This window comes from Arthrobacter sp. Y3224055, from assembly GCF_059090825.1.
Window position 1 is genome coordinate 510,381 of record NZ_JBNHGB010000002.1, and the last position, 57,671, is coordinate 568,051.

The 57,671-nt window shown below is 68.1% G+C and carries 49 protein-coding genes (1 of these 49 only partly in view); 17 read left to right on the plus strand and 32 right to left on the minus strand.

Annotation, left to right across the window (positions count from 1 at the left end; genetic code table 11):
• Positions 1–265: 265 nt before the first annotated feature.
• From AC5RTY_RS07715 to AC5RTY_RS07730, 4 genes are all read right to left on the minus strand, one after another.
• Complete coding sequence (locus AC5RTY_RS07715; protein WP_494013832.1) at positions 266–1,540, minus strand: RNA polymerase sigma factor; 1,275 nt, start codon at positions 1,538–1,540, stop codon at positions 266–268.
• A gap of 249 nt (positions 1,541–1,789) precedes the next feature.
• The gene (locus AC5RTY_RS07720; RefSeq protein WP_494139318.1) at positions 1,790–3,064 is read right to left on the minus strand and encodes a DUF4192 family protein; all 1,275 of its coding nucleotides are present in this window, start codon (positions 3,062–3,064) and stop codon (positions 1,790–1,792) included.
• Positions 3,065–3,180: 116 nt separating this feature from the next.
• On the minus strand, positions 3,181–4,536 hold the full coding sequence (locus AC5RTY_RS07725; protein ID WP_494139319.1) for an MFS transporter: 1,356 nt from the start codon (positions 4,534–4,536) through the stop codon (positions 3,181–3,183).
• A gap of 33 nt (positions 4,537–4,569) precedes the next feature.
• The gene (locus tag AC5RTY_RS07730) at positions 4,570–5,571 is read right to left on the minus strand and encodes a proteasome assembly chaperone family protein (protein ID WP_494013829.1); all 1,002 of its coding nucleotides are present in this window, start codon (positions 5,569–5,571) and stop codon (positions 4,570–4,572) included.
• A 248-nt stretch (positions 5,572–5,819) separates the two neighbouring features.
• On the opposite strand from AC5RTY_RS07730, the gene AC5RTY_RS07735 reads away from it, so the two are divergent.
• The 5 genes from AC5RTY_RS07735 (at position 5,820) to AC5RTY_RS07755 (ending at position 11,894) form a co-directional block, all read left to right on the plus strand.
• Positions 5,820–7,343, plus strand: coding sequence for a leucyl aminopeptidase (locus AC5RTY_RS07735; protein WP_494013828.1), 1,524 nt, complete (start codon positions 5,820–5,822; stop codon positions 7,341–7,343).
• A 181-nt stretch (positions 7,344–7,524) separates the two neighbouring features.
• Positions 7,525–8,907 (plus strand): dihydrolipoyl dehydrogenase, encoded by a 1,383-nt coding sequence (gene lpdA / locus AC5RTY_RS07740; RefSeq protein WP_494013827.1) that lies wholly within the window; start codon positions 7,525–7,527, stop codon positions 8,905–8,907.
• Positions 8,908–9,018: 111 nt separating this feature from the next.
• The gene (gene sucB / locus AC5RTY_RS07745) at positions 9,019–10,761 is read left to right on the plus strand and encodes a 2-oxoglutarate dehydrogenase, E2 component, dihydrolipoamide succinyltransferase (RefSeq protein ID WP_494139320.1); all 1,743 of its coding nucleotides are present in this window, start codon (positions 9,019–9,021) and stop codon (positions 10,759–10,761) included.
• 176 nt (positions 10,762–10,937) lie between these two features.
• The gene (locus AC5RTY_RS07750; protein WP_494023225.1) at positions 10,938–11,288 is read left to right on the plus strand and encodes a hypothetical protein; all 351 of its coding nucleotides are present in this window, start codon (positions 10,938–10,940) and stop codon (positions 11,286–11,288) included.
• A gap of 174 nt (positions 11,289–11,462) precedes the next feature.
• On the plus strand, positions 11,463–11,894 hold the full coding sequence (locus AC5RTY_RS07755; protein ID WP_493987444.1) for an OsmC family peroxiredoxin: 432 nt from the start codon (positions 11,463–11,465) through the stop codon (positions 11,892–11,894).
• 81 nt (positions 11,895–11,975) lie between these two features.
• Here the strand turns inward: AC5RTY_RS07755 and AC5RTY_RS07760 are convergent, their stop codons facing one another.
• Both AC5RTY_RS07760 and AC5RTY_RS07765 read right to left on the minus strand, forming a co-directional pair.
• Positions 11,976–15,479: a S41 family peptidase gene (locus tag AC5RTY_RS07760; protein ID WP_494139321.1), complete on the minus strand. Its 3,504-nt coding sequence runs from the start codon at positions 15,477–15,479 to the stop codon at positions 11,976–11,978.
• Between the two features lie 9 nt (positions 15,480–15,488).
• Entirely contained in the window at positions 15,489–17,240 is a 1,752-nt protein-coding gene (locus tag AC5RTY_RS07765; RefSeq protein WP_494139322.1) for a serine/threonine-protein kinase, read from the minus strand.
• A gap of 104 nt (positions 17,241–17,344) precedes the next feature.
• On the opposite strand from AC5RTY_RS07765, the gene lipB reads away from it, so the two are divergent.
• The 3 genes from lipB (at position 17,345) to AC5RTY_RS07780 (ending at position 19,921) form a co-directional block, all read left to right on the plus strand.
• On the plus strand, positions 17,345–18,061 hold the full coding sequence (gene lipB, locus AC5RTY_RS07770) for a lipoyl(octanoyl) transferase LipB (RefSeq protein ID WP_494013822.1): 717 nt from the start codon (positions 17,345–17,347) through the stop codon (positions 18,059–18,061).
• The gene (gene lipA, locus AC5RTY_RS07775; protein WP_494013821.1) at positions 18,058–19,062 is read left to right on the plus strand and encodes a lipoyl synthase; all 1,005 of its coding nucleotides are present in this window, start codon (positions 18,058–18,060) and stop codon (positions 19,060–19,062) included. Before lipB ends, lipA begins: the two co-directional genes overlap by 4 nt.
• 103 nt (positions 19,063–19,165) lie before the next feature.
• On the plus strand, positions 19,166–19,921 hold the full coding sequence (locus AC5RTY_RS07780; RefSeq protein WP_494139323.1) for a DUF4191 domain-containing protein: 756 nt from the start codon (positions 19,166–19,168) through the stop codon (positions 19,919–19,921).
• A gap of 159 nt (positions 19,922–20,080) precedes the next feature.
• Here AC5RTY_RS07780 and AC5RTY_RS07785 read toward each other — a convergent pair whose 3' ends face one another.
• Entirely contained in the window at positions 20,081–20,518 is a 438-nt protein-coding gene (locus AC5RTY_RS07785) for an RDD family protein (protein ID WP_493999487.1), read from the minus strand.
• Positions 20,519–20,752: 234 nt separating this feature from the next.
• On the opposite strand from AC5RTY_RS07785, the gene glnA reads away from it, so the two are divergent.
• The 6 genes from glnA (at position 20,753) to AC5RTY_RS07815 (ending at position 25,179) form a co-directional block, all read left to right on the plus strand.
• Positions 20,753–22,177 (plus strand): type I glutamate--ammonia ligase, encoded by a 1,425-nt coding sequence (gene glnA, locus AC5RTY_RS07790; protein WP_493967363.1) that lies wholly within the window; start codon positions 20,753–20,755, stop codon positions 22,175–22,177.
• A 672-nt stretch (positions 22,178–22,849) separates the two neighbouring features.
• Positions 22,850–23,128: a hypothetical protein gene (locus AC5RTY_RS07795; protein ID WP_494139324.1), complete on the plus strand. Its 279-nt coding sequence runs from the start codon at positions 22,850–22,852 to the stop codon at positions 23,126–23,128.
• A gap of 423 nt (positions 23,129–23,551) precedes the next feature.
• Complete coding sequence (locus AC5RTY_RS07800) at positions 23,552–23,764, plus strand: hypothetical protein (protein ID WP_494139325.1); 213 nt, start codon at positions 23,552–23,554, stop codon at positions 23,762–23,764.
• A 158-nt stretch (positions 23,765–23,922) separates the two neighbouring features.
• Positions 23,923–24,165, plus strand: a complete 243-nt coding sequence (locus AC5RTY_RS07805) for a hypothetical protein (protein WP_494139326.1) — start codon at positions 23,923–23,925, stop codon at positions 24,163–24,165.
• 282 nt (positions 24,166–24,447) lie between these two features.
• Complete coding sequence (locus AC5RTY_RS07810; protein ID WP_494139327.1) at positions 24,448–24,666, plus strand: hypothetical protein; 219 nt, start codon at positions 24,448–24,450, stop codon at positions 24,664–24,666.
• Positions 24,667–24,981: 315 nt separating this feature from the next.
• Positions 24,982–25,179 carry a hypothetical protein gene (locus AC5RTY_RS07815; RefSeq protein ID WP_493999486.1) on the plus strand — a complete coding sequence of 66 codons (198 nt, stop codon included), beginning with the start codon at positions 24,982–24,984 and terminating at the stop codon, positions 25,177–25,179.
• A gap of 70 nt (positions 25,180–25,249) precedes the next feature.
• Here the strand turns inward: AC5RTY_RS07815 and AC5RTY_RS07820 are convergent, their stop codons facing one another.
• From AC5RTY_RS07820 to AC5RTY_RS07840, 5 genes are all read right to left on the minus strand, one after another.
• Positions 25,250–25,582, minus strand: coding sequence for a cupin domain-containing protein (locus tag AC5RTY_RS07820; RefSeq protein WP_493977940.1), 333 nt, complete (start codon positions 25,580–25,582; stop codon positions 25,250–25,252).
• Positions 25,583–25,722: 140 nt separating this feature from the next.
• Positions 25,723–26,451, minus strand: a complete 729-nt coding sequence (locus AC5RTY_RS07825) for an amino acid ABC transporter ATP-binding protein (protein WP_494013817.1) — start codon at positions 26,449–26,451, stop codon at positions 25,723–25,725.
• A complete protein-coding gene (locus AC5RTY_RS07830) occupies positions 26,448–27,914 on the minus strand; it encodes an amino acid ABC transporter substrate-binding protein/permease (RefSeq protein ID WP_494139328.1) in 1,467 nt (488 codons plus the stop codon). Before AC5RTY_RS07830 ends, AC5RTY_RS07825 begins: the two co-directional genes overlap by 4 nt.
• 117 nt (positions 27,915–28,031) lie before the next feature.
• Complete coding sequence (locus AC5RTY_RS07835) at positions 28,032–31,049, minus strand: bifunctional [glutamine synthetase] adenylyltransferase/[glutamine synthetase]-adenylyl-L-tyrosine phosphorylase (protein WP_494139329.1); 3,018 nt, start codon at positions 31,047–31,049, stop codon at positions 28,032–28,034.
• 9 nt (positions 31,050–31,058) lie between these two features.
• A complete protein-coding gene (locus AC5RTY_RS07840) occupies positions 31,059–32,399 on the minus strand; it encodes a glutamine synthetase family protein (RefSeq protein WP_493977944.1) in 1,341 nt (446 codons plus the stop codon).
• Positions 32,400–32,568: 169 nt separating this feature from the next.
• Between AC5RTY_RS07840 and panB the strand changes: the two genes are divergently transcribed.
• Complete coding sequence (gene panB, locus AC5RTY_RS07845; RefSeq protein ID WP_494023236.1) at positions 32,569–33,441, plus strand: 3-methyl-2-oxobutanoate hydroxymethyltransferase; 873 nt, start codon at positions 32,569–32,571, stop codon at positions 33,439–33,441.
• Between the two features lie 53 nt (positions 33,442–33,494).
• Here panB and AC5RTY_RS07850 read toward each other — a convergent pair whose 3' ends face one another.
• Positions 33,495–33,734: an SPOR domain-containing protein gene (locus AC5RTY_RS07850; protein ID WP_493999481.1), complete on the minus strand. Its 240-nt coding sequence runs from the start codon at positions 33,732–33,734 to the stop codon at positions 33,495–33,497.
• Positions 33,735–33,750: 16 nt separating this feature from the next.
• On the opposite strand from AC5RTY_RS07850, the gene map reads away from it, so the two are divergent.
• Together map and ppgK are read left to right on the plus strand one after the other, a co-directional pair.
• Positions 33,751–34,629 carry a type I methionyl aminopeptidase gene (gene map, locus AC5RTY_RS07855; RefSeq protein ID WP_493999480.1) on the plus strand — a complete coding sequence of 293 codons (879 nt, stop codon included), beginning with the start codon at positions 33,751–33,753 and terminating at the stop codon, positions 34,627–34,629.
• Between the two features lie 107 nt (positions 34,630–34,736).
• Positions 34,737–35,537 carry a polyphosphate--glucose phosphotransferase gene (ppgK, locus tag AC5RTY_RS07860; protein ID WP_493978006.1) on the plus strand — a complete coding sequence of 267 codons (801 nt, stop codon included), beginning with the start codon at positions 34,737–34,739 and terminating at the stop codon, positions 35,535–35,537.
• A gap of 75 nt (positions 35,538–35,612) precedes the next feature.
• Here ppgK and nrdR read toward each other — a convergent pair whose 3' ends face one another.
• The 19 genes from nrdR to AC5RTY_RS07955 form a co-directional block, all read right to left on the minus strand.
• Complete coding sequence (gene nrdR, locus AC5RTY_RS07865; RefSeq protein ID WP_493999479.1) at positions 35,613–36,113, minus strand: transcriptional regulator NrdR; 501 nt, start codon at positions 36,111–36,113, stop codon at positions 35,613–35,615.
• Positions 36,114–36,213: 100 nt separating this feature from the next.
• Positions 36,214–37,563, minus strand: a complete 1,350-nt coding sequence (gene hisD, locus AC5RTY_RS07870; RefSeq protein ID WP_494139330.1) for a histidinol dehydrogenase — start codon at positions 37,561–37,563, stop codon at positions 36,214–36,216.
• A gap of 34 nt (positions 37,564–37,597) precedes the next feature.
• Complete coding sequence (gene dnaE, locus AC5RTY_RS07875) at positions 37,598–41,140, minus strand: DNA polymerase III subunit alpha (protein WP_494014120.1); 3,543 nt, start codon at positions 41,138–41,140, stop codon at positions 37,598–37,600.
• Positions 41,141–41,186: 46 nt separating this feature from the next.
• Complete coding sequence (locus AC5RTY_RS07880) at positions 41,187–42,122, minus strand: RluA family pseudouridine synthase (RefSeq protein WP_494139331.1); 936 nt, start codon at positions 42,120–42,122, stop codon at positions 41,187–41,189.
• On the minus strand, positions 42,115–42,726 hold the full coding sequence (gene lspA, locus AC5RTY_RS07885) for a signal peptidase II (RefSeq protein ID WP_494013812.1): 612 nt from the start codon (positions 42,724–42,726) through the stop codon (positions 42,115–42,117). Before lspA ends, AC5RTY_RS07880 begins: the two co-directional genes overlap by 8 nt.
• A 129-nt stretch (positions 42,727–42,855) precedes the next feature.
• Complete coding sequence (locus tag AC5RTY_RS07890; protein WP_493999475.1) at positions 42,856–43,521, minus strand: DivIVA domain-containing protein; 666 nt, start codon at positions 43,519–43,521, stop codon at positions 42,856–42,858.
• Between the two features lie 149 nt (positions 43,522–43,670).
• Positions 43,671–43,958: a YggT family protein gene (locus AC5RTY_RS07895; RefSeq protein WP_493999474.1), complete on the minus strand. Its 288-nt coding sequence runs from the start codon at positions 43,956–43,958 to the stop codon at positions 43,671–43,673.
• A 69-nt stretch (positions 43,959–44,027) separates the two neighbouring features.
• Positions 44,028–44,543 (minus strand): cell division protein SepF, encoded by a 516-nt coding sequence (locus AC5RTY_RS07900; RefSeq protein ID WP_493999473.1) that lies wholly within the window; start codon positions 44,541–44,543, stop codon positions 44,028–44,030.
• Between the two features lie 90 nt (positions 44,544–44,633).
• On the minus strand, positions 44,634–45,383 hold the full coding sequence (locus AC5RTY_RS07905) for a YggS family pyridoxal phosphate-dependent enzyme (protein WP_494139332.1): 750 nt from the start codon (positions 45,381–45,383) through the stop codon (positions 44,634–44,636).
• A complete protein-coding gene (locus AC5RTY_RS07910; RefSeq protein WP_493999471.1) occupies positions 45,380–46,099 on the minus strand; it encodes a purine nucleoside phosphorylase YfiH/LACC1 family protein in 720 nt (239 codons plus the stop codon). Before AC5RTY_RS07910 ends, AC5RTY_RS07905 begins: the two co-directional genes overlap by 4 nt.
• Positions 46,100–46,119: 20 nt before the next feature.
• Entirely contained in the window at positions 46,120–47,304 is a 1,185-nt protein-coding gene (gene ftsZ / locus AC5RTY_RS07915; protein ID WP_493999470.1) for a cell division protein FtsZ, read from the minus strand.
• 219 nt (positions 47,305–47,523) lie between these two features.
• Entirely contained in the window at positions 47,524–48,795 is a 1,272-nt protein-coding gene (locus tag AC5RTY_RS07920) for a cell division protein FtsQ/DivIB (protein WP_494139333.1), read from the minus strand.
• Complete coding sequence (gene murC / locus AC5RTY_RS07925) at positions 48,792–50,216, minus strand: UDP-N-acetylmuramate--L-alanine ligase (protein ID WP_494025807.1); 1,425 nt, start codon at positions 50,214–50,216, stop codon at positions 48,792–48,794. The genes AC5RTY_RS07920 and murC overlap by 4 nt, the downstream gene beginning before the upstream one ends.
• On the minus strand, positions 50,203–51,321 hold the full coding sequence (gene murG / locus AC5RTY_RS07930; RefSeq protein WP_494139334.1) for an undecaprenyldiphospho-muramoylpentapeptide beta-N-acetylglucosaminyltransferase: 1,119 nt from the start codon (positions 51,319–51,321) through the stop codon (positions 50,203–50,205). Before murG ends, murC begins: the two co-directional genes overlap by 14 nt.
• 49 nt (positions 51,322–51,370) lie before the next feature.
• Positions 51,371–52,687, minus strand: coding sequence for a putative lipid II flippase FtsW (ftsW, locus tag AC5RTY_RS07935; protein ID WP_494139335.1), 1,317 nt, complete (start codon positions 52,685–52,687; stop codon positions 51,371–51,373).
• Positions 52,687–54,234 carry a UDP-N-acetylmuramoyl-L-alanine--D-glutamate ligase gene (gene murD, locus AC5RTY_RS07940; RefSeq protein WP_494139336.1) on the minus strand — a complete coding sequence of 516 codons (1,548 nt, stop codon included), beginning with the start codon at positions 54,232–54,234 and terminating at the stop codon, positions 52,687–52,689. Before murD ends, ftsW begins: the two co-directional genes overlap by 1 nt.
• Positions 54,216–55,328: a phospho-N-acetylmuramoyl-pentapeptide-transferase gene (gene mraY / locus AC5RTY_RS07945; RefSeq protein WP_494023244.1), complete on the minus strand. Its 1,113-nt coding sequence runs from the start codon at positions 55,326–55,328 to the stop codon at positions 54,216–54,218. Before mraY ends, murD begins: the two co-directional genes overlap by 19 nt.
• Positions 55,325–56,848: a UDP-N-acetylmuramoyl-tripeptide--D-alanyl-D-alanine ligase gene (locus AC5RTY_RS07950; protein ID WP_494025805.1), complete on the minus strand. Its 1,524-nt coding sequence runs from the start codon at positions 56,846–56,848 to the stop codon at positions 55,325–55,327. Before AC5RTY_RS07950 ends, mraY begins: the two co-directional genes overlap by 4 nt.
• Before the next feature lie 6 nt (positions 56,849–56,854).
• Positions 56,855–57,671: the 3' portion of a UDP-N-acetylmuramoyl-L-alanyl-D-glutamate--2,6-diaminopimelate ligase gene (locus tag AC5RTY_RS07955; RefSeq protein WP_494025804.1), read on the minus strand. It continues 842 nt past the right edge of the window; the window shows 817 of its 1,659 coding nt (coding positions 843–1,659); its start codon lies beyond the right edge, outside the window — the gene reads right to left on this strand; it ends in the stop codon at positions 56,855–56,857.

Here is a 57,671-nt window from a genome sequence, read left to right on the forward strand (position 1 = left end):
TGCAGCCGCAGCCCGTTCCCGGAGCGGTCCGACAGGTCCGCCCGGTACCCGGTCAAAGGGCGCCGTTCCCCGCAAGGGGAACGGCGCCCTTTGCGTCTCCGGAGGCCTTTCCGCCGGGGGCGCCCGGGGACCTGGCGCCGGAACGCGGAAGCGCTCCCCTTCCCCCGCTGCCGCCGGCTAACGCAGCAGGGCCGGCCTTTTGCGGGTGCCGGTTAACCCAGCAGGGCCGGCCCCTTGCGGGTGCCGGCCCTGCCGCGCAGTCGGATTAGTCCAGGTAGTCGCGGAGTACCTGCGACCGCGACGGGTGCCGCAGCTTGGACATGGTCTTGGATTCGATCTGGCGGATGCGTTCCCGCGTGACGCCGTAGACCTTGCCGATTTCGTCTAAAGTCTTCGGCTGGCCGTCGGTGAGTCCGAAGCGCATGGCCACCACGCCGGCTTCGCGCTCGGACAGCGTGTCCAGCACCGAGTGGAGCTGTTCCTGCAGCAAGGTAAAGCTGACCGCGTCGGCGGGAACCACGGCCTCGGAGTCTTCGATCAGGTCGCCGAACTCCGAGTCGCCGTCTTCGCCCAGCGGCGTGTGCAGCGAGATCGGCTCCCGGCCGTACTTCTGGACCTCGACGACCTTTTCCGGTGTCATGTCCAGTTCCTTGGCCAGCTCTTCGGGAGTGGGCTCGCGGCCCAGGTCCTGGAGCATCTGGCGCTGCACGCGTGCCAGCTTGTTGATGACTTCCACCATGTGCACCGGGATGCGGATGGTGCGGGCCTGGTCCGCCATGGCGCGGGTGATGGCCTGCCGGATCCACCAGGTGGCGTAGGTGGAGAACTTGAAGCCCTTGGTGTAGTCGAACTTCTCGACGGCGCGGATGAGGCCCAGGTTGCCTTCCTGGATCAGGTCCAGGAACAGCATGCCGCGGCCGGTGTAGCGCTTGGCCAGCGAGACGACCAGTCGGAGGTTGGCTTCCAGCAGGTGGTTCTTGGCGCGCTTGCCGTCGTGGACGATCTGCTCCAGGTCGCGCCGCAGGCGCGTCTCCATGGTGCCGTCGTCCTTGGCCAGTTTCTCTTCGGCGAAGAGACCGGCCTCGATCCGCAGGGCGAGGTCGACTTCCTGCTCGGCGTTCAGCAGGGCGACCTTGCCGATCTGCTTCAGGTAGTCCTTGACGGGGTCGGCGGTGGCGCCGGCGGAGACCACCTGCTGGGCGGGGGCGTCGTCGTCGTCGGCGTCGGAGTAAACAAACCCGGACCCGGTCTCGCCGTCCTTGCCCTTCTTGGCGCCGGCTTCCTCGGTGGCTTCTACGTCTTCCTCGGTGGGCTCCGGCTCAACCTCGGGATCCTCGTCGACTTCTTCCGTGGCCAGCTCGGCGGTGTTCGCCTCATCCTTCTTGGCAGCGGCACCGGGCTTGCGGCCGCGCCGTTTGGGAGCAGCTTCCGCCGCTGCCGCTGACTGGGCGCCCGCGCGCTTGGTCGTCGCGGACTTTTTCGGAGCGGAGGCAGCAGTCTCCTCATCGGGAGCTGCAGCAGTCTTCTTGTCCGGTGACACAGAGAACCTTTCGTACGGCGGTCTGTGACGCTACCTGCGGGTAACACCACTATGACCCTGTCAAGTCCGTGAATGAATTCAAACCAAGCCACGGACGCAGGGTCTACATGGCATAACCTGATCCGCGGCGGCGGTATTCCCGCAGGATCTACCGCTGTTTGAAACACGAACCCAACCGGGTCTCGGTTCCCATTGTCTCACGATTCAGACCGCCGGATGAACTGATTTTCGACCGTCGCGACGCCGCGATCATGCCGTCAGGTGCCTCCGTCCGGGCCAGGCGGTCTCCCGCCGGCGCGCCCACACCGGCAGCATTCCGCTGTCTGCCAGTTCCTGCACCAGTTCCGCCAGCCGGTAGCCGGGCAATTCGCGAAGGCAGGCCTCGGCCCGTTGATGCGCATGCGTACCGCGTCCCCGGGCCCATTCGATCCAGGCATGCAGCGTGCCGGCGGCAGCGCGGGAGCGCCCCGCTCCGACGGCGTGCAGGCGGGAGAGCAGGTGTGCCGTGGCGTCCACGCGATCCCAGTCCGGAGCGTGGGGCGACTCACCGATCAAAATTTTGGACCAGCCCCGGGCTGCGGCAGGATCGCCGGACCCGGGCAATGGATCGACGGGCGGCGCGGCGCCCGCCGCCCGGTCCGCGTCATCGAGGAGGCCGGATGCCTCGGCCCAGAGGAACGCCGTCTCGGCGCTGCTGCAGGCGAAGATGGCAATACCGTCCCGTACCGCGTTGTCGCTCAGGCTCGCCAGCAGGAAGGCCTGCGCTTCCGCCGTGAGGGTTCCGGCCTTGTGCGCTGCCAGGGATTGCTCCCAGCGGCGGAGGGTGTGGAAGTAGAAGTCCGCATGGGTCCACTCTCCCGCGCATCCCGCGGCCAGCCGGTCCGCCTCCTGCCGTATCCCGGCCGCGACATCGGGTGTCGCTGCCGGTGCCGGTTCCGGTGCCTGTGCAGCCCCGACTCTCCGGACGGACGTGGCGGTCGCGTACGGCGCGCCGGAGGCTGCCGCCCGTGGGACGGCCACGGCCTCCGCTGCGGAGGCCGCGTAAGTGCTGCCGCTGTAGACAAGTTCGGCGCTCAGGGCACTGTCCCGGATCTGTGACACCGGACGTCCGGGCAGCGGACAGCATTCGGCGTCGGCGCAATAAAGCTCCCGCCAGTGCTGCGGGCCTACCGTCCAGCCCGCGCGGACCGGCAGCCCGACGGCGGCCAAGGAACGGCCGAGGGCGGCCACGAGCCGGGCATGGGGCGGCCGGCCCGGCGAACGCCAGGGGTCGTCCGTGTACAGGATGAGCAGCGCGCAGTCGGCGTCCTCGTCGGAGCGCAGATAGTCCGCCGCCGTTTCGGCAAACAGTTCGAGGTGGCAGCCGTCCCCGCTGGCGGGGAGGTCCAGGCGGAGGGTCGCGCCCAAACGGCCTTGGGAAAGGGCCAGCAGCACCACGCTGTCGGCGGGAAGGAATCCCAGCGCATGCGGCACGAAACCGAGAATGTCGACGGAGCGGCGGGCGGTGAACTTCTTCTTCTCCATGACAGGAGCCTTCCGCCGCTGCCTGCCCGGCGGCCAGCCGAGGGGGCTCCCCTGTGGACAACTGCCCTTCCAAAGCCCAGGTGGAGGAAGGGTGCTCAACGGTGGAGGGAGGGTGCTTAGCCGCCCCGGGTTCCGCCGTTCCCCCTGCTTTCCCGGATCCGTTCGCGCCGCCGGCGGCGCTCCCGTGCCAGCGCATCGCGCAGCGGCGGCACGGTAATCCCGCCGTGCGACATCCGGGTGCGCACGCGTTTGCGCACGGCCAGCATCGCCAGCGTGCCCGCGATCAGGAAGAGGAACTGGAGGCTGAAGGCCAGCTTGAACGAGTCCAGCGCGTACAGGTCGCCCTGCGAGAACCCGCTGGCCAGCAGGGCATCGAGCACCACGCCCATGCCGAGCATCACCAGCAGCGCCGAGATGAAGCCGCCGACGTTGACAATCCCGGTGGCCGTTCCGGCGCGGCTGAGCGGATTGAAGGTCCGGGCGAAGTCGAAGCCGATCATGGAACCCGGGCCGCCGACGGCCACGGCCATGACCAGCAGTAGGAGCAGCCAAAACGGGGCCGGGCCCGGGTAAACCAGGACGCACAGCCAGGCCGCCGACATGGCCCCCACGATCAGCAGGGCCATGGTGGAGCGCCGGAGGGGATGCCGGCCCACCCAGCGGCCCAGCAACGGGCCGGCGACGAAGGAGGTCATGACCGCTGCCGTCATCAGCGCCGAGGCTTCCGTCGGCGTCAGGCCTTGAGCCGACACCAGGAACGGGTAACCCCACATGAGCATGAACACGTTCGCGGGAAACTGGACCGTGAAATGAGTCCACAGTCCCAGTCGCGTACCCGGTTCCCGCCACGCTTCGGCCAGCGACGCGCCGGTCTGGCGGAGGGTCGGCTGCGGGGCCGTCCGCCGGGGTCCCGGCTCGTTGCGGACCACTGCGAGGGCAAGGACGAAGGCCACCGCGGAGAGCGCGGCAACAGAGAGGAAAGCCGGCGTCCAACCCGCCAGGTTAAGGATGGCCACGAACGGGATGACGCTGATCAGCTGGCCGATCTGGCCCAGCTGGCCGGTTAACTGGGTCAGCAACGGAATGTGCTTCCCGCTGAACCAACTGGGCAGCAGCCGCAGCACCGACACGAAGGTCATCGCGTCGCCGGCACCGACGAGGACGCGTCCGGCCAGCCCTTCGGGGACGGAGGACGCGAAGGCCAGGGCGGTTTGCCCGGCCAGCATCAGTACGGCCCCTCCGGCCACCATCATCCGGGGTCCGTATTTGTCCACCATGAGGCCGACGGGGATCTGCAGGCCCGCGTGCACCACCAGTTGCACCACGGTGAACGTCGACAACGCGGCGGCGGTGGCGTCAAAGCGCTCGGTGGCCTGCAGGCCTGCTACGCCGAAGGAGGTCCGCTGGGTGATCGCCACCAAGTAGGCGAATATCCCGCTCCCCCACACCCACCAAGCACGCCGCGAATCCATTGCTCCATCTTGCCCACGGTCCGGGGCGCGGGACTAATCGGCGTCGCCGGACCCCGTGGAGGCTCCTTCGGCGCCGTCGTCGTCGGTGGCAGGCTGAGTGGCCAGGAAGGCCTCCACTGCCGCGCCGATCTCGTCGGCGTCGGGAAGCTCTTCGTTGTCCTTGACCAGCAGCGAGCGGCGCTCTTCATGCCCCGCGTACTCGTCGTACCGCTCTTCCAGCCGGCCGACGACGCGCTGGACGTCCGCGGAGTCCTGTACCTGCCGGTCGATCTGGCTTTCCACCTCGCGTCCGGTCTCGCGCAGCCGGTCTGTGGGCAACGTCAGCGAGGTGGCGGCACCGATGTACTCCAGCGCCGCGACGGCGGCAGGCGGGTACTGGGCGTCGGACAGGTAGTGGGGCACGTGGATGGAATAGCCGACGACGTCACGCCCGGCCTCTGCGAGGCGCACTTCCAGCAGCGGGCCGATGCCGGCCTGCAGCTCCGCCTGGGGTTTCCAGCTGGTGATCCCGTCGATCAGGTCCTGCCGCGAGCCGTGGACGGTGACGCCGATCGGGCGGGTGTGGGGCACCGGCATGGGCAGCGACTGGACCCACGCGACCAGGCGCGTCTGGAGCCGGTTCGCCACCCAGACGACCGCACGGGAGAACCGCTCCCACTGGTAGTCGGGTTCGGGGCCGGTCAACAGCAGGAACGGAGTGCCGAGCCCGTCGACCAGCCGGTACAGCTCGATGGCGGGGGCTTCGTAGTCGGTGAAACGGTCGCCGGCGAAGGTGATGCGGGGCCGCCTGCTGCGGTAGTCCACCAGTTGGTCGGCGTCGAAGGAGGCGACCAGTTGTGCGTCGAGCCCGTCGAGCAGCTCGTCGCCGATCTGCTCCACCACGTGGCCGGCTTCCGCAGCACCGGTGAATCCCATGACGAGATCAAGCCCGCGCAGCTCAGGCGAGTCGAACAACTCCGCGTTGGTCGACATCAGCGACCGTGGATCCAGCAATGTGCCCTCCGTTCCGGCATCGTCTCTTTCCCTGCCGTGCATGCCTCTCGCAATGTTCAGCGCCCGGGCGGGCGGAAAAATTCCGGCCCGCGGGCCGGAGAGCGCGTGCGCGGCACCGCATCCGGTGCGGAGAGACTACGATCGACAGGTGCAGGCCCTGTTCCGGCCAACCTTTTCAAAGGCTCATTCCTGCTGGAACTACTGTAGACACAACGGTAAGCAACCGGTGAGCGGCGGCGGGCACCACCCGTCCGGCCGGCCGGCTGTAGGAGAAGTTAGGACAGATCTGCGTGATCCCCACGACCGAGCTCAAGCTCAGCGCCATTGCCAAGGATGTCAAAAAGGCCAAGTCAGCCGCCCTCGTCATTGCGGTCGGGCAGGACGGAGACGGTCCGGTCCTGCTGGAGAATCCGCTGCCGGCCAAGGCCTCGAAGTCGCTGCAGGACTCCCTTCCGCTGCTCGGCGTCACCGGGGCGGCCGACCAGGTCCACCGCCTGCCGGGGCTGCCCGGGGCCGGGGCGGACGTGGTGGTGCTGGCCGGCGTCGGGAAGCTGCTGCCCGGGCAGGCGTTGACGGAAGAAACCCTGCGCCGCACCGCCGGCTCGGCGGTGCGCCAACTGGCCGGGGTCCGCTCGGTGGCACTCGGCCTGCCGGCCGGAACAGTCGCCGAAGCGGCGGCTGTCGCCGAAGGCGCCGCCCTGGGCGCCTATGACTTCAGCGATCACCGCACCCGGGCGGCCGGGGCCCGCGGCCCGGTGGCCGAAGCCACCGTCATCACGCCGGTTGCCGGCGACAAGGAACTGGCGAAGGCACTCAAGCGGGCCTCGGTGCTGGGACGGGCGGTCAATGCGACGCGCTCCCTGGTCAACCAGCCGCCGAGCCACCTGTACCCGGAGACGTTCGCCGAGGCGGCCACCCAGATGGCCCGGAACCTGCCGGTCAAGGTCACCGTCCTGGACGAGGGTCGGCTGGCGAAAGACGGTTACGGGGGCCTGACCGGCGTCGGCAAGGGATCCAGCCGCCCGCCCCGCCTGGTCAAGGTGGAATACGCGCCGGTCCGGGCCAAGGCGAAGCTCGCCTTCGTGGGCAAGGGCATCACCTTCGACTCCGGCGGCCTCTCGCTCAAGCCCGCCACCGGCATGATGACCATGAAGTGCGACATGGCAGGCGCGGCCGTGGTGCTGAACGCCGTCCTGGCGATCGCCGAGCTGGGACTGCCGGTGAAGGCCACGGCCTGGCTTTGCCTGGCGGAGAACATGCCGTCCGGCACCGCGTCCCGGCCCTCCGACGTATTAACCATGTACGGCGGCAAGACGGTGGAAGTGCTGAACACCGACGCCGAAGGCCGGCTGGTCATGGCCGACGGACTGGCCGCCGCCAGCGAGGAACATCCCGACGTCCTGCTGGACGTCGCCACCCTGACGGGCGCGCAGATGGTCGCGCTGGGAAGCCGGGTGGCCGCGGTCATGGGCGACGAACCCGTGCGCGATGCCGTCAAGGCCGCCGCCGACCGGGCGGGGGAACTGTTCTGGCCGATGCCGTTGCCGGAGGAACTTCGTCCCAGCCTGGACTCGCAGGTGGCAGACCTGTCCAACATGGGCGACAAGTACGGCGGCATGCTGACGGCCGCGATCTTCCTGCGCGAGTTCGTGGGCGAATCCGGCGGCGCGCGCATCCCGTGGGCCCACCTGGACATCGCCGGCCCGGCCTTCAACGAAGGATCCCCGCACGGCTACACCCCGAAGGAGGGCACCGGCGTCGCCGTCCGCACGCTGGTGGCCTACGCCGAGGATGTAGTGGCCCGCAGCTCCTAAAGGCCCGCGCCTCGGGGCGCGCCCGCGTGAATCCGCACACAATCCGGCCTGTTGGGGCCGTCACCAACTAGATGATGGTATGCGGGAGGGCTAAGGTGAGACCCAACCAACTTCGTTCGTCAACCCCAATCAACTCATCGACGTGTCACCACACGTTGCGAACACGCGAGGGAGCGTTCACGTGGCCGATTCGGCAACAGCGCAAGAATTCGACATCCTGATCCTCGGCGGCGGCAGCGGCGGTTATGCCGCTGCCCTGCGCGCCGTGCAGCTGGGCTTCAGCGTCGGTCTGGTGGAAAAGGGCAAGCTCGGCGGCACCTGCCTGCACAACGGCTGCATCCCCACCAAGGCGCTGCTGCATTCCGCCGAGCTGGCCGACCACGCCAAGGACGCCGCTAAGTACGGCGTGAACGTGAGCCTCGATTCCATCGACATGGCTGCCGTCAATGCCTACAAGGACGGTGTCATCGCCGGGAAGTTCAAGGGCCTGACCGGCCTGGTGAAGTCCAAGGGCATCACCGTCATCGAAGGCGAAGGCAAGCTCGTCGGCAAGGACACCATCGAGGTCGGCGGCACCGCCTACAAGGGCAAGAACATCGTCCTGGCCACCGGCTCCTACTCCAAGACCCTCCCGGGCCTGGAAATCGGCGGCAAGGTCATCACGTCCGACCATGCCCTGAAGATGGACACCCTGCCCAAGAGCGCCGTGGTGCTCGGCGGCGGCGTCATCGGCGTCGAGTTCGCCTCGGTATGGAACTCGTTCGGCGTTGACGTCACCATCGTCGAGGGCCTGCCCTCGCTGGTGCCCAACGAGGACCCGGCGATCATCAAGCAGCTGGAGCGCGCGTTCAAGAAGCGCGGCATCAAGTTCAACACCGGCGTGTTCTTCGAAAAGGTGGAACAGAACGACGACGGCGTGGTGGTCACCCTGGCCGATGGCAAGACGTTCCAAGCCGACCTGATGCTGGTTGCCGTCGGGCGCGGACCGAGCACCGCGGGCCTGGGCTTCGAGGAAGCCGGCCTCACGGTTGACCGCGGCTTCGTGATCACCAACGAGCGGCTGCACACCGGTGTCGGCAACATCTACGCCGTCGGCGACATTGTCCCCGGCGTCCAGCTGGCCCACCGCGGATTCCAGCAGGGCATCTTCGTGGCCGAGGAGATTGCCGGCAACAAGCCGGCCCTCATCGAAGACATCAACATCCCGAAGGTCACCTACTGCGATCCGGAGATTGCCTCCGTCGGCCTCAACCAGCCGCAGGCCGAGGAGAAGTTCGGCAAGGACAACGTGGAGACCGTCGAGTACAACCTGGCCGGCAACGGCAAGAGCTCGATCCTGGGCACCAGCGGCATGATCAAGATGGTCCGCGAAAAGGACGGCCCCATTGTGGGCATGCACATGATCGGCGGCCGCATCGGCGAGCAGATCGGCGAGGCCCAGCTGATCGTCAGCTGGGAAGCCTACCCGGAGGACGTCGCGGCGCTCATCCACGCGCACCCCACGCAGAACGAGGCCCTCGGCGAGGCCGCCATGGCGCTGGCCGGCCGCCCGCTGCACGGCTAACAGGCCCTCTCCTGGTGCACCCGTCCCCGCCGGGCGGGTGCACTAGGCTCAAGACAAGACTCGATGTACCGGCCAGGCCGGAAAATAGACTCAAAGGAGAACGGGCACCACATGTCTGAAACCGTGAACTTGCCCGCCCTCGGTGAAAGCGTCACCGAAGGCACTGTCACTCGCTGGCTGAAACAGGTCGGCGACCGGGTCGAAGTCGACGAACCCCTGCTCGAGGTTTCCACCGACAAGGTCGACACCGAGATCCCCTCTCCGGTAGCCGGCGTGATCGAAGAGATCCTGGTCGCCGAGGACGAAACCGCCGACGTCGGAGCCCCGCTGGTGCGGATTGGCGACGGTTCCGGCTCCGGCGAGACCGCCGAAGAAGCGCCGGCGGCGCAGCAGGAGGCTGAAGCCCCCCAGCAGGAAGCCCCCGCCGAGGAAGCCCCAGCACAGGAGGCCCCGAAGCAGGAGGAGCCCCGGCAGGAAGCCCCCGCCGAGGAGGCGCCCGCCGCCGGTTCCGGCGAAGGCACCGAAGTCACCCTCCCGGCCCTGGGCGAGAGCGTGACCGAGGGCACGGTCACCCGCTGGCTGAAGCAGGTGGGCGACACGGTCGAGGTCGATGAGCCGCTGCTCGAGGTCTCCACCGACAAGGTAGACACGGAGATTCCGTCCCCGGTGGCCGGCACGGTCCAGGAGATCAAGGTCGCCGAGGATGAGACCGCAGAGGTCGGTTCGGTGCTTGCCATCATCGGCACCGGCGCCGGCCCCGCCAAGGCGGAGCCGAAGGAAGCCGAGCCGGTGGCCGCCGCGCCTGCCGAGGAACGCGAAGCCCCGGTGGTTGAACCGTCCGCCGAACAGCCGGCCGCCGAAGCCCCGAAGGCCGAGGCTCCCAAGGCCGAAGCTCCGAAGGCCGAGGCTCTGGCCGCCGCCGAGCCCGCCGCGGGCCCGGACGCCGGCTACGTCACCCCGCTGGTCCGCAAGCTGGCCAACCAGCACGGCGTGGACCTGTCCAACGTCAAGGGCACCGGCGTGGGCGGACGCATCCGCAAGCAGGACGTGCTGGAGGCGGCCGAATCCGCCAAACCGGCCGCAGCACCGGCAGCCGCCGCGAAGGCTCCGGCGGACGCCGCGGCCTCGGCCAAGCGCGGCACCGTCGAGAAGGCACCGCGGATCCGCCAGGTGATCGCCCGCCGGATGCGCGAATCGCTGGACGCTTCCACCCAGCTCACCCAGGTCCACGAGGTCGACATGACCAAGGTGGCCAAGCTGCGCGAGCGTGCCAAGAAGTCCTTCCAGGAGCAAAACGGCGTCAAGCTGACGTACCTGCCCTTCATCGCCAAGGCCGTCGCGGAGGCGCTCAAGCAGCATCCGAAGCTGAACGCCGAGTACGACGAGGAAAAGCAGGAGATCACCTACCACAACGCAGAGCACCTGGCGATTGCGGTGGATACCGACAAGGGCCTGCTGGTCCCGGTGATCAATGACGCCGGCAGCCTGAACCTGGCCGGCCTGGCGGGCAAGATCGCCGATGTTGCCGCCCGTACCCGCAGCAACAAGATCGCTCCCGACGAGCTCTCCGGCGGTACCTTCTCGATCACCAACATCGGCAGCGTCGGCGCCCTGTTCGACACTCCGATCATCAACCAGCCGCAGGTGGGAATCCTCGGTACCGGCGCCATCGTCAAGCGGCCCATGGTTGTCCAGGATGAGAACGGCGACGATTCGATCGCCATCCGCTCGATGATGTATCTGTCCCTGACCTACGACCACCGTTTGGTCGACGGCGCGGATGCCGGCCGTTTCCTGCAGACGCTGCGGGCGCGTCTGGAAGCCGGACAGTTCGAGGCGGACCTGGGCCTCTAGCCCGGCCTGCCCCGCGCGACGCACGGATGAGCGGCGGGCTGCGTTCCCAGTGGACGCAGCCCGCCGCTGTGCTTTGTCCCCTCGGCCCGCCAGCCGCTACTACGCCAGGTAGAAATACCCGTCCCGCCGCGGCATGGCGCGGATCTGCGTGCCTCCCCGGCCGATAAGCTGGGCCCATGGACATCCTTTACAGCATTTTCGTCTTCCTGCACATCGTCGGTGCCGCCATGATCGTCGGCATCTGGATAGGCAACATGAAGAAGCCCACCGTCCACCCCCGCCAGTTCGACGGCGCAGCCCTCCAGCTGATTACCGGCGTCATCATGATGGGCCTGATTCCGGCCCTGGACATGGACGCCGACTACGTGAAGCTGACCATCAAGCTGGTCATCGGGCTCGTCGTGGGCGTCCTCGCGTTCATCGGCCGCCGCAAGTACAAGGCCGGCGAACCGATTTCCACCGGCCTGGCCCACTCGGTGGGCGGCCTGGCGCTGCTGAACGTCGCCATCGCGACCTTGTGGAACTGACTTTCCAAAGCTCCTGACGCTGCGGCCGGTCCCGGGCTCCGGGGCCGGCCGCTGTGGCTTAACCCGGTGCCGCCCGGACAGTCCGCGGCAACTCCCCTAGTATGAAAAGGACGGCGCCGGCCGCCCGCGGCCGGGCCGGCATGGAACTCATCCGAGATCGACCAAGGAGGACATATGGCTACAACACGTTCTGCCAGCACCGAGTGGAACGGCGACCTGTTTAGCGGCGCCGGCCAGACTACGTTCGAAACGTCCGGGATCGGCACTTACGATGTCACTTGGAAGGCACGTGCGGACCAGTCCGAGGGAAAGACCAGCCCCGAAGAACTGCTGGCTGCCGCCCACGCCACCTGCTACTCCATGCAGTTCAGCAACATGCTCAAGGAAAACGGGACCACAGCCGAGAGCATTAAAACCTCGGCGGCCGTGGATTTCGTGCCGGGCACCGGCATCACCGAGATTCGCCTGACCGTAAACGCGACCGTGCCCGGGATCAGCGAGGACGACTTCCAGCGCCTGGCCTCCGGCGCCAAGGACACCTGTCCTGTCTCCGGCGCCCTGGCCTCCGTCCCGAGCATCACGATTGATGCCACCCTGGCCGGCTAATCCCGAACAGACCGAAGAACCCCGGCGCATCTTGGATGCGCCGGGGTTCTTCCGTTCACGCCCGGTGCGCCCAGGCGAAGGTCAACGCACATCCTGCGGACGCGGCGGCAGCGGTCCGGGGCGCAGCACGGGATAACCGGCCCGCGCCGGCGGCTGGTCGGTCGGCAGCTCGCCCAGCATCTCCTTGAGGATGCCGACGCTGTGCTCCAGCTGCGGGTCCTCCCCCGCCCCGTACGCGTGCGGCGGGAACGGCACCTCGATGTCCGGGTCCACCCCGTAGTTCTCCACGCCCCAGCCCACGCCCTGGGTGAACCAGAACGCGTACCGCGGCTGCGTGACGCCGGTTCCGTCGGCCAGCGAGAACTTCGCGTCGATGCCGACCACCCCGCCCCACGTCCGGGTCCCGACTACGGGACCAATCCCGCGCAGCTTGCTCACCTGGGTGATGATGTCGCCGTCGGACCCGGCGTATTCATCGGTGAGGACGACGACTGGGCCCCGGGGCGCGTGGGCCGGGTACGTGCCCGGCTGCTCGCCGCGGGCGAGGTTCCAGGCGGTGACCTTGCGGCCGATCAACTCGGCAACCAGCTGGGAGGTATGGCCGCCGCGGTTGCGCCGTACGTCGATGACGAGCGCGTCCTTGGCGGTCTCCACATCCAGGTCGCGGTGGAGTTGTGCCCAGCCGCGCGCCACCATGTCCGGGATATGGAGGTATCCGAAGCGTCCGTTCGATGCCTCGCGGACATTGCGGCGGTTCCCCGAGACCCAGTTCTGGTACCGGAGCCGCTCTTCGTCGCGGATGGGGATCACCGCGATTCGCCGCTGCAGGCCGGCTTCCGGGCTGCCCGCCCCGTTGACGATGGTCAGTTCGACCGTCTTGCCGGCCGCGCCGGCCAGCAGCGGCGCAGGGCCTGCCAGCGGGTCCACGGGGATGCCGTCCACCGCCGCGATCACGTCCCCCGGGTCGACGGCTGCGCCCGGAGCAGTCAGCGGAGACAGCGCCAGCGGATCCGACGATTCTCCGGCGAGGATCTTCTGCACGGTCCAGCCCGCCTCGGTCCGTGCCAGGTCGGCGCCGAGCCGTCCCTGTTTGCCGGAGCCGGGCTCCGCGACCGGCGGGGGCGAAACGTAGGCGTGCGAGGTGCCGAGTTCGCCGTGCAGCTCCCAGAGCAGGTCCACCAGGTCGTCGTGGGATCCAAGCCGCTCGACCAGGGGCCGGTAACGGTCGTAGACGCCTTGCCAGTCCAGCCCGGCCAGGTCCTCGGCCCAGTAGAAGTCGCGCTGCAGCCGCCAGGCCTCGTCGAACGCCTGGCCCCAGACCTTGAGCGGTTCGAGGGTGACCCGGATCCGGCCCAGGTCGACCTGCACGCTCTCGGGCGAGTCGTCGTCGACCTTCCCGGCGGCCGGCACGGCCTTGACCTGCGCCTTGTGCACGTACACGATCCGCTTGCGGTCCTGGGACACCTCGTAGGAGTCCAGCGCCGGCACCAGCACGGAAACCTCCCGGCGGGAGAGGTCGAACCGCTCCAGCCGCTGGGACTGCTCCGGCTCTTCCGCCGACGCGCGGCCTTCTCCGGTGACGCCGGCGGGGTCGCTGGCCAGCCACAGCAGGGCTCCGTCTACCGCGCTGAGGTCGGTGTAGCGGCCCTGCCGGACCGGGACCGGGATGATCCGCTCTCCCAGCCGTTCGGCGTCCACCACCATGTCGGCGACGGCGGGCGTGGCCTGGTCCTCCCCGTTCGGGGATCCGTCGTGATCCTTCCCGGCCGACGGCGGCGCGTCCGGCAGCGTGCCGTGCACCGACGGACCGAACGGCGAAGACGTGGCGGCGGCCAGGGCCACCAGGAACGGCTTGGTCGATTCGGGAAAACCCAGGTCGAAGCTGTGGGTGGAATAGACCGGATCGAAGCTCCGTTCGGAGAGGAACGCGGCGAACTTGCCGTCCGGGGTGAACGCCGGACCATGGTCGCGGAAGCGTCCGTCGGTCACGTCGACGATCCCGCCGGTGCCGTCGGCCCGGGCCAGCCGGAGACGCGTGCGGGTGCCCTCCGCTGTCACGGGCTCGGCCCACAGGATCCAGCGGGAATCCGGCGAGAAGACCAGCTCGCTGATCGCCCCGTGGTCGGTTTCGGAGAGCCGGCGGAGCTGCGCGCTTTCGGCGTCCAGGACCAGTACCTGGCCGTATTCGGTGGCCACTGCCGCCAGCTTGCCGTCCGGACTGGCGGCAAGCGCGCTCACCCGGTCCGGGCCGGGCAGCTCCACGCGGCGCAATTGCTGCGGCTCCAGCGCCTCAGCCGAACGGGCGTCCGGTTCCCGGCCGCCGCTTCCGCCGCCGCCTTGCCTTCCGCCGGACCGCACCTCCACGATGGGCTGGGACTGGGTCGGATGGACGACGGCGGAGGCCGACACCGGGCGCGGCAAGCCGTCGGGCTCCGGTTCGGCGGGGGCCGGCACGGCTGCCGCGGGAGCAGGCTGGTCGGCCCGGGACAGCTGTTCGAAGACCTGGCGGATGTAGAGGGCTTCTTCCCCGTCGTGGTCCGCGACATAGACCACCCGCGTGTCGCCGAGGGGCCGCGCGAGCCGGGCGCGGACGCCGGGCGTCGATTCCACAGCGCGCGACGGGCCGTCCCGGTGGGTCAGCCAGTGCACCGTGCCGTGCGTTTCGATGACGGAGGCGGTTCCCTTGGGATTCGGCACGGCGGAGGCCAGGTGCTTTGACACGTCGAGCGGGCGGCTGCGGCGGCTCGTGGATGCCGAGCCCAGCGTGATCTCAAGCCGGCGGGCCGCGTCCGCGGAATCGAGGGAGTCCAGGATCCAGAGTTCGCCGGCGGACTCGAAGACCACGCGCGTGCCGTCCGTCGCGGCATGGCGGACGTAGAAACCGTCGTAGTCGGTGTGCCGGCGCAGGCCTGTTCCGTCCGGCCCCACCGAATACAGGTTGCCGTAACCTTCGTGATCGCTCAGGAACGCGATCCGGTTGCCGATCCACATCGGGTCTGCCAGGTTGCCGTCGAGTTCGGCCGCCAGGCGCCCGAACTCGCCGCCGCCGTCCCGGTCGATCCACAGTTTGCCGGCCGTTCCGCCGCGGTACCGCTTCCACCACGCCGGTTCGCGCGAGAGCACGCTGCCGACCACGACCGGACGCTCGTCGCCGAGTTCCGGCCCGAACGCGATTGAGTCGACGGGCCCATAGGGCAGGACCCGGGCGTCCGAACCGTCCAGCGGCACAGCATAGGCCCAGGTGTGACGTGATTCTTCGCGTTCGAAGGAACTCGTCACCAGGGCGTGGCCCGCCGGTGTGAATCCTTTTACCTTCGTGCTGGCATGCCCCCAGTAGGTCAGTTGGCGGAATCCCCCGCCGTCGACCGACGCCGTGACGGCCTCGGGGGCGCTGGCCTGCACCACGCTCCAGGCCAGGTGCTGCCCGTCCGGCGAGAACCTCGGGTTCCGGGCCGGCAGTTGCAGTGACGAGACACGCCACGCCCGGCCGCCGGCAAGGGGGGCGACCCACACGTCGTCCTCAGCGACGAACGTGACCAGATCGCCGTGCACGTGCGGGTAGCGGAAGTAGCTCGATGAAGTCATGCCTCGATCTTAGTCACGGCCTGTGCTGGCCCCGGGGTCATCCGAGCGGCGGGGCGCCTCGCGGACTGACTGGATCAGCCAGCCGGCGTCCCGCCTCACCATCTCAAGGTGGACCCGTTGCACGCTGGGTTCGGCGCGTCGTCCCAGCACGCTGCCGTCGGCGGCCACCTGCCGGTACGCCGACGTGCTGACGGTTGCGGCCACCCATTCCTGTGGCCCTCCGCCTGGTGGCGCTGGATCAGCCGTTACCTCCTCCACCGTGGTTTCGAAGCCGTCGAGCCAACTGCCGGAGCCTGCCAGTGCAGCGATGATGCCTTGGTCCGTGTCCATGACGGCCGTGCCGGGCATATTGACCCGGTTAAGCAGCGTTGCGTCGCGCGTCCTGACGGCCTCGGTGCGCAACCAGGCCAGGGCCGGCACGGCCGCCGCCGCATCGCGGCCCCGCAGCGCCCGTTCCAGTTCCGCCGGCAGTACCCGGGCTTCGGGGGGAGCCGGGTCCTGCCCTTCGCGCTGCGCCGTGGACACCTGTTGCACCGACCGGCCACCACCAGGCGATGAGACCGTATCCGGATCGCTCGGCGGAGCAGGCGCTACGTTGCCGGCCAGGGCGAACAGGATGCCCGCTGCCGCCGCGGCCGCGGCGACCGCCAACGTGGCCGCGGCCCGCCGACCGGGGGCGGGCCGGGCACCGCCTCCACGGCCGGCCCCGGCTGACGCCCGCGGAAACGGCGGCAGCGGACCCCTGTCCCGGCGGCCGGCAGCCTTACCCGCCGCCTGCCGCCGGGTCAGCAACTGGCTGGCAACGGAAGGATGAGCCGACGCCGTCAAATCCAGTGCCTCCGGCTTTGCGGCCCGGATCGCCCGGCGGGCGAACTCCGCCGCCGAGGGGCGCTCCCCTGCACTCTCGGCCAGTCCGTCTTCCAGGAGGACCACCAGGGGATCTGGCACCTCGGGCACCAACGCCGCCAGTGGCGGCCGCTGCGCGGTGGCACCGGGCACCCGGCCGGTGAGCGCGAACCAGCCGATGGCTGCCAACGCATAAATGTCCGCCTCGGGATCCAGCCGGCCGCCGCCGGAACCGCTGCGCGGTGCACCGAACCCCGGCGTGCCCGCCGCCGGTGGGCGGTCGCTGCCCAGCGCGCGAGCGACGCCCAGGTCGGCCAGCATCGGCTTTCCCACCGCGGTGAACAGCACGTTGCCGGGCGATACGTCCCCGTGCACGGTCCCGGTCCCGTGCAGGTAATCCAAGGCCTGGGCTATCGGAGTCAGAATCGTCACGGCCTCGCCCACGGCCAGCGGGCCGCGGGCGGCGACGAGCGCCGCGAGCGAGCCGCCGGCAGCATATTCCAGCAGCAGCCCCGGCCCGCGGTCGGTTGCCACTTGTCCGTGGACGGGCAGCAGGTGCTCGTGCCGCGCCCCCGCCAACAGGAATAGTTCATGGTCGGCGGCAGCGGCCGCGGCCCCCGGTTGCCCCTCGGGGGCAACCGCCCAGGGAGCGGGCTCCCCCTCATCGGCGGCTAATACGTGCCGGGCAGGGCGCGGCCCCGGCCGCGGGCGTTCGGCGTCGTCGGAGGAGGAGGGAACAGTGGGCGCAGACAGCACCTTCAGTGCGTACTCCGTTCGGGTCAGCGCGTCGCGGACCAGCCATACCGAGGCCGAGGCGCCGCTGCCCAGCCACCGCTGCACGTGCAGCCCCGGCGCCGCCGGCCGCGGCGGTTCCTGCCCGACGGAGGCCGCCCCGGGTGTCTGCCCATCTTCCATGGACCACTTGTACTCCGTTTGGCCGCGGGGCGCAGGAGTTATCCACAGCACTTGAGTCGTTACACAAATAGCAGTGCCCGGCCCCCGGAGCGTAGTCTTGCTGAATGGCTCTTGAGTTTTCTCGGCTGGGCTTCGCCCCTGACTACGTCGATTATGAAGAAGGCTGGGCGCTGCAGCGCAAGCTGCACGCCGAAGTCGTGGCGGGCACGGCGCCCAGCACCGTGTTGTTGCTGGAGCACAGCGCCGTCTACACCGCCGGCAAGCGGACCGAAGACCATGAGCGGCCGTTGGACGGCACCCCCGTGGTCAGCGTGGACCGTGGCGGCAAACTGACCTGGCACGGCCCCGGCCAACTGGTGGGTTACCCCATCGTGGCCCTCCCGGATCCCACCCGGGTGGCCGACTACGTTGACATCCTCGAGCAGGTCCTGATTAATGTGCTCGCCGATTACGGCGTGGCCGGCACCAGGATGGAGGGCCGCTCCGGCGTCTGGATCGAGGCCGACGAGCGCGGGCCCGCCCGCAAGATCGCCGCCATCGGCATCCGCGTCAACCGCCGGGTAACCATGCACGGCTTCGCGCTCAATTGCCGGAACGACCTGGCACCCTACAGCCAGATCATTGCCTGCGGCATTACCGACGCCGGCACCACCACCATCCAGGCCGAGACCGGGCTGGACGTGGCCCCGGCCGACATCGCAGACCGGGTGGAGGAAGAACTCCGCTCGTTCGAGACATCCCTGGTCAAGGCCGGCACCCCCGGCCCCGCGGCCACCGACACCGACCCTGGCCACCGCCAGACCGAAGGAGCCCTGTTGTGACGCTCGCCCCTGAAGGACGCCGCCTGCTGCGCGTCGAGGCCCGCAATGCAGCCACCCCCGTTGAGCGCAAGCCGGACTGGATCAAGGCCAAGGTCAACATGGGCCCCGAGTACGTGGGCATGAAGAACCTGGTCAAGAAGGAGGGGCTGCATACCGTCTGCGAAGAGGCAGGCTGCCCCAATATTTTCGAATGCTGGGAAGACCGCGAGGCGACGTTCCTGATCGGCGGCTCCGAGTGCACGCGCCGCTGCGACTTTTGCCAGATCCATACGGGCAAGCCCTCCCCCGTCGACATCCTGGAACCCACCAAGGTAGCCCAGTCGGTCCAGCAGATGAACCTGCGCTACGCCACCGTCACCGGCGTGGCCCGCGACGACCTGGCCGACGAGGGCGTGTGGCTCTACGCCGAGACCATCCGCAAGATCCACGAACTCAACCCCGGCACCGGCGTCGAAATCCTGATTCCGGACTTCTCCGGAAAGCCCGAACACATCACGGCCATCTGCGACGCCAAACCGGAGGTATTCGCGCACAACGTGGAAACCGTGCCCCGGATCTTCAAGCGCATCCGGCCGGCCTTCCGCTATGAGCGTTCGCTGGATGTCATCACGCAGGGCCGCGACCAGGGCATGGTGACCAAGTCCAACCTGATCCTGGGCATGGGCGAAACCCGCGAAGAAATTTCCGAGGCGCTGCGCGATCTCCACGCCGCCGGCTGCGACCTGGTGACCATCACGCAGTACCTGCGCCCGACCGAACGCCACCACCCGGTGGAGCGCTGGGTGAAGCCGGAGGAATTCGTGGAACTAAGCCAGGAGGCCGAGGACATCGGCTTCCTGGGCGTGATGAGCGGGCCGCTGGTGCGCTCGTCCTACCGGGCCAGCCGCCTCTGGGCCACCGCGATGCGCAAGAAGGGCCTGGAGCTCCCGCCCCAGCTCGCCCATATCGGCGAATCCGGCAGCACCCGCCAGGAAGCCGCCACGCTGATTGCTGCCCGGTAGCTGAACCGCCGGAACCGCGGTCCGGGAGCCTGCCGGCTGCCGGGCCGTTGCCGTGTCCGCGTACGGCACGAGTGCCTCCTGGCTCACGATAGAATTGGACATTATGGCCCATAGCACCGATTCCGACGCCCCGAAGCGGGGTCTCTTCTCACGCAAGCCCAAGGCTGGGAAACCCTCCAAAGCCAACAAGCAGCCCGGCCGGCTGAAGCAGATCGGCCAGGTCTTCCGGATGACCCGGCGCAACGACCCGAACGTCGTCTGGTTCATGCTGCTGGCCTTCCTCGGCATCGTCGCCGTCGGCCTGGTCATCGGCCTGCTGATCAACAACTGGGTCACGCTGCTGATCATCTCCTTCCCGCTGGGCCTGCTGGCCGCCACCTTCATCTTGTCGCGGCGCGCCGAACGTGCGGCGTTCTCGCAGATCGAGGGCCAGCCCGGTGCTTCCGGCGCGGCCCTCAGCGTGCTGCGCCGCGGCTGGATCCTGCAGGACCAGCCGGTGGCCGTAAACCCGCGCACCCAGGACGCCGTCTTCCGCGCCGTGGGCCGCCCCGGCATTGTGCTGGTCACCGAGGGCCCCTCGCACCGCGTGCGGCAGCTGGTCGAGTCGGAGCGGCGCAGGCTTCGCCGCATCCTGCCCAACGTCACGATCCATGTGATCGAGACCGGCCGCGGCGAAGGCCAGGTGGAGTTGAGCAAGGTGGCCAAGACCGTGCAGAAGCTCAAGAAGGAACTGACCAAACAGGAAGTCAGCGCCGTGGACAAGCGCCTGTCGGCCCTGGGCAGCAACAAGCTCCCCATCCCCAAGGGCGTGGATCCGTTCAAGGCCCGCCCGGACCGCAAGGCCATGCGCGGCCGCTGAGCGTCCCGCCCGTTAAACCCGAAAGGCTGCCGGTTTCACCGGCAGCCTTTCGGGTTTAACGCATCGCGCCAGACAGCAGGCTTGAGGCCTGCAGTGAGGCGCCGGCTCAGCGGGGCGCCGGGACGGTGGTGCTCACGGCACGATCGAGGAACGCTTGGCTCAGCGGCGCACCAGCACGGTGCCCATGGCGCGATCGTGGAAGCCTCGCTGGTCGGGGTCGAAAATAACCGCCGGAATCACCAGGCACAGGAGGACGGTGCGCACGACGGCGGCCAGCAAGCCGGGGGCGGAGCCGTCGAGTTTGCGCACGTGGATGCCGAGCAGTCGGTGGCCGAAACTGTAGCCGAGCGTCCCCACCAGCAGCAGCTGCTCGACGGCGAACACCCCCAAGATGGCCAGCTGGCTGCCGCCCAGGAAGGCGTTCGCGATCGCGTAGCACAGGAGCCAGTCGATGAGCAGCGCCACGAACCGGCGCCCCGGACGCGCAATCGAGCCGGGCCCGGATTGCGGGAGCCCGAGCCGCTGCCCGGGCCATTTCTGGATGTTGGACTGCGGGGGGCCTTCGAGCCAGGAACCAAGATCGCGTCTGCTTACCACCCCTCAAGTTTACCGGTCCAGCCTGTAACGGGGTTTCCCCGGGGTGCGGGCCAGAGTTCCCGCCGGTAAAGCGTGAAGGCCACTGACGGTAAACTTGCAGTGCACATCGATTTCGTAACCTGCCCGAAACACTTGCGACACTGTCGGGAAATTCCCTGCTCCTATTGTTGTAACTGTTGCCGGCCCCGTACAGCGGAGGCAGGTTCCCCCAGAATGCGTAAGGAGCATGACCCGATGTTCAAGAATGCGGACGAGGTCCTCAAGTACATCGCCGACGAAGACGTTAAGTTCGTCGATATCCGTTTCACCGATCTGCCCGGCGTCCAGCAGCACTTCAACGTGCCGGCCAAGACCGTTGACGCGGACTTCTTCGTGAACGGCCAACTCTTCGACGGCTCCTCGATCCGCGGCTTCCAAGGCATCGCCGAGTCCGACATGCAGCTGATCCCGGATGTTTCGACCGCCTTCATCGATCCCTTCCGCGTCGAGAAGACGCTGGCGCTGAACTTCTCCATCGTGAACCCGCGCACCGGCGACCCCTACCACCGCGACCCCCGCGGCGTGGCCGAGCGCGCCGAGGCGTACCTGGCCTCCACCGGCATCGCCGACACCGCGTTCTTCGCCCCGGAAGCCGAATTCTTTATTTTCGACGACGTCCGCTACCAGTCCAGCCCCGAGCATTCCTTCTACAGGGTGGACTCGGTCGAGGCCTACTGGAACTCCGGGAAGCGGGAAGAAGGCGGGAACCAGGGGTACAAGACCCCGGTCAAGGGCGGCTACTTCCCGGTGGCCCCCACCGACAAGCAGGCGGACCTGCGCGACGCGATCTGCGTGGAGCTGGACGCCGTCGGCCTCGAGGTCGAGCGCTCCCACCACGAGGTCGGCGCCGCCGGCCAGGCCGAGATCAATTACAAGTTCAGCACGCTGACGCACGCGGCCGACGATTTGCTGAAGTTCAAGTACATCGTCAAGAACGTCGCCGACGCCTGGGGCAAGTCCGCCACGTTCATGCCCAAGCCCGTGTTCGGCGACAACGGCTCCGGCATGCACTGCCACCAGTCGCTCTGGACCGGCGGGCAGCCGCTGTTCTACGACGAGAAGGGCTACGCCGGCCTCTCCGACACGGCCCGCTGGTACATCGGCGGCCTGCTCAAGCATGCTTCCGCCGTGCTGGCGTTCACCAACCCGACGGTCAACTCATACCGCCGGCTGGTCAAGGGCTTCGAGGCCCCGGTGAACATGGTCTACTCGCAGGGCAACCGGTCGGCCGGCATCCGCATCCCGATCACCGGCTCCAACCCGAAGGCCAAGCGCATCGAGTTCCGTGCTCCGGACCCCAGTTCCAACCCCTACCTGGCCTTCGCCGCGCAGCTGATGGCGGGCCTGGACGGCATCAAGAACCGAATCGAGCCGGCCGACCCGATCGACAAGGACCTGTACGAGCTGCCCGCCGAGGAAGCCAAGGACATCCAGAAGGCTCCGGGTTCGTTGGAGGAAGCGCTCGAGGCACTGGAGGCGGACAACGAGTTCCTGCAGGCCGGCGGTGTCTTCACCCAGGACCTGATCGACACCTGGATCGCCTACAAGCGCGAAGAGGAAATCGCGCCGCTGGCCGCCCGCCCGAACCCGTACGAATTCGAGCTCTACTACGGCTGCTAGCTAGATTCCGCGGCTAATGGGGTTAGTCCGCAGAGAGTCCGTACGAGGGGCCATCACTTCGGTGGGGGCTGCTCGTGCGGACTCTCCTTTGTCCGGGATCTATTTGCCCGTAAGTGTCCAGCGTGGTCTTCGCCGAGGCGTGACGCAGGCACCGCTGCACTACCTTCACATCAGGCCCGAGGCGATCAGCAGCGACGCGAAGTAGTGCCTCAGATCTTGGTAGCGGAATCCTCCGGCAACCCCTCTACAGAAACGCGCACGTCGCGAAAATAGCGTTCTAGAGTATACGGAGCCATAGGACGACCCACTCCGACGCGACGATGGTTTCCGAACCGAACCGGGCCGGCATCTTGCTTAGCTCAAGTGCGAGATCTCGTGAAATGGGAATAGGCGTCGTGGAGATTTCAGTCTTTAGCGGTTTGTTAGGATCCTGCACAGCGAGCGATACGACCCCGCGCATGAAGTCCACGTCCTCACAACGCAGGGCGACAGCCTCAGCCACACGTAACCCGGCGAAGGCGGCTAACAAGATTGCTGGCCGCATGGTTTCCGGCATAGCGTTATGCAGCGCCCAGAGCGCGGCGACGTCGGGCAGGGCATAACGTCCGCGCTCTCCGCTAGCGTGGACCTCGCCGGTATCCTCCGGTCACGCGCACTGTAGAAGAGGACAACATGAGTAACGACTACCACGATGCATGGGATTCATTGGCCGAGACCATCGGCGCTGCAAAGGGGCAGAGTTCAGGCAGCATCACTGACCTGGATCATCTGTCCGTTGATCAGCGACTCAAGGTAGCCGAGGTGGCAGCACTGCTCTCCATCGCTCAAGAACTGTCCGCGCTGAACCCGCAGAACACATCATCCAGCGACGGGGACGGCAACACCGTCAACGGATGGGGAATCGTCACCAAACGAGTAAAGCCGACTCCTGGCAAGTTCGTGCAGCAATAGATACCCGCTAGGAGTATCGGTGAGGGCCGTGCCGGAATCCGGCCCTCACCGTTGTCCTGGCGGCACGAGGAACAAAGAAACTTTCCTCCACATCGTTAGTGCCAATCTGATGACTGAGACCACGACCGCAACCCGGAACTGCTCCGAGAGCAGGTTTCCAGCCTCCTAATTCAGCCACTCGAATCGGCCTCTGTAGTCTTGGCAACCAGCCCCCGCATTTTTCGACACCGCCGAGCCGCTGCGCATACCCAAGCTAGTTTCTTCCTAAGAGCCGTCATGGGTAGGGGAAGGTGCACTGATCCCTGAGCATGAAGTGGACTTTGATGAAGTCTCGCTGATCCCGACCAACCGGAAGTCCAGCAAGACCCTTATCCGCTTCAAAAACGAACTGCTCCTCCGTTCTGCAGGACCGTGCTGGCGAACATGGCCGAAGTCGCCGTTGCTCGCGACACCAACCCGACTGTGAAGGCTCTGGAGCAGCGCTACGCCGAGTACGACGAACATGCGATCCGCGTGACGGCCCGCTTCGATCTGGGCCTGTTGCGTCCCGAAGGTGTTCTGAGGACCGAGCAGGAGCTTAGGCATGGCAACGGTCACCGGGCAGCACTTGGCCGACTTCCTGGGCCGGGGAGATAATACAGAGCTTGTCTCCCTGGCCGGGGACACCTGCCAGTCGACAGTAACGTCCGAGCCAGTGGCTTTAGGAAACCGAGCCGAACGCCAACCTTGCCGCCGTTATCAAAACCGCGACCGCCCGCCTCGTAGTCAAACCACAGCAGGCCAAACGGTTTAAGATGGACGACTTCTCCCAGACCTTCGGCCCCCTGGACGGCCTCACCCTGCCAGAACTGGCAGTGCTCCACCTGTACCGGAAACGGACCGGATATTTGGGCTCGGTGACGGCAGTCAAAGCAGGCCTCAACGCAGCGCGGCAAATGATGATCGACCGGATCCGCATATTCCGTCAGAGCGACGAGATGATCGTGGACCCGGAAACCGGTGAAATGAACTCTGAAGTCGTCACTATATACGAGTGACGTGCGAAGGTTCAGGTCAGCGGCCTCTCAGTCGAAACACACACAGCGCGAGGACACCAGTTCATCGTCTAGACGCTCAGCTTGCACCTTCCGGTAGGGCTGGCCCCGTGGCCGTAAGCGTCGAAGTGGGAATCTTGGCCGCGCCCCTGGATGCATCCTGCGTGGGCAACGGTTCCGGGTCTTTGCCCTTCACGAGAAGACGCTGGCGACAGCCCAGCGGCTCGACATAGAGCGGAACGTATGTACGAGGCATTGGACAGGTGGCGTGCCATAATCAGCGCCATGACAACAGTTGGGGAAAACAAGAAAACGAATAACAAGCGGGCCGGAGACGTGATGGTCGGCATCGGCACTGTGTTGGCCTTCATCTGCCTGATTCTCGGTCTCGTCTTCGCAGGCAACGGCGGAAACGCCTTAATGTTTTCAGGCACTATTCCAGCCATGATGCTGGTGATGATCGGCTACCTGAAGCGCATAGCTGTGGCTATCGAACAGAAGTAACAGACTGACCAGCCAAGTCCCCCGGCTCACCATGCCGGGGGACTCGGCATTCAGTCCGCAATAGGTCCTCAAAACGGCCCATTCCATTCATTGATCACCAACGACAAAAAACCTGGATCATGCCTGAATCGGCGGCAAGCCGCGATTAATCCGCGCGAGTCGGTACGGCGCCTAAGGCTCCTCCTGCCACGGGAGGAGCCTCACGCGTTGTCTGCGCTCCCGGCGCTTTCGCCCGTCGGCCGATTGGTCCGCACAAGTGAGCGGCTGCCGGAGAGAGCCTCGGCTGCGACTTCGAGGCGTGGCAAAATGAAGCCCATGGGCGAAAGCGGGGAGCCCGCACCTCAGGGCCGCACGCCGCGACCGGTCAGGGCCGCGCTCATCGGCGCTGCCGTTACCTTCCTGGTGTTCCTGGTCATCCTGCGCGTCGGAGTCGCCTATTCGCTGGTGCTGACGGCCACCGCGCTGCTGTTCGCGGGAGTGGTGGCGATCATCCGCAGCGCGCTGCGCAGGTGACGCGCGACGCGCCATGCGGGCAAGGCCCGGCGCGTTGCTCGGCTGTCCCGGTGGGTCCCGGCGGCGCCGTTCAGCTGTCCCGGCGTGTCTCGGTGACGGCTGTCAGCAGGAACACCGAGTCCTCGGACGCCTCCACCGAGTGCCGCTCCTGCGGGATCACGGCGAGCTGGTTCTGGTTGACGGCCATGCGGCCGGACGCGGACACCACGGTGACCGCCCCTTCCAGGACCAGCAGCGTGCCGGCCAGCGGGGCGTTGTGCTCCCCCAGCTCCGCCCCGGCCTTCAAGGCCAACACCGTCTGGCGCAGCGGACCGTCCTGGGCCACCAAGGCGGCACTGCGACCGTGCGGCGCTCCGACGGCCACGGCCAGGTGTTCGCGTCCAAGCACATCGATGTCGGTCATGTCCGGCGCCTCCTTCGGTTGGGTTCCGGCCTCAGCCTAGCCCGGCGCCCTGTTCCCGGCCACACACCTACAGGGCGGGGGCCCGACGGCGGCGCGCCCCCGCGCATCGGAGGGCACCGCCGTCGGCCGGTCAGAGGACCTCAGAGGACCTTGGCCAGGAAGTCCTGGGTACGTGCCTGCTGCGGGGCGCCGAAGAGTGCCTCCGGCCTGCCTTCCTCCACGATGTTGCCGTCGGCCATGAAGATGACGCGGTCCGAGACTTCGCGGGCGAAGCCCATCTCGTGGGTGACCACCACCATGGTCATGCCTTCCGCCGCCAGGTCCTTGATGACCTGCAGCACCTCCCCCACCATCTCCGGGTCCAGGGCGCTGGTGGCCTCGTCGAAGAGCATGATGTCGGGGTTCATGGCCAATGCCCGCGCGATGGCCACGCGCTGCTTCTGTCCGCCAGAGAGCTGGGCCGGGCGGGCGTCGGCCTTCTCGGACAGCCCGACCCTCTCCAGCAGTTCCAGGGCCTTGCTGCGTGCTTCGGCCTTCCCGAGCTTCTTGAGCTCCACCGGGGCCAGCATGATGTTCTCCAACACGGACTTGTGTGGGAACAGGTTGAAGTGTTGGAAGACCATGCCGATGTGCTGGCGCACCTTGTCCAGGTCGACCTTCGGGTCGGTCAGGTCGAAACCGTCAACCACCACGGTTCCCCCGCTGATGTCCTCCAGCTTGTTCAGGCAGCGCAGGAAGGTCGACTTGCCGGAGCCGGACGGCCCGATCACGCAGACGACTTCGCCTTCGGCCACCTCGACGTCGAGGCCCTTGAGGACCTCGTTGCTGCCAAAGCTTTTTCTGAGTCCGGCGACGTGAATCTTGCTCACTTGTTGAACCTCTTATCCAGGATGTTGGAAAGCTTGATCAGCGCGGTGATCACCACGAAGTACAACGCCGCCACGATCAGCAGCGTTTCGCCGGTGCGGAAGTTGGAGGCGTAGATCTGCTGGCCCTGGTAGGTCAGTTCGGCGAAACCGATGACCGCGAGCAGGGAGCTGTCCTTGAGCGTGATGACGAACTGGTTGATGAAACTGGGGGTCATGATCTTGACCGCCTGCGGGATCACGACCTTCTGCATCGACTTGACGTAGCCCAGGCCCAGGCTGCGGCTGGCTTCCATCTGGCCTGGATCGACGGACTGGATGCCGCCGCGGACGATCTCCGTCATGTAGGCGCCGGCGTTCAGGCTCAGCGTCAGCACGCCGGCGGTGAGGACGTCGATCGGCGCCCCGGTCAGCTGCGGCAGGCCGAAGTAGAAGAAGAACGCCTGGACCAGCAACGGCGTGCCGCGGAAGATGCCCACGTAGGTGGTCGCGATCCCGCGCAGCACGATCCGGCGGGATACCTTCAGGAACCCGAAGGCGACGCCCAGGACCAGGGCGATGATGATCGAGACCGCCGTGGCGAACAGCGTGAGTCCCAGGCCCTTCATCAGGGCGGGGAGGCTGTCCGTCAACAGCTGCCAGAAGCTGCTCTTCCCGGCGGTCTCCGGCGAAGCGAGGTACTTGTCCAGGATCTGCTGGTATTCGCCGCTGGCCTTGAGCTCGGCCAGGCCGGCGTTGAAGGCTGCGATCAGTTCGGGATTCTGGTCCTTGTTGACCGCGAAGCCGTAGGAACTTCCGCGTTCCTTCTCCGTGACGGCCTTCAGCCCGTTGTTTTGGGCGATGCCGTAGGCCAGCACCGGGTAGTCGTCGAAGACTGCCACGGAGTTGCCGGCCTTGACGTCGTCGTACATGGTGGCCGACTGGTCCAGCGGCTTGACCGTGAAACCGTACTCTTCGGCAATGGAGTCGGCGAAGGCTTCACCCTCGCTGCCGCGCTTGACCGCGACCGTCTCGCCCGCGAGGTCCTCGTACGAGGTGATCTCGTTGTTGCTCTGCGCCACGGCCATCTGCACACCCGAGTCGAAGTACGGGTCGGAGAAGTCGAAGACCTGCCGGCGCTCGTCCGTGATGGACATGCCGGCGATGACTCCATCCACCTGGTTGGACTGCAGCGCCTGCAGCGCGGCGTCGAACCCGAGCGACCGGATTTCCACCTCGAAACCCTGGTTCTCGGCGATCGCCCGCAGCAGGTCCATGTCGATGCCGACCAGTTCGCCGCCCTGGCGGAACTCGAAGGGGGCGAACGTCGTGTCGGTACCGATGACGTAGCTCTTGCCGCTGGCGCTCTGCGGCGCCTGGGCCGCGGCCGCGGCCGCGTTGCCGCCGAAGACCAGCGAGAGCACCGCCAGCAGTCCGGTCAGGGCCAGCAGGCGCCGTCCCAGCCCGGTGCGTTGGAGGGTGTGCAAACTAAACAGCTCCTAGATTTGTTCTCAGGGCACGCCTGTACAGCCTGTGCAAGGCGCAAAAGATCCTCATTGAGGGTACAGACCGGTGACCGGCAGCACCACTTGGCGTCGGGGAGGCTAGGTGCCGTAACCGTAGAAGTAGCGCTCGAAGATGGCCCGGGCGCGGCGGGTCAGGCGCAGGTAGTCTTCCTCGATCGCCGCAGCGTTCCCGGGCTCGTAACCGCACCAGCGTGCCACCGCTTCGAGGTCCCGGCGCGAGGCCGGCAGGACGTCCGAGTTCTTGCCCGCCCAGATCACATTGGCCGACCGGATCCGGGTGGCAAGGCTCCAGCTTCGCCCGAGGGCGGCGGCGTCCTCGCCCGGCAGCAGCCCGGCGGCGGCGATGGCGGAGAGCGCTTCGAGCGTGTTGGTGGTGCGCAGCTCCGGGAGCTTCCGGGCGTGCTCCAGCTGCAGCAGCTGGACCAGCCACTCCACGTCGCTGAGTCCCCCGCGGCCCAGCTTCAGATGGCGGGCCGGATCGGCGCCGCGCGGGAGCCGCTCCGATTCCACCCGCGCCTTGATCCGGCGGATTTCGCGCACCTGATCGCTTCCCAGCCCCTCCGGGTAGCGGATCGGATCCACGAGCGCGATGAACTCGTCCGCCAGGTTGTCGTCGCCGGCCATCGGGCGGGCGCGCAGCAAGGCCTGCGCCTCCCAGACCAGGGACCAGCGTTGGTAATACTCGCGGTAGGAGTCCAGCGAGCGCACCATCGGCCCGTTCTTGCCTTCCGGCCGCAGCGCCGCATCCACTTCGAGCACCCGTTCGGCCAGCACCGGGGGTGTGCAGGGCTGCTTCAGGAGGGAAGAGATCCGCGTGACAATGCGCTCCGCCTGCTGCTGGGCCAGGCCGGGGTCGGCCCCCGGCAAGGGCCGGTGCACGTACATGACGTCGGCATCCGAGCCGTAGCTGATTTCCCGTCCGCCCTGCCGGCCCATGGCCACCACCAACAGGGCCGTCAGCCGTTCCTCGGACTCCAGCACGGAGGTTTCCGCGACGTGGAGCGCGCCGAGCACGGCGGCACGGTCGGCGTCCGCCAGAGCGGCCCCGACCTGGGACTGCTCCAGCAGCCCGGAGGAGTCGGCGAGCGCGATGCGCAGCGTTTCCCGGCGCCGGATCAGCCGGATCAGCCGGATGGCCTCCTCGGGCACCGGATGGCGGGACATCTTGGACCGGATTTCCTGCCACTGGGCGTCGAAGCTGAGCGGTACGAGGTCCTTGTCGGTGCCCAGCCAGGCCGTGGACTCCGGCGAGACCTCCAGCAGGTCCGTGATGAAGCGGCTGCTGGAAAGGATGTGGCACAGGCGTTCGGCGGCCGAGCTCGAGTCCCGCAGCATGCCCAGGTACCAGTGCGAGTCTCCCAGCCGTTCGCTCAGCCGGCGGAAGCCCAGCAGGCCCGCGTCCGGGTCCACGCCGGAAGCGATCCATTCCAGCAAGACCGGGAGCAGCTGGCGCTGCAGCAACGCCTTCCTGCTGACTCCGCCGGTCAGGGCCTCGATATGACGCATCGCACCCCGCGGATCCTGGTAGCCCAGCGCGGCCAGCCGGCCCTGCGCCGCCTCCGGGGTCAGCCGCACCTCGTCCAGGCTCAGGTTGGAGGCTGCGGCCAGCAGCGGCCGGTAGAAGATGCGCTCGTGCAGCGCCCGCACCCTGCGCTTGGTCTGCTGCCACTTCTCCAGCAGCTCGGCCGGCGCCGGCCGCCTCTCGAGCAGCGCTCCCTGCGCGGCTTTGGCCAGCACGCGCTGCGCCTGCTCGTCGTCGGGCATCAAGTGGGTCCGGCGCAGGTGCACCAACTGGATCCGGTGTTCCAGGACGCGCAGGTACCGGTAGGCCTCATCGAATTCCTGCGCGTCGGCGCGCGAGATGTAGCCCGCCGTGCTCAACGCCGCGATGGCCGACGTCGTGTCGCGCTGGCGGATGGATTCGTCTACCCGGGCATGCACCAGCTGCAGCAGTTGGACCGTGAATTCGACGTCGCGAAGCCCGCCGCGGCCCAGCTTGATCTGACGGCCGCGCTCATGGGCCGGGATGTTTTCGGTGACCCGGCGGCGCATGGACTGCACCGACTCGACGAACCCTTCCCGTTCCGACGAGGACCACACCAACGGCGACACCGCTTCCTCGTACCGGCGGCCCAGCTCGGCATCCCCGGCCACGGCCCGGGCCTTCAGGAGTGCCTGGAACTCCCAGCTCTGCGCCCAGCGCCGGTAGTACGTCAGGTGCGAGTCCAGCGTCCGGACCAGCGGCCCGTCCTTGCCCTCCGGGCGCAGGTTGGCGTCGACTTCCCAGAGCCCTGGTTCCGGGCCGGGCGAGGAGATGACGCGGGCCGTTCCGCTGGCCAGCGCCGCGCCGATCACCCCGGCCTCGGTGTCGGCGAGCCCGTCGGCCTCGACGACGTACACCACGTCGACGTCGGAAATATAGTTCAGCTCCCCGGCCCCGCACTTGCCCATGCCGATGATGGCCAGCCGCACGGCCGCGACGTCGCCGGCGCCGTAACGTTCCGCTGCTTCGGCCCGGGCCACCGCAAGCCCGGCGTCCAGCGCGGCCGCGGCCAGGTCCGCCAGTTCCCGGGCGGCGTCCGGCAGGAAGTCGACCGGCGAGGCCGCGGAGAGGTCCCGGATCGCCAGTTCGGACAGGTGCCGGCGGTACGTGCTCCGCAGCGCGACGTAGGCGTCCTTGCCCGAAAACGAGGCGACCGGTTGTCCCGACAAGGGGTCCGCCCCGACGGAACGCAGCAGCGAGCTGCGCAGGCGGGATGCCGGCACCCGGCCGGGTTCCGGTCCGATGTCCGTGTCGAGGACGTCCAGATGCTCCGGCCGGCGGAGCAGGAAGTCCGCCAGGGCCTCGGAAGCCCCGAGCAGCCGGAACAGGGCTTCGCTGCCGTCGCCGCCCATGTTGATGACGTCCGCCAGGGACGGGTTTTTCTCCAGCAGTCGCACCAGCGACACCAGCGCCTGGTCCGGGTCGGCGCTGACCGCGAACCCGGCCTCCAGCCGCTCCTGGCTGATGCCGGACAGTTCCCTGGCCTGCAGGAACCGGGTGCTGCGCTCCAGATCGTGGAATCCTCGGGCGATCAAGCGCCGGTTCGTCAGCACGTGTCCGCCCTAGAGGATTCCGATGTTGCGCTTCAGCTCGTGCGGGGTGACCTGCAGGCGGTAGTCGTGCCACTCGGCCCGCTTGTTGCGCAGGAAAATCTCGTACACCTGTTCGCCCAGGATCCCGGCCACCAGCTCCGACTCCTCCATGGTGCGGATGGCGTCATGCAGGCTGGACGGCAACGGGTCCAGGCCCATGGCCCGCCGCTCGGCGGTGCTCAGGCTCCACACGTCGTCCTCGGCGGCCGGCGGCAACTCGTAGCCCTCCTCGATGCCCTTGAGCCCGGCGCCCAGGAGCACCGCGTAGGACAGGTAGGGATTGGCCGCCGAGTCGATGCCCCGGTATTCCACCCGGGCGGACTGGCCCTTGCTCGGCTTGTACAGCGGCACCCGCAGCAGCGCCGACCGGTTGTTGTGGCCCCAGGACACGTAACTGGGGGCCTCTCCCCCACCCCACAGGCGCTTGTAGGAGTTGACGAATTGGTTGGTGACGGCGGTGAATTCGGGCGCATGGCGCAGGATCCCGGCCATGAACTGGCGCGCCGTCTTGGAGAGCTGGAATTCGGCGCCGGCTTCGAAGAAGGCGTTCGAGTCTCCCTCGAACAGCGAAAAGTGCGTGTGCATGCCGGAACCCGGGTGGTCGGAGAACGGCTTGGGCATGAAGGTGGCGTAGATGCCCTCCATCAACGCCACTTCCTTGACCACCGTGCGGAAGGTCATGATGTTGTCCGCCGTCTGCAGGGCATCGGCGTACCGGAGGTCGATTTCGTTTTGGCCGGGCCCGTCCTCGTGGTGGCTGAACTCCACCGAGATGCCCACGTTTTCCAGCATGGTCACCGCGGTGCGGCGGAAGTCCTGGGCAACACCGCCGGGCACGTGGTCAAAATACCCGGCGTGGTCCACGGGCACCGGGACCCCGTCCGGACCCAGCTGGTCGGACTTGAGCAGGTAGAACTCGATTTCGGGGTGCGTGTAGCAAGTGAAGCCCATCTCCGCGGCCTTGCCCAGCGTCCGCTTGAGGACATTGCGCGGGTCGGCGGTGGACGGTTCGCCGTCGGGGGTGAGCACGTCGCAGAACATCCGGGACGTTTGCTCCGCTTCGCCCCGCCACGGCAGGATCTGGAACGTGGTGGGATCCGGCTGGACCAGCATGTCGGACTCGAAGACCCGGGCCAGTCCTTCAATAGAGGAGCCGTCGAAGCCGAGCCCCTCCTCGAAGGCGCCTTCGACCTCCGCAGGGGCCAGCGCCACGGATTTCAGCGACCCGACGATGTCGGTGAACCAGAGCCGGACAAAGCGCACGTCGCGTTCCTCGATGGTACGGAGGACGAATTCCTGCTGACGGTCCATGTGCTGCCTTTCGCTGTGTCCGGGCCACGGCATCCAAAAACTGCATGCCAAAGCCTGCGGTGGTCTGCTTCCCTTTAGCCTACTGGCAGCACAACCGAAGTTGGCGCCCCCGGTAACGCGTCCGCGACAGAGTGGAGGAAGCGGACGCCTGAGGATTAGGCTCTACCACATGCCCACTTCACAGTCTTCCGGCGCCGAGCAGCCGGCTCCTTACGGCACGCCGGCGGCGGCATCGGCTTCCCGCCCGGCCCGCCGCACCCGCATCCACCACCTGCAGCAGGCCAAGGACGAGGGCCGGCGCTTCGCGATGTTGACGGCGTATGACCAGTACACCGCGGAGATTTTCGACGCCGCCGGCATCGAGGTGCTGCTGATCGGGGACTCGGCGTCCAACAACGTCCTGGGCAACGAGACTTCCCTGCCGATCACCGTGGACGAGATGCTGCCGCTCTGCCGGGCGGTCGCCCGCTCGGCCCGCAGCGCGTTCGTCGTTGCCGACCTGCCCTTCGGCAGCTACGAGGTGTCGCCGGCGCAGGCGGTGGAATCGGCCGTGCGCTTCCTGAAGGAGACCGGCGTCCACGCGGTGAAAATGGAGGGCGGCGCCTACTATGCGGACACCGTCCGGGCCATGGTGCAGGCCGGAGTTCCGGTACTGGCGCATATCGGCTTCACTCCGCAGAGCGAACATGCGCTGGGCGGCTACCGGGTGCAGGGCCGCGGCGACGACGCCGAACGGCTCATCGACGACGCCCTGGCCCTGGAAGCGGCCGGAGCCTTCGCCGTGCTCATGGAGATGGTTCCGGCCGAGGCGGCCGCCAAGGTGGACCAGGCCCTGCGTGTCCCCACGATCGGGATCGGGGCCGGACCGTCGACCACCGGCCAGGTCCTGGTCTGGCAGGACATGGTCGGCCTGCGCGGCGGCAAGATGGCGAAGTTCGTCAAACAGTATGCGGACGTGCGCACCATCATTTCCGACGCCGCCGCCGCCTTCCGCTCGGACGTCCAGGACGGCGTGTTCCCCGGCCCGGAGCACTCCTTCTAGGCACCCCGTCCTTTGGGTCCGTAAACCCCGCGCCCGGAGCAGGCGCCGGCGGGTCAGTCGTCCTCCGCGTCCCACTCCTCGTTGCGCCGCTGCACCTTTTCCAGTGCGTGCTCGGCCTCTTCGCGGGTCTCGTAGGGGCCGATCAGCTGCGTCCAGTCGGACTGGGCGCCCACTTCCACCTGATGGGTGACCACGTTGTACCAGAAATCCGCCATGCCGGCCTCCTTACGTTGACGGCGCCCGGCAGCGTGCGAAGGCTGTTGCCCCTCCGCTGTCGGGCACCTCTGCAGCACCTATATGATCGATACTATGCCCCACAACGCAGCAACAGCACCCGTCGGAACCCTCGTTCAAGGCACCGTCAGCCCCCCGTTGCCCGTTCCTCCTTCGATCGTCCGGCCCGAGTACGCGTGGAAGCCGGCGCCGGCCAAATTCACCGGCTCGGAGGTCAAGACGCCGGAGACCATCGAAAAAATCCGCGTCGCCGGGCGGATCGCCGCACAGGCCATCGTGGAGGTGGGCAAGCACATCGAGCCGGGCGTGACCACCGACGAGTTGGACCGCATCGGGCATGAATTCCTGCTGGACCACGGCGCGTATCCCTCCTGCCTGGGCTATCGCGGCTTCCCCAAGTCGATCTGTTCCTCGGTGAATGAAGTGATCTGCCACGGCATTCCGGATACCACCGTGCTGCAGGACGGGGACATCGTCAACATCGATATCACCGCGTATTTGGACGGCGTCCACGGGGACACGAACTACACCTTTTTGGTCGGCGACGTCGATGAAGAGTCCCGCCTGCTGGTCGAGCGCACCCAGGAGTCGCTGCGCCGCGGCATCAAGGCCGTGGCCCCGGGACGGGAGATCAACGTCATCGGCCGGAGCATCGAGTCCTATGCCAGGCGTTTCGGCTACGGCGTGGTCCGCGATTTCACCGGCCACGGCGTCGGCGAGGCCTTCCACACCGGCCTGATCATCCCGCACTACGATGCCGCCCCGGCCTACAGCCGGGCGATCGAGCCGGGCATGGTTTTCACCATCGAGCCCATGCTGACCCTGGGCACGATCGAGTGGGAGATGTGGGATGACAACTGGACGGTCGTCACGAAGGACCGCAGGCGGACCGCCCAGTTCGAGCACACGCTGGTGGTCACCGAGACCGGGGCGGAAATCCTTACCCTCCCCTAGCTTTTCGCAGCCTGACACCGCCGGACACAGCGGGTAGGCTTCCGGTAGTCCGGCGAGGCACGCCGGGTCTCAACGCGCACGGAGGTGGCATGGCGACCGAGGACATCGTGGCCAAGAAGGCAGCCAAGCGGGCGGCCCGGTCGGCGATCGGCATCGATATCGGCGGAACCGGCATCAAGGGCGGCATCGTCGACCTCAAAAAGGGCATCCTGGTCGGCGACCGCATCCGCTATGACACGCCCCGTCCGTCCAGTCCGGAGGCCGTGGCCGACGTCGTCGCGCGCATCGTCAAAGAACTCAGCGCCCGCCCGGAGGGACCGGAATCCGACCGGCCGGTGGGCGTGACATTCCCCGCCATCATCCGCCACGGCATTGCACGGTCGGCGGCCAACGTGGACGAGCGCTGGATCGGGACCGACGTGGACGCGCTGCTCACGCACCGGATGTCCCGCCCCGTCCAGGTGATGAACGACGCCGACGCGGCCGGCCTGGCGGAGGTCCGCTACGGGGCGGGTGCGGGGGTGAAGGGAACCGTGCTGGTCATCACCCTGGGCACGGGCATCGGCTCCGCGTTCATCTTCGACGGCAAGCTGGTCCCGAACGCCGAGCTGGGCCACCTGGAGCTGGACGGGCACGACGCCGAGTCGAAGGCTTCCGCCGTGGCCCGCGAACGCGACGGCTTGGACTGGGCGGAGTACTCGCAGCGCCTGCAGCGGTACTTTTCGCACGTCGAGTTCCTGTTCTCGCCGGAGCTGTTCATCATCGGCGGTGGCATCTCGAAACGCAGCGAGGACTTCCTGCCCCGGCTTCAGCTGGCCACGCCGATCATCCCGGCCCAGCTGCGCAACAACGCCGGCATCGTGGGGGCGGCCCTGCAGGCGGCCCTGCACTTCGGCTTCGCCAAATAGGCCGGCAACCGGGAGGTTGGTGCCGGTGGCGGCCTCGGCTTCCCCTCCGCAGCCGCCACCGGAGTCTTGGTCGCGCTACTGCGCTGTCAACGGCCGTTGCCGGCCTTCGGGCCCCTGCTGGCCGTTCCTCTGCGCATCGTGGCGCAGCTGGTCGATCGCGGATTCAAAATCCTCCAGCGATTCGTAGCCCTGGTAGACGCTGGCGAACCGCAGGTAGGCGATCAGGTCCAGCTTCTTCAGCGGCCCCAGGATGGCCAGGCCCACCTCATGCGCGTCGATTTCCGCGGCACCGCTGGCGCGGACCGACTCCTCGACTTCCTGGGCCAGCATGGCCAGGTCGTCTTCCGTCACGGGACGGCCCTGGCAGGCCTTGCGCACGCCGTTGACGACCTTGGTCCGGCTGAACGGCTCGCTGACCCCGGAGCGCTTGATCACGCTGAGGCTGGTGGTCTCCACTGTGGTGAAGCGCCGCCCGCAGGCCGGACACTGGCGGCGCCGCCGGATCGCGGAACCGTCATCGGTCAGCCGGCTGTCCACCACCCGGGAATCGGAGTTACGGCAGAACGGACAGTACACGCCACACTCCTTCCTTCGGGACAGCCAACTTATTCATCCTAGAACCATATCTAGGTGAATTACAAGACTGTGATTACTACATGTTGGGGTTTGGGCCCGTTCAGGCGAACCGGATGGCGACGGCGTCGCCGTGGGCCGGGAGGTCCTCGGCTCGGGCCAGCGCGGCGATGTGCCCGCTGACTTCCCGCAGCGCCGCGTCGCCGTAATTGACCACCTGGACGGCGCGCAGGAAGGTCGTCACGTTCAGGCCGCTGGCGAAGGTGGCGGTGCCGCTGGTGGGCAGCACGTGGTTGGAGCCGGCGCAGTAGTCGCCCAGGCTCACCGGGCTGTAGTCGCCCACGAAGATCGCTCCGGCGTTGCGGATGCGGGCGGCTACCGCGGCCGCGTCGGCGGTCTGGATCTCCAGGTGTTCGGCGGCGTAGGCGTCGCAGACGGCGATGCCCTGTTCCAGCCCGTCCACCAGGATGGTCCCCGACTGCGGGCCGGACAGCGCCTCGCGGACGCGGGCGGCGTGTTTGGTCCGGGCGACCTGCTCGCCGAGTTCCCGGCGCACTGCCGCCGCCAGTTCCTCAGAAGCCGTGATCAGGACGGAGGCGGCGTGCGGGTCGTGCTCGGCCTGGCTGATGAGGTCGGCGGCCACGAACGCCGGATTGGCAGTCTCGTCCGCCAGGATGGCGATCTCGGTGGTGCCGGCCTCGGCGTCGATCCCCACCACGCTCTTGACCAGCCTCTTGGCCGTGGCCACATAGACGTTGCCGGGGCCGGTGACGACGTCCACCGGCTCCAGCGCCGGGCCGTGCCCGTTCGCGGGCGCGCCGTAGGCGAACGCCGCCACCGCCTGCGCGCCGCCGATGGCGTACACCTCGTCGATTCCCAGCAGCCTGGCGGCGGCCAGGATTGTCGGGTGTGGGAGCGAGCCGAAGTCCTTCTGCGGCGGCGACGCGAGGGCGATGGACGCCACGCCGGCGGCCTGGGCGGGCACAACGTTCATGACGACAGATGACGGGTACACCGCCAGCCCGCCCGGGACGTAGAGGCCCACCCGGTTCACCGGGATCCACTTGTGCGTCACCACCGCTCCGTCACCGATCTCGACGTCGGTGTCCCCCGGCTTTTGCGCCGCGGCGAACCGCCGGGCCCGCGCGATCGATTCCTCCAGGCCGGCGCGGACCTGCGGATCGAGCAGTTCCAGGGCTTCCTCCAGCGCGGCCGCCGGCACCCGGGGATGCAGTTGCTCCACCCCGTCGAACCGGCGGGCAAGCTCCGCCAACGCGGCGAACCCGCCCGCCCGGACCTTGCCGATGATTTCCTCTACGGCGCCGGTGGCGGCGTCGAAGGTGGTCTCCGCCCGCGGCATGGCCGCCTTGAGTTCGGCGGTGCCTAGCCGGCGGCCGCGCAGGTCAAGGGTGGGGAAATCGGTGAAGGTGTTGGCCGAGGCTGCAGAAGTCACGCACCCATTCTACTGACCCGGCGCCGCCGCCCGGTCAGGCATCGAGGCAGGCCGGCCCGAGCAGGACCTTGAGGTCGCCGAACAGCGAGGGGTTCGGATTGACCCGCAGGTCCACCCCGAGCTTCATCACCTCGACCTTGCGCGAGCCGTTCAGCCGCACCTGCACCTCGGTGGTGCCCGGGTGGGTGCGCAGCACGTCGCCCAGCGCGGTGACCACCGACTCGGTGGCCTTGAAGCTGGCCATCGAGATCACGACGGGCCCGGAGTGCCCGTCGCTCAGGTCCGGAACGGTGAGTTCCTGGGCATTCAGGGTGACGGCACCGTCGTCGCGGCGCTGCAGCCGGCCGCGGACCACCACGATCAGGTCTTCCGCGAGCACGGTGGCGATCGGCGCGTAGGCCTGCCCGAAGAACATCACTTCCATGGAACCGCCCAGGTCCTCGACCTCGGCACGGGCGTAGGCGTTGCCGCTGTTCTTGGCGATCCGGCGCTGCAGCGACGTGATCATGCCCGCGATGGTGATGATCTGCCCGTCCGGCGGGCCGTCCTCGCCGATCACGGACGTGATGGACAGGTCCGCGTGCTGGCTCAGGATCCCGTCCAGCCCCTGCAGCGGGTGGTCCGAGACATACAGGCCGAGCATGTCCCGCTCGAACGCGAGCTTGTCCTTCTTGTCCCACTCGGGCAGGTCCGGCACGTCGACCGACAGACCCCCGGCGGTTTCGCCGCCGTCGTCGAACGCGCTGAAGAGGTCGAACTGGTTGGCCGCCTCGTTGCGCTTGAGCACGATGACCGAGTCCACCGCTTCTTCGTGGATCATGGCCAGGGCGCGGCGCGGATGGCCCAGCGAGTCGAACGCGCCGGCCTTGACCAGCGACTCGATGGTGCGCTTGTTGCACACCACGGCCGGGACCTTCTGCAGGAAGTCGCTGAAGCTGGCGAAGTTGCCCTTCTCGTCGCGTGCGGCCACCATGGCGTGCACCACGTTGGCGCCGACGTTGCGGATGGCGCCCATGCCGAAACGGATGTCCGTGCCGACCGGGGTGAAGTTCAGCGCCGACTCGTTCACATCCGGCGGCAGCACGGTGATGCCCATGTGCCGGCATTCGTTCAGGTACAGCGCCAGCTTGTCCTTGTCGTCGCCCACCGAGGTGAGCAGGGCGGCCATGTATTCGGCCGGATAGTGCGCCTTCAGGTAGGCCGTCCAGTAGGACACCAGGCCGTAGGCCGCCGAGTGCGCCTTGTTGAACGCGTAGTCGGAGAAGGGCAGCAGGATGTCCCACAGCGCCTTGACCGCCGCCTCCGAGTAGCCGCGGTCCACCATGCCCTGGTGGAAGCCCGCATACTGCTTGTCCAGTTCGGACTTCTTCTTCTTGCCCATGGCGCGGCGCAGGATGTCCGCCTGGCCCAGCGAGAAGCCGGCCACCTTCTGCGCGATCGCCATCACCTGCTCCTGGTACACGATCAGGCCGTAGGTGGTATCCAGGATTTCCCGCAGCGGCTCTTCCAGCTCCGGATGGATCGGGGTGATCTCTTGGACGCCGGTCTTGCGCAGGGCGTAGTTGGTGTGGGAGTTCGCGCCCATCGGGCCCGGCCGATACAAGGCGATGACGGCGGAGATGTCTTCGAAGTTGTCCGGGCGCATCATCTTCAGCAGGGACCGCATGGGGCCGCCGTCGAGCTGGAACACGCCGAGGGTATCGCCGCGGGCCAGCAGTTCGTAGGACGGCCGGTCGTCCAGGTCGAGCGTTTCAAGGTCCAGGTCGATGTCCTGGTTCATCTTGATGTTCTCGATGGCGTCCGTGATGATCGTCAGGTTGCGCAGGCCGAGGAAGTCCATCTTGATCAGGCCGAGGCCTTCGCAGGTGGGGTAGTCGAACTGCGTAATGACCTGGCCGTCCTGCTCCCGGCGCATGATCGGGATGATGTCGATCAGCGGTTCCGAGGACATGATCACGCCGGCCGCGTGCACGCCCCATTGGCGCTTCAGCCCCTCCAGGCCCAGCGCGGTTTCGAAGACCTTCGCGGACTCCTGGTCGGACTTGAGCAGCTCGCGCATCTCCTCGGCCTCGCCGTAGCGCTTGGCGTTGGGATCGTGGACTTCCTTCAGCGTCAGGCCCTTGCCCATGACGTCCGGCGGCATCGCCTTGGACAGCCGCTCGCCGGTGGAGAACGGATAGCCCATGACGCGGGACGAGTCCTTCAGCGCCTGCTTGGCCTTGATGGTGCCGTAGGTGACGATCATGGCGACGCGGTCGTCGCCGTACTTCTCGGTGACGTACTTAATCACCTCGGGGCGGCGGCGGTCGTCGAAGTCGACGTCGAAGTCGGGCATCGAGACGCGGTCCGGGTTCAGGAAGCGCTCGAAGATCAGCCCGTGCTTTAGCGGGTTCAGGTCGGTGATGCGCATCGCGTACGCGACCATGGAGCCGGCGCCGGAACCACGGCCGGGTCCCACGCGGATGCCGTGGTCCTTCGACCAGTTGATGAAGTCGGCGACCACCAGGAAGTAGCCGGGGAAGCCCATCTGGAGGATGATGCCGATCTCATATTCGGCCTGCTTCCGCACGTCGTCGGGAATGCCGTGGGGGAACCGGTAGTGCAGGCCCTTCTCGACTTCCTTGACGAACCAGGACTCCTCGTTTTCCCCCTCCGGCACCGGGAAGCGCGGCATGTAGGAAGCCTTGGTATTGAACTCCACGTTGCAGCGCTCGGCGATCAGGAGCGTGTTGTCGCAGGCCTCCGGGACGTCGCGGAAGATGGCGCGCATTTCCGCCGGCGATTTCAGGTAGAACTCGTCCGCATCGAACTTGAAGCGCTTCGGGTCGGCCAGCGTCGATCCGGACTGCACGCACAGCAGCGCCGCGTGCGACTTGGCGTCTTCGGCATGGGTGTAGTGGAGGTCGTTGGTGGCGACGAACGGCAGCCCGAGTTCGCGGGCCAGTTTCCGCAGGTCGGCCTGGACGTTGCGTTCGATGTCCAGGCCGTGGTCCATCAACTCGCAGTAGAAGTTCTCTTTGCCGAAGATGTCCCGGAAATCGGAGGCGGCCTGCTTGGCCTCGTCGTAGAGTCCGAGTCGCAGCTTGGTCTGGACCTCGCCGGACGGGCAGCCGGTGGTGGCGATCAGCCCCTTGCCGTAGGTCTGCAGCAGGTCGCGGTCCATCCGGGGCTTGTAGAGGTAGCCTTCCAGGGAGGCCAGCGACGAGGCGCGGAACAGGTTGTGCATGCCTTCGGTGGTCTCGGCCCACATGGTCATGTGGGTGTAGGCGCCGGCGCCGGAGACGTCGTTGCGTCCGCCGTCGCCCCACCGCACGCGTGTCTTGTCCGCCCGGGCGGTGCCCGGGGTCAGATACGCCTCCACCCCGACGATCGGCTTGATGCCGGCGTTGCGGGCCTTGTTCCAGAAATCGAAGGCGCCGAAAACGAACCCGTGGTCGGTCGTCGCCACCGCGTTCATGCCCAGTTCATCGGCGTGGCTGAACAAGTCGGTCAGCCGCGCGGCACCGTCGAGCATCGAGTACTCGGTGTGGTTGTGAAGGTGGACGAAGGAATCGTTGCCGATCTTGGATGAAGTCACTGCTGCCACCGTTTCATTCTAGGTGCCGGAGTCGGCCGGTACCGGCTTACACGCGGTGTTCGGCCAGCGCCTGCAGCGCGTAGGCCAGGTCCCGCGGGTACTCGCTCTCGTATTCGACCCACTCCCCGCTGCCGGGGTGGTGGAAACCAAGTTTCTTGGCGTGCAGCCACTGCCGGGTCAGTCCCAGTGCGGCGGCGAGTTTGGGGTCCGCGCCATATGTCAGGTCGCCGGCACACGGATGCCGCAGCGCGGAAAAGTGCACGCGGATCTGGTGCGTGCGGCCGGTCTCCAAGTGCACCTCGACCAGCGAAGCCCTGCCGAAGGCCTCGAGTACCTCGTAGTGGGTGATCGAGTTGCGGCCGTCTTCGACCACGGCGAACCGCCAGTCGTAGCCGGGATGCCGGCCGATCGGCGCATCGATGGTGCCCTCCAGCGGGTCCGGCAGTCCCTGGACCAGCGCGTGGTAGACCTTGTCCACCGTGCGTTCCTTGAACGCGCGCTTCAGCAGGGTGTAGCCGTGTTCGGTCTTGGCGACCACCATGACGCCGGAGGTTCCCACGTCGAGGCGGTGGACGATGCCGGCCCGCTCGGCGGCGCCTGACGTCGAAATCCGGTAGCCCCGGGCGGCCAGGGCGCCGACGACGGTCGGGCCGACCCAGCCCGGCGACGGGTGGGCGGCAACGCCCACCGGCTTGTCGATGACGACGAAATCGTCCTCGTCTCCGAGAATCTTCAAATCCTCTACCTCTTCCACCACGACGGCGAGCGGATCCCGCTGTTCGGGTACGGCAATGCGCAGGCTTCCCTCCTGCGGGAGCTTCTCCGACTTGGCGATAACCCGGCCGTCCAATTCCACGCGTCCGTCGCCGAGGAGTGCTGCGGCCGCCGAGCGGGATACTCCCAGCAGCGCGGCCACCGCGGTATCGGCCCGCGCGCCGGCTGTCCGGGCGTCCAGCTCCACGACCCTGACGTCGTCAGTCACCGCTCTCCCCCGCCGCCTTGCCGTCGCCGGCCGGCTTGTCCGCGGCCTTGGGGGCCTCCCGGGTACCGTCCATTCCGATGCCCATGAAGGTCAACACGCACCACAGGATGACCGCTCCCACCACGGCGGAGTCGGCAATGTTAAAGATGGCGAAGTTGGGGAAGGCGATGAAGTCCACCACGTGGCCCACACCGAAGCCGGGTTCGCGGAACAGTCGGTCGGTCAGGTTGCCCAGCGCGCCGCCGAGCAGGAAGCCGAGCGCCACGGACCACCACAGGGACCGGACCTTGCGCGCGTAGACCACGATCGCCGCGGAAACGGCCGTCATGACGATGGTGAACACCCACGTGTAGTCCTCGCCGATCGAGAACGCGGCCCCGGAATTGCGGATGAAGTGCCAGTGCAGCAGCGGCGGCAGCACCGGGGTGATCTGGCCCTCGGTCATGGTGGACACCACCCACCACTTGGTCAGCTGGTCGAAGGCATAGGCGAACGCCGCGCAGCCGGCCAGCAGCAGGATGAACCGGCCGGCGCCCTTCCGCTGTTCCGGTGCGGCCGCCGCCCCATCGTCGGGTCGATCGGCTGCCGGTGAAGTTTCTGACATGTCTCTCTCGTCTTCAGTGCCGGTCGGGCGCCGGGGCGGGGCGCCCAAAGCCAATGGCCGGCGGCAGGGTAATCCCGGCGCCGGCCATTGGGAGCCCCGTGGCACGGGGCTGGCGGTTATCTTCCGCGCTTACGCGTCCGCGCTGTCCTTGACCTCGGGGGCAGCGAAGGATCCGCGGGCTTCCAAATCCCGCAGCTGGCCTTCGATGTACGCCTTCAGGCGGGCCCGGTAGTCGCGTTCGAATCCACGCAGCTGCTCCAGTTTGCGCTCCAGCACGGCCTTCTGCTGCTCGAGGTTGCCCAGGGTCTTGCGGCTCTTCTCTTCGGCGTCGTTGACCAGGCTGCTGGCTTCCAGCTGTGCCTCGGCAATGATCTTGTCCCGCTGCTCCACACCGGCGGTGACGTACTCGTCGTGGAGCTTCTGGGCCATGGCCAGCACGCCTGCGGCGGACTCGGCGGCCGCGGTGTGCCCGGTCCCGGATGCCGGAACGGCCGCGGGGGCCGGCTTCGGCTCTTCCTTCGGCTTGGGCTCTTCCTTGGGCTCTTCCTTGACCGGTTCCCGGACCTGCTCGGTCTTCGGGGCGGCGGAGACCGGAGCCGGCACGGAGGCCTCCGGACCCTGGTTCGACGTGGCTTCGGCCAGCTTCTTGCGAAGTTCGTCGTTCTCCTGGTTCAGCCGGCGGAGTTCGACGACGATCTCATCTAGGAAATCGTCGACCTCGTCCTGGTCATAGCCTTCGCGAAACTTGGTCGGCTGGAACCGCTTGTTGACAACGTCTTCTGGCGTCAAAGCCATCTGGTCACCTCATACTGGTTCGTGGGTCATGAATGCTACGTGCTGGATTCATAACAACGGTAGCGAATATCCGCCGTGCAACGGGCATCCGCCAGCTATATCTGAATCAGAATATATCGTTTCGGAGACGAACACTAACGCGCCTCGGGTCAGGCCAGACCGGCCACGATCGCCATGGCGATCGTGACGGCAAGGAACAGGACCAGGAACGCAAGATCGAGCGCGAATCCTCCGATTCGCAGCGGCGGAATGAGCCGCCGGAGGGCCTTCATGGGAGGGTCGGTCACGGAGTAGACCGCCGACGCCGCGACGAGCGCGATGCCGCGCGGCCGCCAGCGCCGGGCGAAGGCCTGCACGATTTCAAAGACGATCCGCACGATCAGGGACAGCTGGAACAGCATCAAGATCAGGTAGAGCAGGACGAAAATGAGGGACACGCCGGTTCCACGATTCCTAGCGCTAGAAGGAGTAAGGCTGGCGGCACGCCTGCCGGACGTAGCTGCGGGCTAGCTCTGGTTAAAGAAGCTGGCCTGCTGGTCGCTGGACTTCCGGTCCTCGCCCAGCACTTCAACGCTCGACGGCGAGAGCAGGAAGACCTTGTTCGTGACCCGCTCGATGCTGCCGTGCAGTCCGAAGACCAAGCCGGCGGAAAAGTCGACCAAACGCTTGGCTTCCGCTTCGCCCATGTCCGTGACGTTCATGATCACCGGAATGCCGTCGCGGAAACTTTCGCCAATGATCTTGGCATCATTGTACGACCGCGGATGCACGGTGGTGATCTGGTGCAGCACGGTAGCGTCCTCGCGGGCCGACGGAGCGCGCTTGATCGGCGTCACCGGCGCCCGGTATTCCTCGGCAACCTGCTTCACCGGCGGGGCGGGCTCGGGGCGGCGCTCCTGGCGGGGCTGGTCCACAGGCTGCTCCTCATCTCGAGCGGGCGTGTCTGCCTGCTCGGCTTCGTAGTGCTCGTCACCATCGGCGAGCCCAAGATAAATCATTGTCTTGCGCAGTGTGCCTGCCATGGTCGCTCCCATCCTGTCTTCAGCGCTGCTGTCGCGCCTTGCCAGGTCCCGGATCGGCCGGCCCGGCAAGGAGTCTGCCTAGCCAAAACGCTACCCCACGGCTGGTCGCGGGCCGAGGACATCGGAACCGACGCGGAGGTGTGTCGCGCCCGCGGCGACCGCCGCTTCGAGGTCCTGGCTCATGCCCGCCGACACCAGGCCGGCGCCGGGATGCTGTTCCCGAAGCCGCTGCGACAGTTCGACCAGCCGGCCGAATGCGCGGGCAGGGTCTGCGCCCAGCGGTGCGACGGCCATCAGCCCGGCGGGGTTCAGTCCCTCGGTGTCGCCGAGGGCATCGGCCAGCGCCGGGATGTCCTCGGGCCGGGCACCGCCGCGGGCCGCCGTGCCCGCGGCCTGCCCGGCGCCGCTCTCGTCAAGGTTCACCTGGATCAGGCAGTCCAGGTGCGCCCGTGGTCCGAGCCCGGCCGCCTCCCGCCGTTCCTGCTCGGCCACCACGGCCTTGCCGAGGGCGGTGACGAGTTGCCGTCGGTCCACCGAATGGACCACATCCGCGTACCGCACCACGGACTTTGCCTTGTTCGTCTGCAGTTGCCCGATGAAGTGCCAGCGGAGCCCGGCACCGGCAAGCTCGGCGGCCTTCGCGGCCGCTTCCTGGTCCCGGTTTTCGCCGACGTCGGTGACGCCCAGGTCATGCAGCAGCGCAACGTCGGAGGCCGGGAAGAACTTCGTCACGACGATCAGTTCCGGCTCCGTGGATCGCCCCGCGGCGGACCGGGCAATCCGTGCCCGGACACGTTCCAGGTTCGCTGCGAGTTCGGACTTGCGGGCGTCGGTACTCATGCGTCCTTCCAGACAAGGCCGGCGAACCGGCCGGTTTGTTGATCGCGCCGGTAGGAGTAGAGCCTTTCGTCCTCTCGGGTGCAGCCGGCCACCTGGTGCACGTCCACATCGAGCCCGGCCAGCTCTGCCCTGGCTCCGGCGGCAAGGTCCAAAGCCGGCGTCCCCCAGGCTGTCCTCGCCGCCAGTTGGGGAATCCGGGCAACCGCCTCGGCCTGCATATGCTCGGGAACCTCATAGCAGGCCCCGCAGATGGAGGGACCGATCCAGGCCCGCAGTTCGCCCGAACCGGCCTCGCGGAGCCGGGCGACGGTGTTGGCCAGCACCCCGTCGAGCAGTCCGCGGCGGCCGGCATGGGCCACGGCGGTGGCGGGCCCGCCGTCGGCCCGTGTTCCCACCAGCACGACCGGCAGGCAGTCCGCGACCATCACCGCCAGCGGCGCCGCGCCGTCGGCGCTGACCAGCGCGTCGGCCGGCGCGGCTCTTTCAGTGGCGTCGGCCTCCCCGCAGCCGGCGGGGATGACCGCGGCGACGGACGAATGCACCTGGTTCATGAACCGCAGCGAACCGGCCGGTACAGCCATGGCGTCTTCCAGCGCCGCGCGCCGCCGGAGCACCGTGTCGGGGTCGTCCCCGACATGCAGGCCAAGGTTCCCGGCCGAGCGGTCGGTAAAGGCGGCCCACACGCCGGTGTGGACCCGCTGCTTCCACCAAAACACTGCCGGACCTGCCTGAGGGTTTACTTCAGGAAGTCCGGAACGTCCAGGTCGTCGACGCGGCCTGCGCTCAGGTCCGGCTCGACGATGGCCGGCAGGTCCATGTCGAAGCCCGCGTCGGCGGGAACGTGGTGCTGCGGCATGGCACCGCTGAAGCTGTGCTCCATGGGCTCCGAGACCGGCACGGACGGCTGGGCGGCCGGAACGGCGGGCGTACCGGCGGGGGCGGCGGCCGGCTTCTGGGTCGGAGCGGAGGTGACGTCCACCTGGTCAAAGCCGGCGGCGATGACGGTCACGCGGGCTTCGTCGCCGAGTGCATCGTCGATGACGGCGCCGAAGATGATGTTCGCCTCGGGGTGTGCGACCTCCTGCACCAGCCGGGCGGCCTCGTTGATCTCGAACAGGCCCAGGTCGGATCCGCCCTGGATCGACAGCAGCACGCCGTGCGCACCGTCGATCGAAGCTTCCAGCAGCGGAGACGCGATGGCCAGCTCGGCGGCCTTGACGGCCCGGTCCTCGCCGCGGGCGGAGCCGATGCCCATCAGCGCCGAGCCGGCGCCCTGCATGACGGACTTCACGTCGGCGAAGTCGAGGTTGATCAGGCCCGGGGTGGTGATCAGGTCGGTGATGCCCTGCACGCCGGAGAGCAGCACCTGGTCGGCGGACCGGAAGGCATCGAGCATGGAGACGTTGCGGTCGCTGATGGACAGCAGGCGGTCGTTGGGGATCACGATGAGGGTGTCGACTTCGTCGCGCAGCGTCTCGATGCCGCTTTCGGCCTGGTTCGAGCGGCGGCGGCCCTCGAACGTGAACGGACGGGTGACAACGCCGATGGTCAGGGCGCCGAGCGAGCGCGCGATCCGGGCCACCACGGGTGCGCCGCCGGTGCCGGTGCCGCCGCCTTCGCCGGCGGTCACGAAGACCATGTCCGCCCCGCGCAGCACTTCCTCGATCTCTTCGGCATGGTCCTCGGCGGCCTTCCGGCCCACCTCCGGGTCGGCGCCGGCGCCAAGACCCCGGGTGAGTTCGCGCCCGACGTCGAGCTTGACGTCGGCGTCACTCATCAGCAGTGCCTGAGCGTCGGTGTTGATGGCGATGAACTCCACGCCACGGAGTCCCACCTCGATCATCCGGTTGACGGCATTCACGCCACCGCCGCCGATGCCGACGACCTTGATGACGGCCAAGTAATTCTGCGGTGCTGCCACGTCCTGTGTCCCTTGCTCGAGTCTGTGCACTGATCAGTTCTGCCGGAGCGGGCGGGTACCCTGTCCGGTAGTTTCACCTAACCTTAACCTTCAGCTTGAAGGTTATAGTTATGTCAAGTAGTTTCTATTCGAGACGCTAGACGCAAGCCCCGGCCCACACAACGACCTTGCTCCGCGTGTCGCGCGTTCCCCGGATGTTGCGCATTTCCCGTCTCCTGCTCAACGGGTCACCGGGCGTGTGGGCGTGCTCACATCGATGACGCTCGCCTTGTCTTTCACGTCTTTTGCCCGCAGCATCGCCTGCAGGACGGTGGCCTTGAGTTCCTGCTCCTGCGCGTTGCCCCACAGCACTTTTTGGCCGCCGGCCAGCTGGAGTTCCACCGAGTCCACCGACTGCGCTGAGGCGTGCTTGAGCTGCCTCAGGACGTCCGGCGGCAGCGCGGCGAGCACCCCGGTGATGGACGCGAAGACATCCGGGTTTTCGGCGGCCTTCGCTCCGTCGATCAAGGGCAGTTTCGCCTCGCTGCGCTTGGCGACCGACGCAAGCTCCGTCCCCGACTCGTCGATCAGCACGAATTTCTTGCCGTCCTTCAGCACAGCCACGGGCGTGTGCTCGATGATCCGAACGTGCAGTTCCGACGGCGGCCTGGCGATCACTTCCACCGACTCCACCGCCGGCAGGTGGTCCACCCGGGCATGGACGTCGCGTTCTCCGATGCGGGCCAGCGGTGTTCCCATGAGCGGTCGCAGCGCCTCGGTGAGCGTTGCTTTTTCGGTGAGTTCGTCGCCCTCGACGGTGATTGTCTTCACGGCCAGCGCCGGCGACAGGAAGATGACCGACATCAAGACGGCGAAGAGCACGGCCACAATGCCGGAAGCAATCAACAGCCGGCGCCGCGTCTTGCGCGCCGCCGGTTCGGGGAAACTGACAACGGTGGATTCGGAGGTGTCCGCCCCGTCCGCGCGGTCCGGTCCCTTGTGGCCCCGCCACCGCGATAGCAGCGCTGCCGCCCCGGCCCGCTTGGCGCCGGACGCGCGCGCGGCCTTGCCTGCCGCCTTGCCGGATGCTGCAGGGACGGACGGGGTGCCGGCGCCGGGCCTGGGCGCACGCGTGGGCCGTGCCGCTCCCCCGGCTTTGGGGGTGCGGGAGGGCGCGGCCGTCCCGGCCGTCCTCCCGGCGGGGGCACCGCCCCGACCGGAAGGCTTGCCCGATCCGCGCTGAGGGGCGCGCGGGGCGGGCCTGGCAGCGGGGGCGGGCCGGGCAGCGGCGGCGGGCCCTTCTGCCGCGGCGGGCCCGGCAGCCGCGGTGGACTCCGCGGCGGGCATGGCCGACACCCTGCCGGTGTTGATCCGCACGCCGGTGTCCCGGGGCGCCTCCGTCGCGGCTCCAGGGTTTGGCTGCTGCCCGGCGGCTTCCGGCGGCCGCGGGGCCTCCGGCTGCCGGGCGGCGGCGGGACGCGCGGCGGGAGTGCGGGGCTTGCGCGGACTCATCGCGCCGCCGCTGCGGCCTGCCCCAGGGCCTCGACCAGCACGGGCCCGTATTGGGTCACGTCACCGGCGCCGACGGTCAGCACGATGTCCCCGGGCCGGGAACGGGCAACAATGTCCCTCACCGCCCGCCCCGGATCGGGTGCGTAGCTGCCGGGAGCGAGCCGGTTGGTGATCAGTTCGCTGGTGACGCCCGGGATGGGGTCTTCGCGGGAGGCGTAGATGTCGAGAACGGCCGCCGAATCGGCCAGTTGCAGGGCCCGGGCGAACTCGGCGGCGAATTCCCGGGTGCGGGAAAACAGGTGCGGCTGGAACAGGACGTGCACCGCATGCCCGCCGGCCACCTCGCGGGCGGCCGTGAGGGCCGCGTGGACCTCGGTGGGGTGGTGTGCGTAGTCGTCGAACACGCGTACCCCTGCCGCCGTGCCCTTGGCCTCGAACCGCCTGGCTGCTCCGGTGAACCCGGACAGTCCCTCGGCCGCGGAGGCCGGATCGATGCCCTGGGTGATGGCCACGGCGAGGGCGGCGGCGGCGTTGCGGATGTTGTGCTCGCCGGGCACCTGCAGCCGCAGCGTGCAGCTGCCGCCGGGGTATACGATCCTGCTGGTGCTCCCCGAGCCGGCGAAGACGGTGTCTTCGACGCGCACCTGGGCGTCGGCCGCGTAGCCGTAGCCCAGCACGCGGCCTGCTGTGCCGGACGCCGTCGTCCGTTCCGCCAGGGCGCGGGCGCCGTCGTCGTCGAGGCAGGCCACCAGGGTGCCGTCGGCCGGAAGCAGTGCGGTGAACCGGTCGAAGGAGGCGTACACGGCTTCGGCCGACCCGTAGTGGTCCAGGTGGTCGGCCTCCACGTTGGTCACCACGATGACCTGCGGATTGTAGTTGAGGAACGATCCGTCGGATTCGTCGGCTTCGGCGACGAACAGTTCGCCCTGCCCGTGGGCGGCGTTGACGCCGAGCGCCGCCACGTCGCCGCCGATGGCGAACGAGGGTTCGCAGCCGGCCGCCTGCAGCATCACGGTCGCCATGGCCGTGGTGGTGGTCTTGCCGTGGGTGCCGCCGACGGCGATCAGCCGCTTCCCCTCCATCGCGGCGGCAAGGGCCACCGAGCGGTGCACGATGTTCAGGCCGGCGGCGGCAGCGGCCTGCAGTTCGGGGTTCTCCGGCCGGATGGCGGTGGAGACAACCACCGTGTCCGCGCCGGCGACATGGGCGGCCTTGTGGCCCACGAAGACGGTCGCACCGAGGGCCTCCAGCTGGCGCAGGACCGCCGAGTCGCGCGCGTCCGAACCGGAGACCGGCACGCCGCGGGCCAGCAGGATCCGGGCGATGGCGGACATTCCGGCGCCGCCCAATCCGATGAAGTGCACGGCGCCGAGGTCGCCGAACGGCAGCCGGGCGGTGGTGTGGAAATCAACGGCTTTCATCTGTGTTCCTCCCTGCTGCCTCGAGCACCAATTGTGCCATTCTGGTGTCTGCGTCGCGGATTCCCAGGGTGTGTGCCGCGGCGGACATCTGCTGCAGCCGCTCCGCGTTTCGCAGCAACGGGATTAGTTCGTCCGTGACCCAGCGGGGTGTGAACCCGCCGTCGCCGACCAGCACGGCCCCGCCGGCGGCCACGAGGGAGGCCGCGTTCAGGGCCTGTTCGCCGTTGCCGTGCGGCAGCGGCACCAGCACGGACGGCAGGCCCACGGCGGCTATCTCGCACACCGTGGCCGCGCCGGCGCGGGCCAGCAGCAGGTCGGCCGCCGCGTAGACATCCTGCATGCCGTCCACAAATTCCACCTGGTGGTAGCCGGGAGCGGCGAGCAGTTGCCCGTCGGCGTCCCGCAGCGCCTTGTTCCGCCCGGTGATGTGCAGCACCTGGATGCCTGCCGCGGCGAGCTCCTGCAGGGAAGCGCCGATGGTGCGGTTGATGCTCAGCGCGCCCGAGGAGCCGCCGGTGACGATGAGGGTCGGCCGGTCCGCCGCCAGTCCCAGCCGCCGGCGCGCGGCTTCGCGGGAGGCATTCCGGTCCAGGGTGGCGATTTCGGGCCGCATGGGCATGCCGACCCAGCGGGCGCCGGGCAGTTTCGTGTCTTTGAACGCGACCGCGACCCGGCCGGTCAGCCGTGCCCCGACCCGGTTCGCGAGCCCCGGCCGGGCGTTGGCCTCATGGATCACGATCGGCACCCGGCGGAGCCTGGCTGCGATGTAGACCGGGGTGCACACGTACCCGCCGACGCCCACCACGACGTCGGCCTTCGCGCCCTCGATGATGCCCGCGGCCTGGCGCACGGCCGCGGCGAACTTGAACGGCAGCTTCAGCAGGTCGAGGGAGGGGCGGCGCGGCAGCGGAACCCGCCCGATCGTGGCGAGCCGGTGGCCCGCCGCGGGGACCAGCCGGGTCTCCATGCCGACGGCGGTGCCGACGGCGAGGATGCGGGCCGCGGGGGCGGCCCGGAGGACGGCGCCGGCGATGGCCAGCAGCGGGCTGACATGCCCCGCCGTGCCGCCGCCGGCCAGGACCACAGAGGGATCGGAAGTGTTCATGGTGTTGCGGAAGTACCTTCTGCTCGGCTGCTGGTGGTCTGGGTTGGGGTCAGCGGTTCCCGGCCGGCGCTTGCTGCCGCCACCGGCCCAGGAGTCCCCCGGACTTCTTCCGGCCGGGCACATCGGTCCGGGCAAAGGACAAGAGTACACCGACGGCGGCCAGGGTGACCGTCAGCGCGGAGCCGCCGTAGGAGATGAACGGCAGGGGCACTCCGATCACCGGAAGCAGGCCGGTGACCACCGCGATGTTCACGAACGCCTGGCCGATGATCCACACCATGATGGAACCGGCGAGGATGCGCACGAAGAGGGAATCCTGGCGCATCACGGTGCGCACCAGGGCAATGGCCAGGACGCCGAACAGCGCCAGGATGACGGTGGTGCCGAGCAGGCCCAGCTCTTCGCCGATGATGGCGAAAATGTAGTCGTTGTGGGCTTCCGGAATCCAGTTGTATTTTTGCCGGCTCTGTCCCAGTCCCACGCCCCACCAGCCGCCGGAGGCGAGTGCGAAGAGCCCGTTGCATGACTGCATGTTCAGCCCGGTCGTCGCTTCACAGCTCTGGTCCGTCCACATGAGGATGCGGCCCATGCGGTTGGGGCTGACCACCACGAGCAGCAGCACCAGCGCGCCGGCCCCCAGTCCGGCCACGCCGAACAGCTTCAACGGTGCGCCGGCGAAAAACAGTCCGCCGGCGATGATGAGCATCAGGATCATCGCGGTGCCTAGGTCGTTGCCGAGCAGCACCGGGCCGACCACGAGGAGGGCACCGGGCACGACCACCGGGATCAGCAGGTGCTTCCATTGGCCCAGCAGCCGCTCTTTGGCCGCCAGCACCGTTGCCATCCACAGGGACATCCCCAGCTTGGCCACTTCCGACGGCTGCAGGGACACGTTGCCGGGGAAATGGATCCAGTTGCGGTTGCCGCCGACGGATTCGCCCAGCGGGGTAAAGACCAGCAGCAGCAGGAGCACCGACACCGCGAGGCCGGGCCAGGCGAGCTTCCGGTAGGTGGAGACCTTCCACCGCGAGAGGACCAGCATCGCGGTGACTCCCAGGCCGGCGAACACGGCCTGCCGGATGAACAGGCTGAACGGCGAGGTTTCATCGGCGATCGATTCCACGGCGGACGACGACAGCACCATCAGCAGGCCGATGGCCGTCAGGGCCAGCGCGGAGCCCAGGATCAGGTAGTAGCTGGCCCCGCTGGACCGCGTGCCGGTGCCTTGGATGCGGTCCAGCAGGTCGGTGCCGCGCTGCCGGAGCTCGGGCAACCGGCCTTCGGGGGCGGGCTTCGTGCCGGGAGCGGCGTGTCCGCGGGCAGCGGCGGGGGCCGGTGTCCGGCTTCCGCTGCGGGTGGTGGCCATTACTGCTCCTTAGTCGACGGTGCCTGTCCCTCTCCGTACCGGCGGACTGCTTCCATGTACGCATTGCCCCGGTGGGCGTAGGACGTGAACCGGTCCATCGAGGCGGCTGCCGGCGCCATCAGCACGGTGTCCCCGCCGGCGGCGATGCCCGCTGCCGCTTCCACGGCCGCCGCCATCACGGTTTCGCCGTCAGTGTCCTCCGCCTCCGGGGCGCTGTTTCCAGTGTCTCCCGGGTGCGCGTGGAGGACCGGGACATCCGGTGCGTGTCGCTGCAGCGAGGCCAGGAGGGCGGTGTTGTCCCTGCCGATCAGCACCACCGCTTTCAGCCTGCGCGCGTGGTCGGCGATCAGCTCGTCGTAGCTGACGCCCTTGGACAGTCCCCCGGCGATCCACACGACCGAGGAGAAGGACGCCAGCGAGGCCGAAGCCGCATGGGGGTTCGTCGCCTTGGAGTCATTGACCCACAGCACGCCGGCGTGCTCCAGCACCTTTTGGATCCGGTGTGCCCCGGGATCGAACCGCCGCAGTCCTTCGCGGACCGCGGCCGGTTCCACGCCGTACGCCCGGACCAGGGCGGCGGCGGCCAGGGCGTTGGCCACCTGGTGCCGGGGCGCCGGGTCACCCAGGTCGCCGAGGCCGGCCAGCTCGGTTGCGGAGTCCCGGCGTTCTTCGATGTAGGCCCGGTCCACGAGCAGGTTCTCCACGACGCCGACCATGCTGACCGCCGGCATTCCGGTCGTGAAGCCGATCGCCCGGCAGCCCTCGACGACGTCGGCCTCCTCGACCATCTCCTCGGTCTCGCGCTGCTCGGCGTTGTAGACGCACGCGATCCTGGTCCGCTCGTAAATCCTGGCCTTGTCGGCCAGGTATGCCTCATAGGTCCCGTGCCAGTCCACGTGGTCTTCGGCCACGTTGAGTACCACGGAGGCCAGCGGGGACATGGTGTGGGTCCAGTGCAGCTGGAAGCTCGACAGCTCGACGGCGATGACGTCGTAGCCGATGGGATCACGCACCGCGTCCAGGATGGGCGTGCCGACGTTGCCGGCGGCGATGGCGCGCAGCCCGGCCGCCTGCAGCATGGATTCGGCCATCCCCACCGTCGTGGTCTTGCCGTTCGTACCGGTGATGGCCAGCCATTCGGCGGTGCGCCGGCCGGCGCGTTCGCGCACCCGCCACGCCAGTTCAACGTCGCCCCAGATGGGAATCCCCGCGTCCGCCGCGGCGGCCAGCAGCGGTGTCCGCGGCTGCCAGCCCGGCGAGGTGACCACCAGTTCGGCCGGCTCCCCGCCGACGTCGGGCAGTGCACCGGTGTGGTCTTCACCCAGCAGGACCTGCCGGGCCCCGACGATCTTCAACGTGTCGGCCTTGGCCCGGTTTTCCGCCGTGTCGCTGCCGTCCACGACGACGACGGCGGCGCCCAGTTCGATCAGCGTGTCGGCCGCGGAGAATCCCGACAGCCCGATCCCGGCGACCACCACGCGCAGCCCGGACCAGTCCGCGTCCCAGGAGGTGAGTTCGTCCAGCCGGCTCATGAGCCCAGCACCCATTCGGCGTAGAAGATGCCCAGCGCGGCCGCCACGCACAGCCCGGCGATGATCCAGAAGCGCACGACGACGGTGACTTCGGCCCACCCCTTGAGCTCGAAGTGGTGCTGCAGCGGGGCCATCTTGAAGACGCGTTTGCCGCCGCTGAGCTTGAAGTAGACCACTTGGATGATCACGGACAGCGAGATGATCACGAACAGGCCCGCCATGACCACCAGCAGCAGTTGGCTGCGGGACAGGATGGCGAACCCGGCGATGGCGCCGCCGATCGCCAGCGATCCGGTATCGCCCATGAAGATCTTGGCGGGCGCGGTGTTCCACCACAGGAACCCGATCAGCGCGCCGGCCATGGTTCCTGCCAGCAGCGCCAGGTCCAGCGGGTCGCGTACCTCGTAGCAGACCTCCCCGGGGACCTTGACCGAGCCGCAGCTCTGGTTGAACTGCCAGATCCCCATCAGCATGTAGGCGCCGCAGACCATCACCGATGCGCCCGCCGCGAGCCCGTCCAGCCCGTCGGTCAGGTTCACGCCGTTGGTGGCTGCGGTGACAATGACGTTCGACCAGATGATGAACAGGATAGTGCCGAGTACGGTGCCGCCGAAGGCGAGGTCCAGCCACGGGATGTCACGGGCGAAGGAGATGTTCATCGACGCCGGGGTGCGGCCCATATTGTCCGGGAAGTTCAGGGCCAGGACGGCAAAGAGGATGCCGACGATGCCCTGCAGCACGATCTTGGCCCAGGCCCGCAGCCCGAGGCTGCGCTGCTTGGAGATCTTGATGAAGTCGTCCAGGAAACCGACCAGCCCCATGCCGGCCATCAGCAGCATGAGGACGCCGGCGGAGACGGTGGGCCCGGAATGCGCTTCCCCGTTCATCATCCACATCATCAGGTGCGTGGCAAAGTAGGAGAGCATCACCGCGGCCACGATGACCACGCCGCCCATGGTGGGCGTTCCGCGCTTGGTGTGGTGCGCCGTCGGGCCGTCGTCGCGGATGAACTGGCCGTAGCCTCTCCGCACCAAGAGCTTGATGAACAAGGGCGTGCCGAGCAGGGACAGGACCAGCGCCAGGGCAGAGCCGATCAGCAGGGCTATCACTGCGCCTGGCCTTCCTGTTGGGTTTCGGGTCTGCGCGCTGCAGCCGACGCGGGGCCGTCCGTCGACGGATTTCCTAATGCTATCCGGTCGCCCAAGAACCGCAGCCCGGACGAGTTGGAGGACTTGAACAGCACCAGGTCGCCCGGTTCCAGTTTCTCCTCGAGCACCCGGCGGGCCTCCTCGGGCGTGGCGACCCAGAGCGATTCGTCGCCCCAGGAGCCTTCCAGCACGGCGGCGTTGTGCATGGCCTTGGCTCCCTCTCCCACGACGATCAGGTGGGAGATGTTCAGCCGGACCACAATCCGCCCGATCGCGTCGTGGGCCTGCACGGAGTCTTCGCCCAGTTCCAGCATTTCGCCCAGCACCGCCCAGGTGCGGCGGCCGCGGCCGAGTTCGGCCAGCGTGCGCAGCGCTGCCCGCATGGATTCGGGGTTGGCGTTGTAGGCGTCGTTGATCACCGTGACGCCGTCGGCGCGCTCGGTGCGTTCCATCCGCCAGCGGCTGGCGGGGCCGGCCCCGTTCAGGCCGGCGGCGATGGTTTCCGCCGGCACGCCCAGCGCCCAGGCGGCGCCGGCGGCGGCCAGCAGGTTGGTCACGTGGTGGATGCCGATCAGCCCGGAGGTTACCGGGTGCTCGGAGCCGTCCGGGAAGCGGAGCGTGAATTCGGGGTGCCCGTCGTCGTTGACGCGGGCGCCGCGGGCCCGCAGCAACGGCGCGGTACTCCCGTCGGGCAGGGTGAAGTCGTCGTCGGAGCTGAAGTACAGAATGCGGGCCCGGGTACGGGCGGCCATGGCCCGGACGCGGGGATCGTCGGCATTGAGCACGACGGTACCGCCGGCCGGCACGGCCTCGGCCAGCTCGCCCTTCGCGATCGCGATGTTGTCCACGCCGCCGAATTCCCCTGCGTGGGCGGTCCCGACTCCCAGCACCACGCCGACGCCGGGGTTGACCATGTCCGTCAGGTACCGGATGTGGCCAATGCCGGTGGCGCCCATTTCCACGACCAGGTAGCGGGTGTCGAAGTCCGCGGAGAACACCGTCAGCGGGACGCCGACCTCGCCGTTGTAGGAGCCGATCGGGGCCACGGTGGGCGCGGTCCGGCGCAGGATCCCCGCGAGCAGGTCCTTGGTGGTGGTCTTGCCGGCGCTGCCGGTGATGCCCACGACCTCGAGTCCCGCGGCGGCGCGCAGCCGTGCCACGATGGCCGCGGCGACGGCGCCCATGGCCAGCACGGCGTCCGCCACCACGATCTGCGGCAGGAGGCGGCCGGTCGGGTCGGAGACCTCGCGTTCGGTCAGCGCCAGCACGGCACCGGCTTCGAAGGCCGCGGCGACGTAGAAATGACCGTCTGCGGTCTCGCCCGGCTTGGCCACGAACAGGCCGCCGGGCTCAATTTCGCGGGAGTCTGTGGTGGCGGAACTCACGGTGATGCCGCCGGTGTCCCCCGTGGCACCGACGGGTTCCCCAACGATCCGTCCGCCGGTAATCGCCGCTATATCGGCTGCAGTTAGTTCAATCATGACGATCTAGGACTCTACCGCGTTCGGGGAGAGCACTTCGAATCCGTGCCGGTGCAGGGCCGCGCGCAGTTCCTCCCGGTCGTCGAGGGCCAGGTTCTGGCCGTTGACCTCCTGCCAGACCTCATGGCCGCGGCCGGCGACGAGGACCGTGTCACCGGGCGCCGCCAGGGCCACGGCCCGCTCGATGGCCTCCGCACGGGGGAAGACTTCGATAATGTCGGCCGGCAGCTGCTCCCGTTCGACCGCGGCGCGTGCGCCGGACAGCACATCCGCGCGGATGCGGGCGGCGTCCTCGCCGTGCGGGTCGTCGTCGCTGACGATGACGACGTCGGCGAGCCGGGCGGCGATCGCCCCCATCAGCGGGCGCTTGGTTTGATCGCGTTCCCCGGTGGCTCCGAACACCACGATCACGCGTGACCCGGGGTCGGGGCGGCGCACCGAGGCCAGGGTCCGCTCGAGCGCGTCGGGATTGTGAGCGAAGTCAACGATCGCTGCCGGGTTGCCGCTGAGCACCTGCATCCGGCCGGGAACCTCCACGGTCAGCGGATCCGCCGTGTCGAGCGCCTGCTGGAGCCGCACCGGAGGGGTGCCGGAGGCCGCCACCATCACCACGGCCAGCGCGGCGTTGGAGATGTTGAACGAGCCGGGCAACCCGGTGTGCAACCGCAGCACCACGCCGTCGGGCCCGTGCAGTTCAAACCGGTGCCCCAGGCCCTCCCGAACCGGGTTGCGGACGGACCAGTCGGCGTTGCCGCCCTGGGTGGCCAGGGTGGCCACCGGGACTCCGGCGGCCCGGGCCTGGCCGGCGAGCCGGCGGCCCCAG

Excerpts from the sequence above, each read along its gene's own strand:
- AC5RTY_RS07720 (WP_494139318.1), bottom strand. The coding sequence starts at position 3,064 with ATGGAGAAGAAGAAGTTCACCGCCCGCCGCTCCGTCGACATTCTCGGT.
- AC5RTY_RS07725 (WP_494139319.1), bottom strand. The coding sequence starts at position 4,536 with ATGGATTCGCGGCGTGCTTGGTGGGTGTGGGGGAGCGGGATATTCGCC.
- AC5RTY_RS07730 (WP_494013829.1), bottom strand. The coding sequence starts at position 5,571 with ATGCACGGCAGGGAAAGAGACGATGCCGGAACGGAGGGCACATTGCTG.
- sucB (WP_494139320.1), top strand. The coding sequence starts at position 9,019 with ATGTCTGAAACCGTGAACTTGCCCGCCCTCGGTGAAAGCGTCACCGAA.
- AC5RTY_RS07750 (WP_494023225.1), top strand. The coding sequence starts at position 10,938 with ATGGACATCCTTTACAGCATTTTCGTCTTCCTGCACATCGTCGGTGCC.
- AC5RTY_RS07755 (WP_493987444.1), top strand. The coding sequence starts at position 11,463 with ATGGCTACAACACGTTCTGCCAGCACCGAGTGGAACGGCGACCTGTTT.
- AC5RTY_RS07760 (WP_494139321.1), bottom strand. The coding sequence starts at position 15,479 with ATGACTTCATCGAGCTACTTCCGCTACCCGCACGTGCACGGCGATCTG.
- AC5RTY_RS07765 (WP_494139322.1), bottom strand. The coding sequence starts at position 17,240 with ATGGAAGATGGGCAGACACCCGGGGCGGCCTCCGTCGGGCAGGAACCG.
- lipB (WP_494013822.1), top strand. The coding sequence starts at position 17,345 with ATGGCTCTTGAGTTTTCTCGGCTGGGCTTCGCCCCTGACTACGTCGAT.
- AC5RTY_RS07780 (WP_494139323.1), top strand. The coding sequence starts at position 19,166 with ATGGCCCATAGCACCGATTCCGACGCCCCGAAGCGGGGTCTCTTCTCA.
- glnA (WP_493967363.1), top strand. The coding sequence starts at position 20,753 with ATGTTCAAGAATGCGGACGAGGTCCTCAAGTACATCGCCGACGAAGAC.
- AC5RTY_RS07795 (WP_494139324.1), top strand. The coding sequence starts at position 22,850 with ATGAGTAACGACTACCACGATGCATGGGATTCATTGGCCGAGACCATC.
- AC5RTY_RS07800 (WP_494139325.1), top strand. The coding sequence starts at position 23,552 with ATGGCCGAAGTCGCCGTTGCTCGCGACACCAACCCGACTGTGAAGGCT.
- AC5RTY_RS07805 (WP_494139326.1), top strand. The coding sequence starts at position 23,923 with ATGGACGACTTCTCCCAGACCTTCGGCCCCCTGGACGGCCTCACCCTG.
- AC5RTY_RS07810 (WP_494139327.1), top strand. The coding sequence starts at position 24,448 with ATGACAACAGTTGGGGAAAACAAGAAAACGAATAACAAGCGGGCCGGA.
- AC5RTY_RS07815 (WP_493999486.1), top strand. The coding sequence starts at position 24,982 with ATGGGCGAAAGCGGGGAGCCCGCACCTCAGGGCCGCACGCCGCGACCG.
- AC5RTY_RS07820 (WP_493977940.1), bottom strand. The coding sequence starts at position 25,582 with ATGACCGACATCGATGTGCTTGGACGCGAACACCTGGCCGTGGCCGTC.
- AC5RTY_RS07840 (WP_493977944.1), bottom strand. The coding sequence starts at position 32,399 with ATGGACCGTCAGCAGGAATTCGTCCTCCGTACCATCGAGGAACGCGAC.
- panB (WP_494023236.1), top strand. The coding sequence starts at position 32,569 with ATGCCCACTTCACAGTCTTCCGGCGCCGAGCAGCCGGCTCCTTACGGC.
- map (WP_493999480.1), top strand. The coding sequence starts at position 33,751 with ATGCCCCACAACGCAGCAACAGCACCCGTCGGAACCCTCGTTCAAGGC.
- lspA (WP_494013812.1), bottom strand. The coding sequence starts at position 42,726 with ATGTCAGAAACTTCACCGGCAGCCGATCGACCCGACGATGGGGCGGCG.
- AC5RTY_RS07890 (WP_493999475.1), bottom strand. The coding sequence starts at position 43,521 with ATGGCTTTGACGCCAGAAGACGTTGTCAACAAGCGGTTCCAGCCGACC.
- AC5RTY_RS07900 (WP_493999473.1), bottom strand. The coding sequence starts at position 44,543 with ATGGCAGGCACACTGCGCAAGACAATGATTTATCTTGGGCTCGCCGAT.
- AC5RTY_RS07905 (WP_494139332.1), bottom strand. The coding sequence starts at position 45,383 with ATGAGTACCGACGCCCGCAAGTCCGAACTCGCAGCGAACCTGGAACGT.
- AC5RTY_RS07920 (WP_494139333.1), bottom strand. The coding sequence starts at position 48,795 with ATGAGTCCGCGCAAGCCCCGCACTCCCGCCGCGCGTCCCGCCGCCGCC.
- murC (WP_494025807.1), bottom strand. The coding sequence starts at position 50,216 with ATGAAAGCCGTTGATTTCCACACCACCGCCCGGCTGCCGTTCGGCGAC.
- murG (WP_494139334.1), bottom strand. The coding sequence starts at position 51,321 with ATGAACACTTCCGATCCCTCTGTGGTCCTGGCCGGCGGCGGCACGGCG.
- ftsW (WP_494139335.1), bottom strand. The coding sequence starts at position 52,687 with ATGGCCACCACCCGCAGCGGAAGCCGGACACCGGCCCCCGCCGCTGCC.
- murD (WP_494139336.1), bottom strand. The coding sequence starts at position 54,234 with ATGGGTGCTGGGCTCATGAGCCGGCTGGACGAACTCACCTCCTGGGAC.
- AC5RTY_RS07950 (WP_494025805.1), bottom strand. The coding sequence starts at position 56,848 with ATGATTGAACTAACTGCAGCCGATATAGCGGCGATTACCGGCGGACGG.